At 49.2% G+C, this 57,671-nt stretch carries 60 protein-coding genes (1 of these 60 running past the window's edge); 16 read left to right on the top strand and 44 right to left on the bottom strand.

Translation table 11 applies throughout. From position 1 onward, the window contains the following. Positions 1–346 (top strand): tyrosine-type recombinase/integrase (locus K7397_RS15360; RefSeq protein ID WP_223068820.1); only part of this gene is annotated, 346 nt, incomplete at its 5' end. A gap of 290 nt (positions 347–636) precedes the next feature. Here K7397_RS15360 and K7397_RS15365 read toward each other — a convergent pair. The 7 genes from K7397_RS15365 to K7397_RS22245 form a co-directional block, all read right to left on the bottom strand. Further along, a complete protein-coding gene (locus tag K7397_RS15365) occupies positions 637–2,085 on the bottom strand; it encodes a restriction endonuclease subunit S (protein WP_223068821.1) in 1,449 nt (482 codons plus the stop codon). Between the two features lie 32 nt (positions 2,086–2,117). Next, positions 2,118–4,184, bottom strand: a complete 2,067-nt coding sequence (locus tag K7397_RS15370) for a type I restriction-modification system subunit M (protein WP_223068822.1) — start codon at positions 4,182–4,184, stop codon at positions 2,118–2,120. Between the two features lie 225 nt (positions 4,185–4,409). Then, positions 4,410–5,231, bottom strand: coding sequence for a tyrosine-type recombinase/integrase (locus K7397_RS15375; protein WP_223068823.1), 822 nt, complete (start codon positions 5,229–5,231; stop codon positions 4,410–4,412). Positions 5,232–5,768: 537 nt separating this feature from the next. Then, positions 5,769–6,329, bottom strand: coding sequence for a helix-turn-helix domain-containing protein (locus tag K7397_RS15380; RefSeq protein ID WP_223068824.1), 561 nt, complete (start codon positions 6,327–6,329; stop codon positions 5,769–5,771). Then, the gene (locus K7397_RS15385) at positions 6,326–6,517 is read right to left on the bottom strand and encodes a helix-turn-helix domain-containing protein (RefSeq protein ID WP_223068825.1); all 192 of its coding nucleotides are present in this window, start codon (positions 6,515–6,517) and stop codon (positions 6,326–6,328) included. Before K7397_RS15385 ends, K7397_RS15380 begins: the two co-directional genes overlap by 4 nt. A 428-nt stretch (positions 6,518–6,945) precedes the next feature. Then, positions 6,946–7,149: a helix-turn-helix domain-containing protein gene (locus tag K7397_RS15390; protein WP_223068826.1), complete on the bottom strand. Its 204-nt coding sequence runs from the start codon at positions 7,147–7,149 to the stop codon at positions 6,946–6,948. Between the two features lie 2 nt (positions 7,150–7,151). Continuing rightward, positions 7,152–7,328 carry a helix-turn-helix domain-containing protein gene (locus K7397_RS22245; protein WP_223068827.1) on the bottom strand — a complete coding sequence of 59 codons (177 nt, stop codon included), beginning with the start codon at positions 7,326–7,328 and terminating at the stop codon, positions 7,152–7,154. A 347-nt stretch (positions 7,329–7,675) separates the two neighbouring features. Here K7397_RS22245 and K7397_RS15400 point away from each other — a divergent pair, with 347 nt between their 5' ends. The 3 genes from K7397_RS15400 to K7397_RS21620 are packed head-to-tail and all read left to right on the top strand — an operon-like array spanning position 7,676 to position 9,321. After that, entirely contained in the window at positions 7,676–7,831 is a 156-nt protein-coding gene (locus tag K7397_RS15400; protein ID WP_223068828.1) for a hypothetical protein, read from the top strand. Beyond that, positions 7,832–8,713 (top strand): recombinase family protein, encoded by an 882-nt coding sequence (locus tag K7397_RS21615; protein ID WP_237690958.1) that lies wholly within the window; start codon positions 7,832–7,834, stop codon positions 8,711–8,713. It begins immediately after the preceding gene. Further along, positions 8,710–9,321, top strand: a complete 612-nt coding sequence (locus K7397_RS21620) for a hypothetical protein (protein ID WP_237690959.1) — start codon at positions 8,710–8,712, stop codon at positions 9,319–9,321. The genes K7397_RS21615 and K7397_RS21620 overlap by 4 nt, the downstream gene beginning before the upstream one ends. Here K7397_RS21620 and rlmD read toward each other — a convergent pair. From rlmD to K7397_RS15425, 4 genes are all read right to left on the bottom strand, one after another. Further along, positions 9,318–10,868, bottom strand: a complete 1,551-nt coding sequence (rlmD, locus tag K7397_RS15410; protein WP_237690960.1) for a 23S rRNA (uracil(1939)-C(5))-methyltransferase RlmD — start codon at positions 10,866–10,868, stop codon at positions 9,318–9,320. The two genes, K7397_RS21620 and rlmD, sit on opposite strands and share 4 nt — an antisense overlap. 133 nt (positions 10,869–11,001) lie before the next feature. Next, positions 11,002–11,883 carry a diacylglycerol kinase gene (locus tag K7397_RS15415; RefSeq protein WP_223068829.1) on the bottom strand — a complete coding sequence of 294 codons (882 nt, stop codon included), beginning with the start codon at positions 11,881–11,883 and terminating at the stop codon, positions 11,002–11,004. A gap of 21 nt (positions 11,884–11,904) precedes the next feature. Then, complete coding sequence (locus K7397_RS15420) at positions 11,905–12,669, bottom strand: sirohydrochlorin chelatase (RefSeq protein ID WP_223068830.1); 765 nt, start codon at positions 12,667–12,669, stop codon at positions 11,905–11,907. Beyond that, positions 12,669–12,959, bottom strand: a complete 291-nt coding sequence (locus K7397_RS15425; protein ID WP_223068831.1) for a YerC/YecD family TrpR-related protein — start codon at positions 12,957–12,959, stop codon at positions 12,669–12,671. The genes K7397_RS15420 and K7397_RS15425 overlap by 1 nt, the downstream gene beginning before the upstream one ends. A 238-nt stretch (positions 12,960–13,197) precedes the next feature. On the opposite strand from K7397_RS15425, the gene K7397_RS15430 reads away from it, so the two are divergent. Next, entirely contained in the window at positions 13,198–13,731 is a 534-nt protein-coding gene (locus K7397_RS15430) for a hypothetical protein (RefSeq protein WP_223068832.1), read from the top strand. A 45-nt stretch (positions 13,732–13,776) separates the two neighbouring features. Here the strand turns inward: K7397_RS15430 and corA are convergent, their stop codons facing one another. From corA to K7397_RS15475, 9 genes are all read right to left on the bottom strand, one after another. Beyond that, the gene (corA, locus tag K7397_RS15435) at positions 13,777–14,739 is read right to left on the bottom strand and encodes a magnesium/cobalt transporter CorA (RefSeq protein ID WP_223068833.1); all 963 of its coding nucleotides are present in this window, start codon (positions 14,737–14,739) and stop codon (positions 13,777–13,779) included. Positions 14,740–15,008: 269 nt separating this feature from the next. Continuing rightward, the gene (locus tag K7397_RS22060) at positions 15,009–15,914 is read right to left on the bottom strand and encodes a response regulator (protein ID WP_223068834.1); all 906 of its coding nucleotides are present in this window, start codon (positions 15,912–15,914) and stop codon (positions 15,009–15,011) included. A 3-nt stretch (positions 15,915–15,917) separates the two neighbouring features. Further along, positions 15,918–17,204 (bottom strand): sensor histidine kinase, encoded by a 1,287-nt coding sequence (locus K7397_RS15445; RefSeq protein ID WP_223068879.1) that lies wholly within the window; start codon positions 17,202–17,204, stop codon positions 15,918–15,920. Positions 17,205–17,377: 173 nt separating this feature from the next. After that, positions 17,378–18,028: an amino acid ABC transporter permease gene (locus K7397_RS15450; protein WP_223068835.1), complete on the bottom strand. Its 651-nt coding sequence runs from the start codon at positions 18,026–18,028 to the stop codon at positions 17,378–17,380. A gap of 15 nt (positions 18,029–18,043) precedes the next feature. Further along, positions 18,044–18,697, bottom strand: coding sequence for an amino acid ABC transporter permease (locus tag K7397_RS15455; RefSeq protein ID WP_223068836.1), 654 nt, complete (start codon positions 18,695–18,697; stop codon positions 18,044–18,046). Between the two features lie 158 nt (positions 18,698–18,855). Beyond that, positions 18,856–19,656, bottom strand: coding sequence for a glutamate ABC transporter substrate-binding protein (locus K7397_RS15460; RefSeq protein WP_223068837.1), 801 nt, complete (start codon positions 19,654–19,656; stop codon positions 18,856–18,858). 47 nt (positions 19,657–19,703) lie between these two features. Continuing rightward, a complete protein-coding gene (locus tag K7397_RS15465) occupies positions 19,704–20,432 on the bottom strand; it encodes an amino acid ABC transporter ATP-binding protein (RefSeq protein ID WP_223068880.1) in 729 nt (242 codons plus the stop codon). 467 nt (positions 20,433–20,899) lie between these two features. Continuing rightward, entirely contained in the window at positions 20,900–21,457 is a 558-nt protein-coding gene (locus K7397_RS15470; RefSeq protein WP_223068838.1) for a GNAT family N-acetyltransferase, read from the bottom strand. Positions 21,458–21,491: 34 nt separating this feature from the next. Next, entirely contained in the window at positions 21,492–22,310 is an 819-nt protein-coding gene (locus tag K7397_RS15475) for a methyltransferase domain-containing protein (RefSeq protein ID WP_223068839.1), read from the bottom strand. 136 nt (positions 22,311–22,446) lie between these two features. On the opposite strand from K7397_RS15475, the gene K7397_RS15480 reads away from it, so the two are divergent. After that, positions 22,447–22,980, top strand: a complete 534-nt coding sequence (locus K7397_RS15480) for a hypothetical protein (RefSeq protein ID WP_223068840.1) — start codon at positions 22,447–22,449, stop codon at positions 22,978–22,980. A gap of 115 nt (positions 22,981–23,095) precedes the next feature. Beyond that, positions 23,096–24,478, top strand: a complete 1,383-nt coding sequence (locus K7397_RS15485; RefSeq protein ID WP_237690962.1) for a helix-turn-helix domain-containing protein — start codon at positions 23,096–23,098, stop codon at positions 24,476–24,478. Between the two features lie 545 nt (positions 24,479–25,023). Here the strand turns inward: K7397_RS15485 and K7397_RS15490 are convergent. The 5 genes from K7397_RS15490 to K7397_RS15510 all read right to left on the bottom strand — a co-directional run bounded on the left by K7397_RS15490 (position 25,024) and on the right by K7397_RS15510 (position 30,204). After that, entirely contained in the window at positions 25,024–26,022 is a 999-nt protein-coding gene (locus tag K7397_RS15490) for an inorganic phosphate transporter (RefSeq protein WP_223068841.1), read from the bottom strand. A gap of 13 nt (positions 26,023–26,035) precedes the next feature. Beyond that, complete coding sequence (locus K7397_RS15495) at positions 26,036–26,650, bottom strand: DUF47 domain-containing protein (protein WP_223068842.1); 615 nt, start codon at positions 26,648–26,650, stop codon at positions 26,036–26,038. Between the two features lie 209 nt (positions 26,651–26,859). Next, positions 26,860–27,948 (bottom strand): DUF3048 domain-containing protein, encoded by a 1,089-nt coding sequence (locus K7397_RS15500; protein ID WP_237690963.1) that lies wholly within the window; start codon positions 27,946–27,948, stop codon positions 26,860–26,862. A 466-nt stretch (positions 27,949–28,414) separates the two neighbouring features. Further along, on the bottom strand, positions 28,415–29,209 hold the full coding sequence (locus tag K7397_RS15505) for a dioxygenase family protein (protein ID WP_223068844.1): 795 nt from the start codon (positions 29,207–29,209) through the stop codon (positions 28,415–28,417). Between the two features lie 164 nt (positions 29,210–29,373). Then, positions 29,374–30,204, bottom strand: a complete 831-nt coding sequence (locus tag K7397_RS15510) for an alpha/beta hydrolase family protein (protein WP_223068845.1) — start codon at positions 30,202–30,204, stop codon at positions 29,374–29,376. A 167-nt stretch (positions 30,205–30,371) separates the two neighbouring features. On the opposite strand from K7397_RS15510, the gene K7397_RS15515 reads away from it, so the two are divergent. From K7397_RS15515 to K7397_RS15540, 6 genes are all read left to right on the top strand, one after another. Then, entirely contained in the window at positions 30,372–31,310 is a 939-nt protein-coding gene (locus tag K7397_RS15515) for a hypothetical protein (RefSeq protein WP_223068846.1), read from the top strand. A 164-nt stretch (positions 31,311–31,474) separates the two neighbouring features. After that, positions 31,475–32,182: a lantibiotic protection ABC transporter ATP-binding protein gene (locus K7397_RS15520; RefSeq protein WP_223068847.1), complete on the top strand. Its 708-nt coding sequence runs from the start codon at positions 31,475–31,477 to the stop codon at positions 32,180–32,182. Between the two features lies 1 nt (position 32,183). Further along, positions 32,184–32,915 (top strand): lantibiotic immunity ABC transporter MutE/EpiE family permease subunit, encoded by a 732-nt coding sequence (locus K7397_RS15525; protein ID WP_223068848.1) that lies wholly within the window; start codon positions 32,184–32,186, stop codon positions 32,913–32,915. A gap of 1 nt (position 32,916) precedes the next feature. Next, on the top strand, positions 32,917–33,675 hold the full coding sequence (locus K7397_RS15530) for a lantibiotic immunity ABC transporter MutG family permease subunit (RefSeq protein WP_223068849.1): 759 nt from the start codon (positions 32,917–32,919) through the stop codon (positions 33,673–33,675). A gap of 23 nt (positions 33,676–33,698) precedes the next feature. Beyond that, positions 33,699–34,358, top strand: coding sequence for a response regulator transcription factor (locus K7397_RS15535; protein ID WP_223068850.1), 660 nt, complete (start codon positions 33,699–33,701; stop codon positions 34,356–34,358). Further along, positions 34,349–35,752 carry a HAMP domain-containing sensor histidine kinase gene (locus K7397_RS15540; RefSeq protein WP_223068851.1) on the top strand — a complete coding sequence of 468 codons (1,404 nt, stop codon included), beginning with the start codon at positions 34,349–34,351 and terminating at the stop codon, positions 35,750–35,752. The genes K7397_RS15535 and K7397_RS15540 overlap by 10 nt, the downstream gene beginning before the upstream one ends. Before the next feature lie 79 nt (positions 35,753–35,831). On the opposite strand, the gene K7397_RS15545 is transcribed toward K7397_RS15540, so the two are convergent. Beyond that, the gene (locus K7397_RS15545; protein ID WP_223068852.1) at positions 35,832–36,059 is read right to left on the bottom strand and encodes a hypothetical protein; all 228 of its coding nucleotides are present in this window, start codon (positions 36,057–36,059) and stop codon (positions 35,832–35,834) included. 236 nt (positions 36,060–36,295) lie between these two features. On the opposite strand from K7397_RS15545, the gene K7397_RS15550 reads away from it, so the two are divergent. After that, positions 36,296–36,982 (top strand): DUF1129 family protein, encoded by a 687-nt coding sequence (locus K7397_RS15550; RefSeq protein ID WP_223068853.1) that lies wholly within the window; start codon positions 36,296–36,298, stop codon positions 36,980–36,982. A 93-nt stretch (positions 36,983–37,075) separates the two neighbouring features. On the opposite strand, the gene K7397_RS15555 is transcribed toward K7397_RS15550, so the two are convergent. The 7 genes from K7397_RS15555 to K7397_RS15585 form a co-directional block, all read right to left on the bottom strand. Further along, a complete protein-coding gene (locus K7397_RS15555) occupies positions 37,076–37,828 on the bottom strand; it encodes a hypothetical protein (RefSeq protein WP_223068854.1) in 753 nt (250 codons plus the stop codon). Beyond that, positions 37,825–38,523 (bottom strand): ABC transporter ATP-binding protein, encoded by a 699-nt coding sequence (locus K7397_RS15560; protein WP_223068855.1) that lies wholly within the window; start codon positions 38,521–38,523, stop codon positions 37,825–37,827. The genes K7397_RS15555 and K7397_RS15560 overlap by 4 nt, the downstream gene beginning before the upstream one ends. Continuing rightward, positions 38,516–38,911 (bottom strand): GntR family transcriptional regulator, encoded by a 396-nt coding sequence (locus K7397_RS15565; protein ID WP_223068856.1) that lies wholly within the window; start codon positions 38,909–38,911, stop codon positions 38,516–38,518. Before K7397_RS15565 ends, K7397_RS15560 begins: the two co-directional genes overlap by 8 nt. A gap of 44 nt (positions 38,912–38,955) precedes the next feature. Beyond that, positions 38,956–39,726: an ABC transporter permease gene (locus tag K7397_RS15570; RefSeq protein WP_223068857.1), complete on the bottom strand. Its 771-nt coding sequence runs from the start codon at positions 39,724–39,726 to the stop codon at positions 38,956–38,958. Beyond that, on the bottom strand, positions 39,719–40,669 hold the full coding sequence (locus tag K7397_RS15575) for an ABC transporter ATP-binding protein (RefSeq protein WP_223068858.1): 951 nt from the start codon (positions 40,667–40,669) through the stop codon (positions 39,719–39,721). The genes K7397_RS15570 and K7397_RS15575 overlap by 8 nt, the downstream gene beginning before the upstream one ends. Before the next feature lie 177 nt (positions 40,670–40,846). Next, positions 40,847–42,127 carry a threonine ammonia-lyase IlvA gene (ilvA, locus tag K7397_RS15580; RefSeq protein WP_223068859.1) on the bottom strand — a complete coding sequence of 427 codons (1,281 nt, stop codon included), beginning with the start codon at positions 42,125–42,127 and terminating at the stop codon, positions 40,847–40,849. Positions 42,128–42,243: 116 nt separating this feature from the next. Continuing rightward, positions 42,244–43,179: a VOC family protein gene (locus K7397_RS15585; RefSeq protein WP_223068860.1), complete on the bottom strand. Its 936-nt coding sequence runs from the start codon at positions 43,177–43,179 to the stop codon at positions 42,244–42,246. Between the two features lie 174 nt (positions 43,180–43,353). Here K7397_RS15585 and K7397_RS15590 point away from each other — a divergent pair, with 174 nt between their 5' ends. Together K7397_RS15590 and K7397_RS15595 are read left to right on the top strand one after the other, a co-directional pair. Continuing rightward, positions 43,354–44,661 (top strand): MFS transporter, encoded by a 1,308-nt coding sequence (locus K7397_RS15590; protein ID WP_223068861.1) that lies wholly within the window; start codon positions 43,354–43,356, stop codon positions 44,659–44,661. Positions 44,662–44,800: 139 nt separating this feature from the next. Next, on the top strand, positions 44,801–45,427 hold the full coding sequence (locus tag K7397_RS15595) for a winged helix-turn-helix domain-containing protein (protein ID WP_223068862.1): 627 nt from the start codon (positions 44,801–44,803) through the stop codon (positions 45,425–45,427). Between the two features lie 82 nt (positions 45,428–45,509). Here K7397_RS15595 and purD read toward each other — a convergent pair whose 3' ends face one another. The 11 genes from purD to purK all read right to left on the bottom strand — a co-directional run. Beyond that, complete coding sequence (purD, locus tag K7397_RS15600; RefSeq protein ID WP_223068863.1) at positions 45,510–46,784, bottom strand: phosphoribosylamine--glycine ligase; 1,275 nt, start codon at positions 46,782–46,784, stop codon at positions 45,510–45,512. 82 nt (positions 46,785–46,866) lie between these two features. Further along, the gene (gene purH, locus K7397_RS15605; RefSeq protein ID WP_223068864.1) at positions 46,867–48,414 is read right to left on the bottom strand and encodes a bifunctional phosphoribosylaminoimidazolecarboxamide formyltransferase/IMP cyclohydrolase; all 1,548 of its coding nucleotides are present in this window, start codon (positions 48,412–48,414) and stop codon (positions 46,867–46,869) included. 288 nt (positions 48,415–48,702) lie between these two features. Then, positions 48,703–49,317, bottom strand: a complete 615-nt coding sequence (purN, locus tag K7397_RS15610; protein WP_223068865.1) for a phosphoribosylglycinamide formyltransferase — start codon at positions 49,315–49,317, stop codon at positions 48,703–48,705. Further along, a complete protein-coding gene (gene purM / locus K7397_RS15615; protein WP_223068866.1) occupies positions 49,317–50,360 on the bottom strand; it encodes a phosphoribosylformylglycinamidine cyclo-ligase in 1,044 nt (347 codons plus the stop codon). The genes purN and purM overlap by 1 nt, the downstream gene beginning before the upstream one ends. 107 nt (positions 50,361–50,467) lie before the next feature. After that, complete coding sequence (gene purF, locus K7397_RS15620; RefSeq protein ID WP_223068867.1) at positions 50,468–51,946, bottom strand: amidophosphoribosyltransferase; 1,479 nt, start codon at positions 51,944–51,946, stop codon at positions 50,468–50,470. Continuing rightward, entirely contained in the window at positions 51,931–54,174 is a 2,244-nt protein-coding gene (gene purL, locus K7397_RS15625; RefSeq protein WP_223068868.1) for a phosphoribosylformylglycinamidine synthase subunit PurL, read from the bottom strand. The genes purF and purL overlap by 16 nt, the downstream gene beginning before the upstream one ends. After that, complete coding sequence (purQ, locus tag K7397_RS15630) at positions 54,152–54,841, bottom strand: phosphoribosylformylglycinamidine synthase subunit PurQ (RefSeq protein WP_223068869.1); 690 nt, start codon at positions 54,839–54,841, stop codon at positions 54,152–54,154. Before purQ ends, purL begins: the two co-directional genes overlap by 23 nt. Positions 54,842–54,846: 5 nt before the next feature. Beyond that, on the bottom strand, positions 54,847–55,092 hold the full coding sequence (gene purS / locus K7397_RS15635; RefSeq protein WP_223068870.1) for a phosphoribosylformylglycinamidine synthase subunit PurS: 246 nt from the start codon (positions 55,090–55,092) through the stop codon (positions 54,847–54,849). 155 nt (positions 55,093–55,247) lie between these two features. Then, positions 55,248–56,138, bottom strand: a complete 891-nt coding sequence (locus K7397_RS15640) for a phosphoribosylaminoimidazolesuccinocarboxamide synthase (RefSeq protein ID WP_223068871.1) — start codon at positions 56,136–56,138, stop codon at positions 55,248–55,250. Between the two features lie 47 nt (positions 56,139–56,185). Beyond that, positions 56,186–57,484 carry an adenylosuccinate lyase gene (gene purB, locus K7397_RS15645; protein WP_223068872.1) on the bottom strand — a complete coding sequence of 433 codons (1,299 nt, stop codon included), beginning with the start codon at positions 57,482–57,484 and terminating at the stop codon, positions 56,186–56,188. Then, positions 57,481–57,671 carry the final stretch of a 5-(carboxyamino)imidazole ribonucleotide synthase gene (gene purK, locus K7397_RS15650; protein ID WP_337926740.1) on the bottom strand. 985 nt of this gene lie beyond the right edge of the window, so the window shows 191 of its 1,176 coding nt (coding positions 986–1,176); the start codon falls outside the window, past its right edge; its stop codon occupies positions 57,481–57,483. The genes purB and purK overlap by 4 nt, the downstream gene beginning before the upstream one ends.

Genomic DNA, 57,671 nt, shown 5'->3' on the forward strand with positions numbered 1-57,671 from the left:
CATCTGTCTTTTGAATTCTGCTGAAAATGTGCGCCTTGCTTGGGCCATTGTCGTTTTGCTCCTTTTGTTTTGTTGTGTTTTTCTAATAGCCCTAATTTTTTCTGTCCAGCTAAGTGTAGCCGATCCATATATCCGGTTCCATGACCTGCGGCATACTTCGGCTACGCTGCTGATCAATCAAGGCAATTCGAAAATCATTTCGGAGCGGCTCGGCCACGGCAGCATCAACACGACAATGAACATTTATGGTCATGCTCTCCGATCCGCTGACCAGGCGGCAGCCGATAAGCTGGAACAACTGTTTGCTCCTCGCAAAGAAAAGCACGACAAAAAGACGCTTGGCTGACTCGCCTGAGCGTCTTCTTTTATGTCGAATTATCACCATTTACTGGCGTTTCATTAGCCTTTTCACATCAGATTCACATCAATGCGCCAATTTCAACTCTGTGGCAATGACTTTCTATAAGCTGTACCAGCTGTAAATCCCTTGGTATATAAAGGTTTTTAATGCTGTATCAATCCCTCACCAACAAAGCTACCGTTTCCACATGTGTCGAATAGACAGTGACAACAAACATAAATGTGTCCAAAGGAATTGTGTTTGCTCTACTAATAGATCACCTTAATTCACCTATCTCACAGTGAATTTCTTTCAATATAATCTGTGGCAATAAATTGATCTTGTTCAATAGCGATTTCCACTGCACGTTTAGCTAGCTCTAACAATTTTTCAGATTCTTTTCTGAGCCTATAGCTCTCATTTACTAAGTCACCTATATTTTTCTGCTTTTCATAATCAACTATAGGTATAAGAAGATCCTCAATTTCATTTACTCTCCAATGCAGGATTATAGAACCTCCAGCATCTCTTTCAGCTTGCATTTTAACCACAAGAGAGTTTAAGACTAGTAAGAGATATTCAGGGATCAATTTTGTATTCTTTTTAAGAGTTAAATGTAGTACCGCCCCGGACGTAACGAGGTTCTTGTCTTCTCTTAAAATACACGCTAAACCAACACTTCCATCTTTAGAAAATAAGATAGTGCCTTTCTTTGGTTTCAGTTCATTTATTAACTCAGCATTTTCTTTACAAAATTCAAAAGACAGCTTTTTCCCAGGTTCAGTAATATCGAATTTATTATAATCCGATACACGCAAGAAAGGTAGTCCTTCATCAGAATAGTATGCTGAACCTGGCTCAACGGATTTCTTAATATCTACTATATTTTTAAGAAGGTCATAATTCTGTCCTATGATATGCTCTATTAACTGTTCAAACTTAGGTTGATAATATTCAGCGTCTAACCTTGCAGAAGATAAAAAAGATTCTTTAAAGGATTTAATACTTACAGATGCAGAATTAGGCTCAAAATTACTTAAACCAATTGATTCAAGCAATAATTCTTCTGCTCTCGAATAAGTAATATCGGATTCAATTTTTAATTCTGTTGAAAGTTTATATAGTGACTCGAACTTACTCTCAAAATCTTCAGAGAATCTAGGAATCCCAATCTCTTCTATGGAGGGAAGTGTTAAATGAGGTTGCCCTGTTTGACTCGCTGTTCTCCATAGTAAGTCCTGACCATAGTTAGAATGTAACATTACCCATAAATAATATTTATTTATTCCGTTCAATTTGTTTGTTCTTATTAAGATTACATCACGACTTAAAGCATAATAAGGATATTGATCTGTGACTAGACCTAGTTTAGCTAAAGTATTGCCCCCTTTAGCAATAACGATATCATCCGGGAATGCTACTGCTATAGTATTGGAGTTATCATCTATAACGGATTGAGGCAAAAACGCAGTACTAGGTGTTATGGTAACAAGCCCTTTTTGTATTTCATTTACTCGAATAAAGGGGATACCCTCGCCTTCGAAGTTATAGTAATCGGTAATAGCCGGATAAAATGCACTACAGTCAAGCTTTACATCAACATCTTTAAGGTATACTTTCCCTAATGAGTTTATCTTATCATCTAACTCTAGGTAAAAATTTCTATAGTATTCGGAGTCAATGCGTTGCTTCACTTGGTCAATGTTTGACAAATTAACAATTGAAAACTCAATTTGCCCTTTCAAAGATACATACTTATTTTCATTGAAAGGGCGACCTAGAAAAAACTTAACTTTTCCTTCTTTGCAAACCCAATGAATGCCTCAGCAATACCATCTTTCGTTAATCCGTCGTGGTTAAACAGATCGTGTTTAACAATTAAATGACCATGTGTATCTAACAAAAACTCATCTAAGTTCTCAGGCACACTATCATAATTGTTCAGTGGATTGGCATAGTCAGATATTTCATCTACTGTTTTTGTTACTGCATCCGGGTAATCCTTTTTACGAACATAAATTTTTTCTCCACTGTTATCTTTAGTTGGTTCTTGCATGGTAGCAAAGAAGATAGGATAATCTTCTACTTTAGGACACAGAGTATTGTCCCATTTTTGAACTAATAAAACGCTTGTTTTTGTACCAGTATGAGGTTTAAAGACGTTACCGTGCAGACCAATAACGCCTAGAATGCGGCAATGTTCCGCTATAAATTCCCGTATTCTCTTATCACTGCTATTGTTAAACCTTCCTTGCGGTAGAACTATAGCCATCCGACCACCTGGCTTAAGAAAGTCAAGATTACGTTCGATAAATAAAATATCTCTACCTACTTTGCTTTGATACTTCCCGTTAGAGTTTTTCCCCAATTCATACTTCGCTAATATTCTGCTCTCTTTGATATCGCCTGCAAAAGGTGGGTTTGCCATTAATACATCAAATCGAAAATCTCGATTACTATTCTTATTGGATTTTAGTTTCTTTAGCTTTTTCCAACCCTCAAAATAGATATCTTGCCAATCTTCATCGTCTATTTTTTCATCCCATCGTTCGTAATCTAAGGTATTCAAATGTAATACATTAGTTTGACCATCGCCAGCAATTAAATTTAGTGTTCTACCAACTCGAACAGCTTTTTCGTCAAAATCAATTGCAAATACTTTATCTTGCACATAATCAGTACAACGGGAAGGCTTATGTTCCGAAGTAAATAAATGACTTTTATCCAAACCTTCATCTTTCATTATTTGTTCCCAAACATGAAAAATAGTGTGTACAGGAAAGCCACAGCTACCCGCGGCAGTGTCAATAATAGTTTCATCTTCTTTTGGATTGAGCATTTTTACGCACATATCAATAACGTATCTCGGGGTAAAATACTGTCCTTTTTCGCCCTTACTGCTCTTATTGATGAGGTACTCAAAGGCTTCATCGACTACGTCAAGATTGGAGTTAAAGAGTTTCACATCTTGTAATGAAGAAACGCAAACTGAAAGATGAGAAGGAGTGAGCATAATTTTTGCATCATCAGTAAATACCCCTTCCCATTTTTTCTTAGATTGGTCAAATATACGTTGTATTTTATTCTTCAGTTCAATTTCTGTATCTCCATAATTTCTAAACTCTAAATGACGGTTGCGATTTCGCCCACTTTCCATTTCATCATAAAGTTTAGTGAAAATCAGTTTAAATAATTCTTCAAATACATCGACTCCTGCATTCGCTAAGACCTCATCTTCCATTTCTAGAATAAGATCTTTCAATGACTTACGTTCAGTTACCAATTTATCTTTAGCTACAAGATCATCGATAGTCCAACGCTCTTCTAATATATCTGATAATTTTTGATATGCATTTGGTATGCTTGGAATATCCTCGAAATAATTCGGGTCTTTTCGATGATAATACGAGATAGAATCACCATTACTCCAAACACCTATAGGTGCACCAGTAGCGTTACAATAAGATTTTAACTGTTCCTTACCATCTTTAAGCTTAGGTTTCTTTAACTCCACCATGATATAAGGAGCATTAAGCTTATCTTTATCAAATATTACAATATCAGCTCTTTTTTTCTCCCGCCCGAAAGAAACTGCATATTCAAGCTCCATCCTTTCGAGAGGATAATTATAATCATCTATCAAAACTAATAGATATAATTGTCTTATTACCTCTTCCGGCGTCAACTTAATTTCTTTCTTGCGTCCTAAACAATTAGTGTAAGGTACAAGCTTTCCCTTTATTTCTTTAACAAAAATACTCTCTTCAAGTCGCTTTATCTTATCTTGGCTGAATTGCGTTAGTTTAAAGTTTGTATCCTTCAAAATATCTGATAATCGAATCATTTTATTCCCTCTATTCTCTTCTATTTAGCGTATACAGCAATGGATTTTATTCTACTTAATAAATCTAAATAATGATAGGTCATTTTTTGTACGCACAACCATTGAGACAAATATTCGTGCAGGGAAAATGTGGGTTACCTTTTCAAGTATTAAGATAAAAGATTTATTCACCACCGGGTGGGGGTAAACTGATTGTCTTATTAGACACTTTATTAGCAAGCGTTCCTAGTCCTTATACAGTCTTTCAACTGCCCTAATTTTATCTTCCTCCGTTGGTTTCGAGTAACGAAGAATCATATCCGCCGATGCGTGACCACTTAATGATTGAATAATTGAAATGTCTTCGTTTGCTCTAACAAGCCCTGTAATGAATGTATGTCGAAGCTGATGGGCATGGAAGTGATATTGCTCTAAAAGATACTGAACGCTTCTGACGCTAATGCGCTTGTTCCTGTTACTTATAAAGAGCGCTTCGTTATTGTCTTTCCGTTCCTCAAGGTATTTCCTAATAGCCCACCTTGTATCAACGTCTAGGGGCAATGTGCGAGCTTTATAACCTTTACCTGCCCTAACTCTCAACTCGCCTTTACGTTCGCTTAGGTCAACGTCTGTGCGGTCTAGGGCTACCAATTCGGATACCCTCAAGCCTGTATGTAGTAAAGTTTTGATAATAGCGTAATCTCGTTTGTTGCCGCCCCTGTCTACTTCACGCTCAAGCCGCTTTCGCTCAAGCCTGTCTAGGGCTTTCGGGGCACTCTGCTTGTAGTCGGGGGCTTTAATAATATGGATTTCCTCAATACAATCCAACTTCTTCGCCCACCGACAGAATTTCTTAATGGCATTGTAGACCTTGTTAATGGTAGCGGCAGTCTTTTTCTTGCTAGCCATGTATGTAACGTACTGCTGAACATCAGTACGGCTAAAATGCTCTAACGTAGTACCACAACCGTCAAGCCACTGGCTGAATTGTTGCAGGGCATGGTGATAGGTCTTTACAGTTGCCTGACTCTTACCTCGTAAACCTTCATTAATGAACTGGTCTAGCATAGTCACCTCTCCCTGAAAAAGGACTTAAATAATTCTACGCAATATTTTCAGCCTGTTATTTGACCAATTCGCCCCAATATTGGACAACCTTAAGGCATATAATAGCATAGAATTATAATTCCACGCAATAATTCTACGCAATAATTAACTTGATTCTGTGTATGCTTGGATTGGCAAGAGAACGTTAAAGGTAAAGAAGTGTTGACCATTTAATGAATTATAAATGCCCCGCCACAGGGCGAAGCCTGTTTCTTCTTCAAGATGTTTATTATTTTATCTTTAGATTGATGTTTTTAGTGAATATTATTAGCAAGACTCTATGTCTTGTAACTTCGACAATCTGTCTTAATAGCAGACTTCCTGACCTAATAACAGAAGCTCAGTCCTTATAATGGACAGAGATTCTTTTTGTCACAAGTTGTATAACCAATTCAGACGGAGCGTCTTATATTAGGTCAGGAAGTCCATTAATCCGGACAGATAGTCTGTTATGCGGACATATTGTCTAGTGTATTGAACTTTTTAGCGTATTGCTCATTAAGGTATTGCTTGTACTCTGTTAAGTTCCGTCTCTCCTTTGTCAAAACGGAACTCATGTTTCATGGTGTAGGTAAGCTTAATGATGAATTCATGGTAAACCTCACTTTTTACAACTCCCTTAATCCACTGACTTAGCTTGTAATCATTGACCGTATTTCTAACTTCTCTAATGAACTCGTGCGTTTTTTCAGACAGCAGGAGGTACGGATTTTTATGCATATCATTAGGAAGGTAGTAGGTATTATTTCTCTGACTATTGCTTACAAGCACAAGCCCTTTTTTGGCAAGTGCATCCATGTGTCGTTCGACGGTTTTGGAACTACAACTTACATTCCGAGCAATTGTCTCAATGGATGGATAGCAATGATGGTTATCACCCATATAAGACCACAAATCAATTAGAATCAACTTTTCGTATTCCGACAACCCGTAACATCTAAGAAACTTATGGGGAACGATTGTGAATCCCTTATGGTGGTCGGTAAAGGTCGATTCTTGGGCAATTTTCGGGAGATATACATTAGCGGCTTCTCTGCTGTAGTTGAATTTTGCATTCATTGGTATTTGCTCTCCTTCTTCTTCTCTAAGTATTTCATTAGGTTTGTTCGCTCGATAATATACGCTGAAGTCCTACCCCCACCAATCTTCACAGCGTCAAGCTGACGGGCTTGTATTGCTCTCAGAATCGTTCCAGGGCTGACTCCTGCTACTTTAGCGGCTTCTTTGCGATTCATTACCTCTCTCATTCTGTTCCCCCTCGATGATGGTATAAGTTAGTGACAGTGAAGGGTAAAAAAATAACCTTCTCACTTTTAGTTGTCGTTCCATGTATGCGATAAGTTGCGAAAGAACATGCTTATAATGAAGGTACACGTTCCTTTCTTATTGCCCCTGCTTGGTCAGCAGGGGCTTTTCTTTGTCCTACTGGATGACTATTCGTTGTCAGGAAATATCCTGTCAACGTCATAGTTCAATTCCCGTAGAAATCCCTTTAGACGCGTTCTCTCCACATAATAGGGGTACTTGCCATAACCCCGTATATTGCCTGAGATGCGTTCGACCTCTAACTTTCCTTGTCTAATCCAAGCGTAGACAGCGTCATCACTGACAGTACGGCGACTATGAAGTGAAAGCCGCTGAGCGATTGTAGCAACGGTGTAATACTTCTCCATGATTAACGACTCCCTTCTTTAATGGACTGCTCAACGAACGCCCTTAAATCTGCATCTCGAATCCTCCAAAGCGCCCCTGCTAACTTCATTCCTTTAATTCGTCCTTCGCCTAGCCATTTGTAGCAAGTATTCATGTCAATATTCAGAAGTTTGGCTACTTCATCGGCACTGTACAAACGTCCTAGATACGATTTCATGTCTTCCATAATTATTGACCTCCCTTTGTGTTATTGAGGATGAAGTTCCTTAACGATTCTTGGGAAATGCGGATGCTACCGCCCACTTTACAGCTTGGCAGAGTACCGTTTGAACACATCGCATAGACCGTTGTATAAGAAAGCTGTAGGATGTCCATTACCTCTTTAATGGTGTACAAGCGTACCATGAAGACCGCTCCTTTCGGTTGTGAATTAGTAACAGTAACAATATAAGAAGGAGGCTCGCAAAATTAACAAAGGAACGTAGAAATAAAGTAAATTCCTGAAATATCCGATTAGAACGAGTTATTTTATTTCAGGAAGAGGGAGAGAGAACGAAGCTAACCATTTTTGGGTAAAACCGAGCATTAACGTACATTTTATTTCAGTTAAACCGTGATTATAGCGAGATACTATCTGAACGAAATGAAATGCTGTAGTGAAACCTCAAAAAAGGAAAAGGGGTACTTTTTCAACCTCATCGCAACTAGTCGAGGACATAGAACGACAACTAAAAGTGAGGGGGGTGAAAAATATGAAAGTGGAACGCACATTTAACGGAAGCAACAATCTAGAAGAAATTCTGCTTTCGATTATCAAAGCTCACATTGACAAGCTAAATAAGCCTGATTACGATGAAAATAGAGCAAACACCATTCTTTCACAGGACACTGAAGGGATGGCGAGATAAATGAGTTTGAAAGTAGCGATTTATGCACGAGTTAGTACCACTAGGGACGCTCAGAAAGATAGCATTGATAATCAAATTGCTTATGCTATGGATTTGATTACAAGTAACGGGTGGACTGTGGCAAGTACTTACATCGACAATGGCATTAGTGGGCTGAAAGTCAAAAATCGTGCACAAATGCAACGATTGCTTGCCGATGCAAAAAAGAAGAAGTTTGATGCGGTTATAGCTAAATCCGTTTCTCGACTTGGGCGGAATTTAGTTGAAAACTTGCAGACGGCAGACATCATCGTTAGTTCCGGTGCTCGTTTGATTCTTCCTGAGGACAATTACGATTCTGCTAGAAGCCAAAGTAAATTTAATTTCAATATTCGGGCTTTATTAGCGGAAGAGGATAGTGCTACATTCTCACGTAGAATCAAGCTAGGAAGACAAGGGAGTGCTAAACGGGGAAAGTATCAGGCTTCATTGCCTGCTTATGGTTACAGACGGGATGAGAACGGAAACTTAGTCCCTGATGAAGTGACCGCCCCGACTGTGCAGAGTATTTTCCACTGGTATTTACATGACGGGTGGGGAATGCAGAAAATCAGTAACTACTTGACTGAGCATGGCTATCCTACACCAAGAACAGTATCTAATGCAGGTAATCAAGGGACGGTTTGGCAACAATCAAGCATTAAATGTATTTTGACCAATGTCACCTATACCGGAACACTATGCCAACACCGTGAAGAAGTAATACGCCGCATGTCTAAAGAACGGGTCAAAATTCCCGAAATAAACAGATTATCTTTGAGAATGCCCGAAAAAGCCACAGTAACGGTCAAGAAAGCCTTTTTGCACACCTTATGTTATGTCCTGATTGTGGTCATGGCATGACCTACCGTAAGGATAGGCTAAAGAAACAGAATGGGGCTTACGTTTGTTGTGGGTATGTGAAGCGAGGAAAGGCGTTCTGTTCTTCACTCATTATCGGGTACGATACCCTACTCGCAGCTATTAAGAATGACCTAAAGGAACTGATTGGCAGTAACGTCAGATTGGACAGGCTATTCGATGCTGTAAAAGGGAATGTTGGTCTGAAACAATCGGCACTAATCAAAGAGTTGAACAAGCTGAATAAGCAACAAGAACAGTTAGAAAAGAATGTTCAGGGGCTAATAACCCTCTTTTCTAATCAGGCTCTTACCCTTGAGCAGTTTAATGCCCAAAATCAACGCAATCAGGAAGAACAACAAGTCCTTGCCAAACGAAAAGCGGAATTGGAGACCGTTCTCGAAACGCAAAAAGACACGGAAGAACAATTCCGTGCCTTTCAGAAGAAAATTGCGTTGTTTGCACAGCTTGACATTGATGATGAGCAAGTTCTAAAACAATTACTCAATCAAGTAATTGAAAAGATAGAAGTCCATCAAGATGGCTCTATCAAGATTCACTACAACATCGCCCACCCTCAGAAAATGGGCGAATTACTTCAAGGGGCTTAATCTTTAGCCCCTCTTAATTTAAGTAACACTGTACACTCCACATGCACCGTATGCGGAAACATATCTACCGGCTGCACTTCCACCGTCCTGTACCCGCCGTCCTCGAGCACCCGCAAGTCCCTTGCCAGTGTCGAGGCATTGCACGACACATACACCACTCTCTCCGGCTTCATCTCCAGGATCGTGTCCAGTAGGCGGGGGTCGCAGCCCTTGCGCGGCGGGTCGACGACGATGACGTCGGCCTCGATACCTTGCTCTTTCCAGCGCGGAATGACGTCCTCCGAAGCGCCGACTTCGAACTTTACATTGTTCATGCCGTTCAGCTTGGCGTTGCTGCGCGCGTCTTCGATGGCTTCCTTGACGATTTCAACGCCATACACCTGGTCAGCGTGTTGGGCAAGAAATAGTGAAATCGTGCCGATGCCGCAGTAGGCGTCGATCACGGTTTCATTGCCAGTCAGGCCGGCGTACTCGACCGTTTTGCCGTAGAGCACCTCGGTCTGCACCGGGTTGACCTGGTAAAAAGAGCGCGCCGAAATGGCGAACTGCACGCTGCCAATGTAATCGTAAATGACGTCGCGGCCCCACAGGACACGGGTTTCGTCGCCGAAAATAACGTTCGTCTGCTTCGTGTTCACGTTCTGGCAGATGCTAGCCACATCCGGTATTTGCTCGCGGATGCTGCCGATCCAGGCATCCGCGTGCGGGATGTCGCGTCCGTTCGTGACGAGGACGAGCATGATTTCGCCGGTGCGGAACGCTTTCTTGACGACGACGTGCCGCAGCAGGCCCCGGCCGGTCTCTTCGTTGTAAGCGGAGATGCCGAGGCTGCTGCCGATCTCTTTCACGCGCGCCACAACTTCGTCGTTGTGCTCGTGCTGGATCAGGCACGTCTCCATATCGATGATGCGGTGGCTGCCGCGCGCGTAGAACCCGCCGATCAGGCCGCCTTCGGCCGCCCCGATCGGCACCTGAGCCTTGTTGCGGTAGCGCCAAGGCTCGGCCATGCCGAGCGTCTCGCGGACGACGATTCCGGCATCTTTGGAAGCGGCATCAGCAACACTTGCGATGCCAGCCGAATCCTCTGTGCCCTCGCCCAAGCTCCCGCTCACCCGCAGCTTCCCGATCCGCTCCAGCGCGTCCACGACACGCTGCCGCTTCCAGGCAAGCTGGCCGGCGTAGCTCATATGCTGCAGCTGGCAGCCGCCGCATTGATCGTAGATCGGGCAGGCGGCCATAATGCGGTCCGGACTTGCCTGAAGCACGTCCAGCAGCTTGGCGTAGCCGTACTGCTTCTTCGTCTTGAGCACCTTGACCCGGACCTTCTCGCCCGGCAGCGCGCCAGCAACAAAAAGGGTATAGCCTTCCGAGCGGCCTACCCCTTCCCCGTCATGATTCATGCCGATAATATCGATAATATGCTCTTCGTTCTTGGCTACAGGCAGGTCCCGATCCGCAGCTGCCGCGCTGCGGCTTCCTTTCAGCGTTCTCCCGCCGCGGCCGGAAGATGACATTCCTCCATGCCTTCCGCCCCGGTGTTTTGTCATCTGGCTTGCTTCACTTCTTTCTTCTTGGTGATGCCTCCATTTGGAGGTATTCTATCTCTATCCCGCATTATCAATAGGGGATTTGTTCTATTGAACCATTACAATCACATGCATCGCTTCCCGCACTCAAGACTCAAGCAAAAATCCTCATATGCGACGGCAGGATCTCAAAGACGCCGGGCAGTCTTCCGCCCAGTTCTCCGTCTAGATTGAGCAGCACCGGCGATGGGGAAGTCACTTCCATCCGCTTCGTCTTGAAATAGATGACATGCGAGTCGTTGAAATGGTCTCCCCGCAGCGCCAAAGTAACAAGGCGGATGAATTCGCCCAGATTGCACCGCCTTATGGCGATGACATCCAGCAGCCCATCGTCAATGCGGGCTTCCGGCGCAAGCTTCTCGAAGCCGCCGACCGAATTCGAGTTGGCGATCAGGAACATCATGAATTCCCCATGCATGGGCTCATAGCCCTCAGCCGTGATGGTAAGCTCGGTCGGCGAGAGATTTACCATCTTCTCGATCCCTTTCATATAATAGGCAAGCTGCCCGATCATCGTCTTCAGCCGGCTTGGCACTTCATAGGTCAGCTGTGTCAGCGAACCGCCCCCGGCAATATTGATAAAATAACGGCCATTCGCCTTGCCGATATCAATTGGCCGCGTCACGTCGCGGATAACAAGATCGCAATAGTCTTCCCATTTTCTCGAAATCCCCATAGCCCGTGCAAAATCGTTGGTTGTACCCAGCGGAAAAATACCGAGCGGCGGCAGGTCCTCCTTGCCGGCCATCCCGTTCACCACTTCGTTCAGGGTGCCGTCGCCCCCTGCTGCGATAATGATATCGTAGCCGCGGTACACGGCCTCTGCGGCTTCCCGGGTCGCATCTCCTTCGCCAGTTGTCGCGTGGCAGGAGGTTTCGATTCCGGCCAGATCAAGCCGGTGCAGAATGTCCGGCAGCAGCCGTCTCATCTCTTCACGTCCCGAAGAAGGATTATAAATTAACCTGGCTTTTTTCATGTGTTGCAGCTCCATTTATTCTCAAATTGTCAATGATCCCATTATATTCGAGATTTGATCCCGTATCCAGTCCACCAGCTTCGGATGGGGCAGCAATGCCTCCCCGGAGTAGCGGTAAGACAGCCCTTCCAGCCTTGACGGAATAACATGCTTAGTAAAATAACCGGAGCTCAGAAACAAGGGAGCCACGATGACGTCATAGTTCTGCTCAGACCAGTAGGCCACCTTGCTTCGCAGGCTGTCCGGACGCAGGAGCGCATAATCCGCAGCCGCGGCGCCGCTTAGCCGCTTGACCCTTTCGGCCAGCGAGGAAATGCCGGATTCCCAGCGCTGGCGAAAGCCCTCATGGGCGCTGCCGTGTCCGACAAGAATAATGGCTTCACGATCAGGCGCGCTGGAAAGCCCCCTTAATTTATCCCATACCATTCCGGCAATGATCGGATCATCATCGACCGGGCCCCCAAAGTGCACTTTGGCACTAATCCGAAAGGGCTTTAGGTCCGTTTCCATCTCAGGCTGCGCTTTAATCCCCAGCGCATAGCTGATTTCATCAATATGTGTACTGCCCGAGGAAACAAACAGCGGTATGACGATGATATCCGTTACGCCCGCAGCCTCAAGTGCATCAATACCGTGCTGAATGTCCCGGTCATAGACGATTTCTAAGAAAGAAGCTTCCACCGGTATGTCGGAAGGAAGCTTCAGATCCTGCACAGCCCCGTCTACCAGCTTGATCCAAGCAGGTTCCGGAGAGCCGTGGCTAATGATGAGAACGCCGGGTTTCATCAGCGGCCCAAGCGATCCAATGTCATTTTATATCCGTCGTTGCCATAGTTCAGGCAGCGTTTGACGCGTGAAATGGTCGCCGTGCTGGCGCCGGTCTCCGCTTCAATCTGGTTATACGTACAGCCTTTGCCGAGCATGCGGGCAACTTCAAGCCGCTGGGCCATAGACTGGATTTCATTAACAGTACATAGATCGTCGAAGAAGACGTAACATTCCTCGAGGTTATTGAGTGTAAGAATAGCTTCGAATAATTGATCAATGCTGGAATCATTCAATTTCTTAAGCTGCACCTGTTTATCATCCCCTACAGTTACTGTAGTTCCATTGTACATGAGGGGAGGCATTATTTTCAAGCATTAACGATTTCACGCACTACAGAGCCCGAACGCCTAATTCCGCATTCGCCCACAAAAAATCAGGACATTCGTCTATTCCCTGCATTTGCCTACAACATACATTACATAGAGAACGTCTCCACGAATGTCTATCACGAGTAGACACAAATACTGGAAAAGGAATGTGATGAACATGCCTCATTACAACAATCCGCACCGGAGCGCGGCTCCTCCAGAGCTTCCTGCAGCACAGCAATATTATCCGGGCGTTAATCCTTACGGGGTCTCCTATTCGGAGATCGCCGAATCATCGTCGGTTGTCCCTTACAACGCGCAGTCCGGTTCTCTGCTCGGCGGAGCGACTGAGGCAGCCGAATCGGCCGCCAAAGGCGGGCTCTCCATACCGAATCTCGGCAACATCATGGGATTTATCGACCGTATGGGTGGCATTGATGGCATCATGAGCACCTTGGGCAAAGTGCAGAAGGTGGTGTCCAGCTTTCAGCAGATCGCTCCTATGGCCAAACTGCTGATGGGATCCTTCCTGCCCGGCTCCAAAGGGGCGGCCGGCGTGACGACGTCCCAGCCAAGCAGACTGGACGATTACCGGCCCCGCCGCCGGCGCGGAAGCTACGGGGGCGGCAAACGCCGCTCCGGGAAAAGCGGCTCCAAAAAAGGCGGCTACCGCCGTTCCTCACGGGGCCGCAGCTCCAAACGGCGCCGCTGATCTTCAGGCGTGCAGGTATAGCCTGCACGCCCTTTTTTTTACCTTTTACTTGAACCATCCGCGCTGTTTGAACCACAGGATCATCCACAAGCCCAGGCCAGCCATAAGACCGAGCACGGCAAAGTATCCGTAGGTCCATTGCAGCTCCGGCATCCGTTCAAAATTCATGCCGTAAATGCCGGCAATCAGCGTAAGTGGCATAAAGATTGTCGTAATGACCGTAAGGGTCTTCATGATCCCGTTCATCCGGTTGGAATTGAGCGAAATGTAGGAGTCCCGAAGGTCCGCCGTCATTTCCCGGTCCGCTTCGATCATATCCGTCAGCTTCAATAGATGATCATGGATATCCGCAAAGTAGGCCCGGTGCATGCCCCCCTCTTGCACATGCTGCGAGTTGATAATCCGGTACAGGAGGTCGCGCATCGGGACAATGCTTTTGCGCAGCTTAAGCAGCCTGCTCCTTAAATCGAACACCTGATTCATCAGCACTTCAACCGCTTCTCGGCTGCTGACGGATTCCAGTTCGGCGAGCTCGTCCTCAATCGAATAGACGCAGGGGAAATACGAATCCACCAGCTTGTCCATGACCGCGTACGCGGCAGCCGTTGGGCCCTGCCTTAAATCCTTGCCTTCCTTGATCCACTGGATCGTCTGCTCCCATGCCCCATCCACCTCCGCCAGCTCATCCTTATGAAAAGAAACCAGCAGCTTCTCCCCCACAAACAGATTTACTTCCATAGCGCGGAGTGTCTGTGGATGGATGGCGTGCAGGACATAAAATTGTATGTTTTCGTACAGGTCGAGCTTGGGACGCTGCAAACTATGCATAACGCAATCCTCGATCGCCAGCGGATGGAAGTGGAAATAGCTTCGGAGCAGCGCCGATTCTTCTTCCGTCGGATGGCTGAAATCCACCCAGATCCAGCTCCAGGATTCCTTGTCTATATGCTCAAGTCTGATTCCTTGCTTCACTTCATTGGCATGCGATACGGCCATTGTGCGAATCATGATTCTTCCCTCTCTTTATGTAACTTGCCAGTCTTGCGGCTTATGCTTAAACTTCATTGTATCGTAACCGTTCAAATTTACCTAACTATTCTCAGGATATAAGTAGAAACGGCAAAGCCGTCCTTTAAAAGACGGCATCCGTTTCTGCGAGAACGATAAAAAGAGACAACCGATATACGTTGTCCCTGCTTCATTTTATTCTTTAGTTCCTTTTCTGTTTCCGCCTTCTGCCCATTCCTACAGCAGCTTTTCACTAAATACCGGAAGACTTACTGCTTGAGCTGCTCCTGCACCTCAAAATAGAGCACCTGCAAAAATTTCTTGATGTTCACCTTGACCCTGCTGCTTTCGCGGCCCTGTTCCATATCCTTCATCTTCTGGCGTACATCTTCAAAATCGAAATAAAGCGGCGCATAATGCTCGAATTTTGGGTGGCCGTAGTCGGTCAGTCCGATGGAAGCCAGATGGCTTAAGCCGGTCGACAGAGCCCTTCGCAAGCGCTGCTCGATAGCTTTAACCTCTTTGGCAATATCGTCCTTGTCTATCTTATAGGCCCGGGCAGCGGCCTCATACACTTCCTTGAGTGAAGGAAAGCTGGGATCTACATCTTCCCGCGAAGCCAAGTTTTCCATAATCGTGATAATATCACGGCTGCCGCTTTCGCCCACCATACCCATGCTCATGAGAATGGGCTGAACGGCGTCTTTAACGCTTTTTCTGGGAGTCGTAGCAATCGCTGCCGCATGCTGGAGTCCCTCCAGCTTGGCCAGGGTCGACCTGATTTCCGTCAAATATTGGTTCATCGTCCAGCGCTCCGAAACCTTCTTCAGTACCGTTTCTACCTCAATCCGGTTAATCGGCTTGCGGATGAAGAACTCAATCCCCGACCGGTAAGCAAGCCCTACCATTTCCTGGTTTTCAATCTGGGAGATCATGACGTATTTGGCTCCGCAGCCCCTGCTTCGAAGCAGCGAAATCGTCTCGATTCCATCCTGGTCCGGCATAAGCAGATCCATCAGCACAACATCAGGTGACTGTTCGAGAATGATCCGCGCTCCTTCCGCGCCTCCTTCGGCCATACCCACTACTTCTCCCAAACTGCTGTCTTCAATAATATTCTGCAGCATGCGCCGGGTGCCTCTATCATCGTCCACAATACAAAAAGAAAGCGCCACCTCTCACTCACCTCTTTTTAATGAAATTGTTGGAATCGATACTTCGAACACCGTTCCCTTCCCTTTTGACGGGGTTCTGACCAGAATACTTCCGCCAAGCGAAACCGTAATATCCCTGACATGCGACAAACCGATTCCCGTCGCCGCGGAGCCCTCCTCATCAAACTTGGTTGTAAAGCCGGGCTCAAACACGATCTCATGGTCACGTTCATTTATCCCGCGCCCGTTGTCCTGTACGACAAATACCGTTCGCCCTCCGGCTTCATAAACCTGAAGCATGATGACTCCTTTATGCTCGATGGCTTCAACGGCATTGGCAACCAGGTTGTTTAGCAGCGTTAGCAGCGGGATATAGCGCGGTGTACGGTATTCGGGACTTACGTCCTGCCGGAAGGTAACATCCTTGCCCAGCATGCTTGCGTATTCGCTGTTGCTTTTGACCAGGAAATCCATCAATCGGGGCAGCGGCATGTCGGCATCGGCAGAGTCCATTTCAGACAGCTTCAGCAGTCCGGCCAGAATCCGCTGGGAGTCCTTCTTGACTTCATGAATCTGCTGCGTAATGTCAAGCAGTCTTCTGCTGTAATCCTGCTGTCCGCTGTCCTTGAGTCTTTGATACAGCTCATAGCTTGCGGCCGTAAGGCGTTCAACCGTGTGGACCGATTTTCTGAGATAAAAGACTTCTCCGTATAAGCCCGCTCCAAAGCTAAGCATCTGGTCCACCCGCCGCTTCTGTTCCGCCTGTACTGCACGCATGCGGGATACCGCAATGCTGCTGTAAAGTCCTGTTGTAAAATAGGTCCGGAGCACGGCAATGAAAGACAGATACGTCCATTCATTAAGGTGGAAAGACGACGTGCCGAGAACAAGCATTCGGGTCAGCAGCTCCGCTTCATTGGAGATGAAATCGATGCAAGCCGCAGCCCCTCCAAGCAGGAGAGGGTGAACGTGATCCAACCGGCGTACATACTGTAATCCCGCCCCGAAAGCGACATAGTATACACCGGCGGATAAGTGATTGCAGAAGCTTTGCAGCACGGGATGGTGATGCGGCCAAATCGTATCCAGCGCTACCCGAAATAGCAGTACGACTATGCCGGTCAGAATGCCTGTCTTGAGGCACGGCAAATGGCGAAGCAAGAGAAGAAACAGCAGAAATGCGCTGCTTCCAAGGGCAATGCGGAAGATATCCCCGTCAAAAGGATTGATTTTGAACTCACCGGCAACGGCTGTCCCCATGGCAACCAGAAGCATTTGAAGCTTCCTGTTCCTGATGAACGGTCCTGTCATTCTATTCAACCTCCGCGGGGTACCTCCTTTCTTGGAGCCTATGCTCCATTTAGGCACGCAATATGACGAATTGCAAAATTGTATTGCAACTATACTAGCACAAACTCGTTATTTTTCAATAATCATTCTAACATGATGCGTAATTCAATTGAAGATTAAGCAAAACATTACCATTACGCTGTTTTGCTTTCAAGCCGCCGCGAAACCATCGACAGCACAAAGTTCACCACAAAATAAAGAACCGCGCACAGCAGCAAAATCGGAATTGAATAGTTATAGCTGTGGCCGATAACGATCTGCGCGTTGTGCATCAGCTCGGCAAGCGAAATCGCCGTAGCCAGCGAAGTATCCTTAAGCAGGGAAATGAACTGGCTCACCATCGGCGGAACCATTCTGCGCAGCCCCTGCGGCAGGACGATATAGCGCAGCGTTTGGATGTAGGTAAGGCCGGAGGAACGGCCTGCTTCGATCTGCCCCTTCGGAATGGAGCCAAGCCCCCCGCGCACGATCTCGGAGATCATGGCCATTTCGAACACCGTCAAGGCGACGATGGCCGCACCTTCCGGACCAAGCTTTATACCGAAATCCGGCAGGGCGAACCGGCTGAACAAAATAATGAGCAGCAGCGGCAGATTGCGCAAAATCTCCACAATAAACGCAAGTACTGGCGACAGCACCGGCACTTTTGAATACCGGACAATCCCGATCAAGCAACCGAATGTAAAGCTGAGCACAATCGAAATCAATGCTATTTTTAAAGTAATAAGAAATCCCTGCAGCAGAAAAGCCAAAAACTCCCCTGAATAGGCGCCTGCAAAATCCATAGCTTCGTCCTCCTTCTAGTCGTGTCTGGCCAGCTTCCGTTCCAGCACCCTTGACCCGTAGCTAAGCGGGAGCGTGAGGACCAGATAGAACATGGCGACGAAAATATACGTGTTGATCGTATCAAAAGTGTCGGTTGCGATGCCGTCACCAAAGTACATTAGATCAAATCCGGAAACAATGCTGAGTATGGATGAATTTTTGACCAGGTTAATGAACTGGTTGCTGAGCGGCGGAATGACGAGCTTGATCGCCTGCGGCAATATGACGTATCTCATCGTCTGCAAATAGGAAAGTCCTGACGAACGTGCCGCTTCGCTCTGTCCCTTCGGAACCGCCATAATTCCCGCGCGGATCGCCTCCGCGATAAATGATGAAGTATATACCGCAAGTCCCAGCGTGCCTGCATTGAACCCGTCCAAGGTAACCCCAACAAGCGAGGAGACACCGTAGTAGAACAAAAATACGACAAGCAATAGCGGAATATTGCGGAAAAACTCGACATAGGCCGTTCCGAACCACATCAGCGGCCGAACCTGGGAGATCCGGAACACGGCGATGATCGTTCCCAAAATAAAGCTCCCAACCAAACCGAGCAAGCTGGCTAGTATGGTGTTATAAAATCCGTGCAGAAAAGTCTCATAATTGCCGGTCAATACGGAAAAGTCCATGTCTGTCACCCCCAAAATTTAAAAAGAAAAGGATGGCCGGCGGCATATCCGTCCATCCTTTCGCTTGCAGTCTAGCTGCCAGGCCAGCGTCTGGATTAGCAACAGCCGGCGGATAGCCAAAACCGTTGCTCCACCGCTCCTGACTTAAACTGTACGTCTTAGTTGCTAGGCTTCTTACCGATCCATTTCTCGTAAATCGCGTCGTATTCTCCGCTATCCTTCAGCTCTTTCAGCGCATCGTTTACAGCTTTGACCAGATCGCTGTTGCCTTTGCGCATTGCGATACCGTAAGGCTCGTCAGTAAACGGCTTGCCGACTACTTCATAGTTCGGATCCTGAGCGGCCATACCGTACAGAATCGCATCGTCCGTAGTCAACGCATCGCCTTGGCCCGCTTTCAGCGCGCTGAACGCATCCTGGTAATTGTCAAACTCCAGCACTGTAACGCCAGGAACCTTTTCCTTGATATTCTTTACGGATGTTGCGCCTTTGGAACTCAGCACCTTCGTTCCTGCCTTGACATCCTCAATGCCTTTAATCGGGCTTCCCTTCTTCACCAGCAGCGACTGGCCGGCCAGGAAATAAACGTCGGAGAAATCGACTTCTTTCTTGCGTGCCTCCGTAATAGTCATCGTAGCTACGACCATATCGATTTCGTCGTTGTTCAGCATCGGAACACGCGTTTTGGACGTTACTTCCTTGAACTCGACCTTGTTCTCGTCGCCGAGAATGTGTTTGGCGATTTGTTTGGCGATATCGATGTCAAAGCCCTCGACATTGCCGGTGGAAGGATCTTTAAGACCGAACAGCTTGGTGTCGAATTTAACCCCGACTACCAGCTTGTCGCGGTCCTTGATGGAGGCAAGTCCGTCTTCTTTCTTATTCCCGCAGGCAGCAAGCAGCGACAGCACAACAACCAAAGCAGCGGCTAAACGAATCATTTTCCAATGTTTTTTCATTTTCTTTCATCCCCTTTTGAATTTTGTATTCTAATCTATGACTGAAATTAATGACTGAGCAAACGGCTGAGGAAGGTCTGAAGTCTTTCTTCGCGCGGATTGCCGAAAAATTCTCCAGGCTCGTTCACCTCTAAAATCTGGCCCTGGTCCATAAAAACCACCCGGTCGGCCACTTCGCGGGCAAATCCCATCTCGTGCGTTACGACAACCATCGTCATGCCTTCCCGCGCCAGGGTCTTCATGACATCCAGCACTTCGCCTACCATCTCGGGATCGAGCGCGGAGGTAGGTTCGTCAAACAGCATAATTTTAGGTCTCATCGCCAGTCCTCTGGCAATCGCTACCCGCTGCTGTTGCCCGCCGGACAACTGCGATGGATAAGCATCCGCCTTGTGCGCGATCCCTACCTTTTCCAGATAAAACATCGCCGTCTCCGTAGCTTCTTTTTTTGGTACACCCAGCACCTTGGTCGGCGCAAGCGTAATATTGTCGATAACCTTCATATGCGGATAAAGGTTGAAATGCTGAAACACCATGCCGATGTCCCGCCGCACTTTGTTGATATCCACCTTAGGGTCATTGAGCTGCGTCCCATTAACCGTCAGTTCACCGCTGCCAATGGTTTCCAGGCGGTTAATGCAGCGCAGCATCGTGCTTTTGCCCGAACCGGACGGACCGACAACAACAACGACTTCTCCTTCCTCGATAGAAAGCTCGATGTTCTTAAGCACATGAAATTGTCCGTAATGTTTGTCTACTTGATGAAACTGGATCAGCTTCGGTCCCTCCCCCTTGTAAGGCTTTATAAGCCTCTTTACGCTTTCCTTAAATTTAAGTTCGACAGCTTGGCGTTATGAATCATAACGTGTTTTAAACACAGTAATTCGCAAACTATAAAATCCTACACAATCCTACGCTGGATCTTCGCGCTATATGCGATCATCATTTCTTATCAGCATTATAAGGACATGTAAAAACGTTGTCTCTAACCTTTCATGTGAGGTTTTGATGATTAAGTATAAGAAAAACCTAGCGGGAAGATCACCGCTAGGTCCTTTGCCGTGCTATGTGATACGTTTGTGCGTAGGGGAGGGAATAAGTATGGGGTGGAGCCCCATACCCATTCCCTCTTCGATCTACCTCGAGTTCTCTTCCACTTCCCTTATTCCTTCCGGTCTTCGGGTACGGTATTCGTATCCATGCACACCCTCAACGTATCCGATTTCCACCTACGAAAGTTGAGCTATTTAACATATTTCTCCCTAAATTCATGTTCTAAAATGCTCATTGTTATGGAATCATGGTACTCATGATTATAAAAAAGGACCTCTCTTTGTCGTCCTTCTTCAATAAAGCCTATTTTTCCATAACTTCTTATTGCTCTTTCGTTAAATGAATACACGTATAACTCAATGCGGTGAAGATTCATAATCCCGAATCCATAACTAAGCAGCAGCTTTATGGCCTCCGTTCCGTAACCTTTACCGCATTCTTCCTCATGAAAAATAGCTATTCGCAAGTGGGCGTTTCGATTTGAATAGTCAACGTCTTGCAATGCGATATCACCAATCACTCGATCTCCATCCTTTAGGACAATTAATAATTGAATTCGATCAGAGTCCGTTGATATTCGCTCAACATACCTGTCAATCATATTTTTGGAAGATACTATTTTTGTTCCAGTTAATCTCCTTAATTCCTCATCAAATAGATTGGAGTAATATAATTCAGAGTCCTCATTTGTAAATGGTCGAAGATAAAGTCTTTCTCCTTCGAACAGCCTGCTGGGGTGTTTTGTCATTCTATAAACCTCCTTTTTTTTGATTGTCCTATATCTATACTTTTTGCGCAATCAGTTTGCTCATGGCGTGCTTGTGGGGAATGCCTGAAGAATTGCAGTCAAAGATCACTTCGGGACTGCTGTGGATGAGCCAATCGTGATAGTGCTGCAGGAGTTCCCCGGACTTCCAAGAATAGGCGTTGGTCTCTTTCTCGGGAGGGGGAGCTATAAACGGCTTTTGCACAAAAACGTTAAATACGTGCATGCCTCCTTCATTTGTAAACTGCTTGTAATTGCTGAAAATCTCATCCCGGTATTCCGGCTTGATATAGTGCAGCACTCCGCTTGAATACAGGATGTCGAAACGGCTGTCAAGGCGGAAGTCCATAATATCTGCTTTCAACACTTTTAACTTGACGCCAATTTTGTCGGCGAGACTTCTCGCCTTGTCGATCCCCGCGTCGGAGACATCAAAAGCGGTTACGTCATAGCCGTTTCTGGCGAAGAATACGGCGTCTTTCCCTTCGCCGCAGCCAATGTCGAGCAGTCTGAGTGGTCTGGTAGGCGGCATCAGCTCCAGGACCTGATAACAAGCCGAATTCGGCTCGGTTCCCCAATAATAAGTTGAAGTTTGATATTCCTCTTCATAAATGGTAACCTGGTTGTCATAAGCGGCATATCCGAGCAATTTGTCAACGCTTACTTCCAGAATTTGCGACAGCTGCGGCAGTAATGAAATATCGGGCATCGCCTGCGCGTTTTCCCATTTGGAAACCGCTTGGGATGTAAGTCCCAGTTGCCCTGCAAGGGCTTCCTGTGTCAGTCCTTTTTCTTTGCGGTATCTTTGAACATTGTTCGCCAGCTTGTTTTTCAAATTTCCCCTCACTCCTTTGCTAAGAACAAGTCTACGAATGTTGACGGAAACGTTCAATAACCTGATCATTGAGTTTTTTGAATCCTCAACCGGCGGTTGCAAACGTTCAATAGAAGTAGCCTGAATGGAGGTTAACATGAGATCAAAATCATCCATAATCACCATTTTCATTGCTGTTTTGCTCGGTATTGGTTTGTTTCTATATTATTATAAATTTCCGAAAGAAATTAACGCGGATCGTACGGCTGTGAGTTTTACTGAAGATGGCCCTTCTTCAACTATGAATACATCTATAAAAATCAAAGGAACCTTGTACCGGCCAATTTTCCGACAAGCAAAATTCGTAGGTAAAATAACTATAGACGCATATGATTTTACAAAACAGGATGGAATGGCATATATATTCATTACTCTAAAGTCCAACGGGATAAATATGGGGAATCTCACTTATCAATCAAATGAGTACCCATTTAACATTACCGAGCAAGGGCTCATATGGTTTGACAATAACTTTGAAAATATTAATATTTGGTCTTCACCCGAATGGAAGGACAGTGGGCATCATAAAAATATGTTTATCGTGGCTGAATCACAAAATTACGAAGAGGCCATCGATATTCAGAAACGTATGAGAAACAAGTTTGGCAAAGTTTTTGTTCCTAAAGAATAGGAAGCCCTTTTTTGAAATGTTTTGGACCATTTATTGACCAATGGTATTTTAATCCATATAATATTATATAGTTATTTATCCCATTATATGGTTATATTGGAAGGGTGGTGTTTACTTGGAACCCGCAACGATGATTCGCGAAGAATTGGAAGAATATTTAACGCGTGAGAACATGTCGATTAACCATTTTGCTGAAGTCACGAAGATCAATGCCGGAACGTTAAGCAACATTTTGAATGGCAATCGGCCCATTGCTCTACAGCAACTGGACCGAATTACTTCTGGCATGGGGCTTACCGACGGATATTATTATGATTTGTATGTGGATGAATGTTTTTTTCACGCTGCTCCAGACTGGCGTAGGCTGGGGCCATTTTTGCATCGATGTGCGGAATTGAATAAGCTGGAGTGCATCGAGCAAACCACGCGGTTAATGATGGATAATCTCTCCTACATACCGCTGCTTTTTAACATGGCTGAGCAATTACTTCATGCCGGCAAATCGAAGTCGGCTGCTCTGCTATATGAATGCATAGCAGAAAGTGAAAAAATGCAGCATTCGGAGCGATTAGCCCTTTGCCATTACCGATTATTTACGCTAGGCATATCCAAAGATCAGAATAGAAATCTATTGATAGCGGCACAATTTGAATCTTTTGTGGATCGGCTCGATGAATGCTATCAGTTTGATGCGATCAATGATTTGATTAATGCCTTTGCTGCTCTGCGCCGATGGGACAAGGTCCGGGAACTGGCGGAAAAATTAAAGGTGAAAGCAACCATTCATTATGAGTTAAACGGAAGAATGAAACCGGAAGAAACCAAAAAGCAGATTGTTTTTTATATTATGTACGCTTATTTAGAGTTAGGAGAGGCGTATTTTTATTTCGAAAACTACGAGAGTGCTTTACATTTTGTTTCTTTATACGCAGATTGCAATTGGGTGAAAGAGCCTAATGCCGATGAAATGATTATTATTCATCAGTTCCAGGATTGGGCTGAAGGCAACCGCTACATGTATCAGTTGATGGCCGGAAAGGTTGAAGTGCTCCCGAACTATGTGGAATATATTTCTACAAGGGAGAATGAAATTTTTTCAGCCTTGTGTGAGATCGTGATAGCGGCCAATCGGTTCGATATCAATATTGATTTTGTGCTTGACCAGTATAAGTCTCATTTTATGTACCAAGAACAAAGCAGCCGGATCGGGAAGATTAACGAGCAATATACGGATGATCGGTATGTAAGCTTGTTAGCAGACTTGGGAATCTATTATTTAAAGAAAAAAGATTATGAGCGAGGGCTTGGGTCTGTCCTGGATAGTTTTGCATTCGCTATTGAAATTCGCAGTGGATACGGTATGCTTAAATGTGCCGGATTATTTGAACAATACCGGAGTTTTGCATCCGATGCAGCAATCCATCAGTACAAAATTTATATGGGTGAGGTGCAGAAGTTAAATGAAAAGAAAATTGGCTTTACTGGCAGTTATATGTAGTTTCGTAGCGGTCGTAGCAGCCCCGGCTGGTTCTATCTCTGCTGAAGAGTATCCTAACCCTACAGTGATTACGTTAGGGCATGGCACGGGAAGTTAAGCAAAATAGAAGGCATTCCTGGATTTCTGATCTTGGGGCGCCATCAGTAAAAATTTATATGGGTGAGGTGCAGAAGTTAAATGAAAAGAAAATTGGCTTTACTGGCAGTTATATGTAGTTTCGTAGCGGCCGTAGCAGCTCCAGCTGGTTCTATCTCTGCTGAAGAGTATCCTAACCCTACAGTGATTGCGTTAGGCCATGGCATGGGAAGTTAAGCAAAATAGAAGGCATTCCTGGATTTCTGGTTCGGGGGTGCCTTTTTTCATGCACGGGTTGTAAGCAACATCCGGCCTTGGAGCGTCCGCCAGAAGCACCAGCCTTATCTCCCGCCACAAAACAAATAAGGGGTGTCCCACGGCCATTCAAATGGCATTGGGGCATCCCCTTATATTTTTATCTTGAATATGAATGTTCAGCTTGTTGCGGCTAACTTGGCTGAGGCTGCCGCCTACGACCAGCCAAACAGCAATTTATAGAGCAGACCGGCCAGAACCGCGGAGATCGGAATGGTGATGAACCAGGTCATGACAATGCGGCCGGCGAGCGACCATCTAACGGCCGAGAAGCGTTTGGCAGCGCCTACGCCAAGGATTGCCGGCGTAATGGCATGCGTGGTGCTGACCGGAAGGTGCAGCAGCGTAGCCGAGAAAATAACGGATGCGGAAGAAATATCCGCCGCAAAGCCGTTAATCGGCTCGATTTTGAATATTTTCGTGCCCATCGTCTTGATGATCTTCCAGCCGCCGACGGATGTTCCGAGAGCCATGGAAGCAGCGGCAAAGATTTTGACCCAAAGCGGAACAGTCAGATCCGAAAGCTCCCCTGAGGTAACGAGGGCAAACGTAATAATCCCCATGGCCTTTTGGGCGTCATTGGTGCCGTGAGTGAACGATTGAAGCGCCGCCGTCAAAATCTGCAGGGTTCGGAACCCTTTGTTGACGGTATGGGGGCTTCGATTCGCGAAAATGAACTTCAGCACCGTCATGACAATATAACCGACGATAAAGGCGATAATCGGAGACATGAGCAGGGCTTCCACGATCTCGGTAAATCCGCCCCACTTCACATGATCGGAGCCGGCTCCGACGAAAACGGCCCCTACAAGCGCGCCGATCAGCGCATGGGAGGAAGATGACGGAATGCCGAAGTACCAGGTGACCAAATTCCAGATAATAGCGGCAAGCAGCGTTGCAATGATAACTTCAAGGCCGTTGTCCATCGTGGACGGATCGGCAATTTTGCCGCCGATGGTCTTCGCTACCCCCGTAAACGCGATGGCGCCCAGGAAATTCATCGATGCTGCAAGCAAAATCGCCCTCCGCGGCGTGAGCGCGCGGGTCGAAACGGAAGTGGCTATCGAGTTCGCCGTATCGTGGAATCCGTTGATAAAATCAAAGGCGAGCGCCAGGATGATGACAACGCCTAAAATAAGTAGAGTTGTATCCATGTATCAAAGCCCCTTAAGAATTACGCATTATAATGGATTCCAGCATGTTGGCTACGTGCTCGCAGGCATCGGTCGTTGTCTCGAGACGCTCGTAGATTTCTTTTTTCTTGATGAGCTCAATCGGGTCGGTTACGGTCTTAAACAGTTCATTAATGCATATCCGAAGCAGGTCATCGCCTTGATTCTCGAGATCGTTCAGGCGAATGGTATGTTCGCGAATGGCAAGCAGCTTCTTGGAGGACAGCAGATGAACCGCCTTTTGAATTTCATATGCGGAAGTGCGCAAGATTTCTGCAAACTGCACAATATATTTATCCGGCTTTCCGAGATGATACATATAGAAACGGGATACCGTCGCTTCGAGTCCGTCCATCACATCATCCATTGTAGTTGTCAATTCCATAATGTCATCGCGTTCGATCGGCGTAATAAAGGTTTTGTTCAATTCCGTAATAATGGTATGTGTGAAATCATCACATTTCCGTTCATACTCTTTCATAGCTTTGGCAAAATCGGAAATGTTGTCGAAATCAGATACATGACCGGCAAAATAGTCAGCAGCCTGTACAATAGCATCCGCCATATTTTCGAGTGTCTGGAAAAATATATCTTTCTTCTTGACTCTCACCTGGATATCCCCTTTTCGTAAAAAGTTTGATAAAATAGCTCGATTGATGACAACCTTTGTTATCTTACCAATCTGGAAGACCTATTGTAAAGGCAATGTAAACGTTATATTAAAACTTTCAGTCAATATTCACTTATCATTACCCCAACTTCACCCTGGTATCCCTGATTTTAGGGGAAACGCTGCTGTTTTTTTCCTATAAGGACATATCAGGAATTTGCGAGAATGTGAACGTGACTATCAAAATCAGGGCTGTTTGGCACGATGTTGATATAGGTCTTGCCCGGGTAAAAAGGGACCTCTACGCCGTCCTTTACAAAACGGATTACATCATCCTTCTTATGGATCCAGCGCCCTTCAATGACTTTTCCCCGCTCAAACAGCAGCGCCTCGCCGCCGAGCTCAAGATCGACGCTGAGCCGTCCGACGTCATCCAGCACTTTATGTTCGGCTCCTATGACCATGACATTTGCCGCCGTCAGGGGCTCCCCGGTGTCATTATCGGCATGGGGCTTGTCCCCGATATAACGGGTGTAGAGCTTTGTTGCGGGATCGTACTTGTACGAAACCTTGTAGCTGTCCATCAGAAATTTGATCTGTACCCCTTCAGCCGGGCTTCCTTCCGCCAGGTCATCATCCGCATTTCTGAAAGTATAAGCGGGGACGGACGTATCCTCTGCAGCAAAGCCGAACTTGTCCACGCCTTCGCGCAGTTTTGCCAGATTGGTATACAGGTTATGGGGGGCCTTGCGCGATTTGTCGCGCCAGAAGTAGGCTCCGGCTCTGCCGATTTCGTCGAGCTCTTCCTTATGCCCGGTCTGCAGGATCGAGTAGGCGTCCGGACTCCCGCCGGCGTGAACCAGGACGCCGTGATAGCTTTCTCCGATGTCAATCAAATAGGGGCGGATGCTGCGCACCGGTCCCAGCTTTGCGGCTCCGTCCAAGGTGCTTTGAAAGATGGCGACGAGACGTGTAACCCCGCCTTCCGCCAGCACCTCATATACGATGTCCGCATCGTTAAGGCCGGACTGAGGCCGGGCTGCAGGAGCGTTATTGATCATTACGGCGATCGGGCGGGCGGTTACTTTCTCTTTGGACGGCAAGCCGGTCAGAGGCGACATATAAGCAGCCTGTTCTGCTGAGGGGGCCTGGGAAGGAACCGCGGTAGGAACGATAATATCGGACGATTCCGATGGAGCTAGGGCGGGATCCGCCTGTTCCGATCCGCAGGCTGACAGCAGGAGAAGCGAGGCCGCTGCCGTTATCAAAGTCCACTTTTTCCATGTATAATTGTACAAATTCGAATCCTCCACTGCTTTTTTGGTGTATTCTCCCATTATAAAGCCTGTCTTCGCCTGAAGGTAGACCCGAATCAGGAACGGGTGTCTAGCCGGGAGCCTAAGAAAAACCATCCAGCAAAATTGGGCCGGACGTTCTTTGCTGTACTATGTGATACATTTGTGCGTGGGGGAGGGAGTGGGTATAGGGTTCCACCGCTGTTGAAACCGTGTTCTATTGAATTTCTTAATGGTAATAACACGATTTCAAAGGCGGCTTTTACTTCGAGTTCTCTTCCACTTCTCTTATTCCTTTCCGGTCTTCTATCCGATATGTCTCACAAGCAATTTTCCCAAAAAACTTCCAACTGCGTTTTCACATCTCCCTTTACGATTTAGTACTCTAAAGGATTTAAAGATTCTGATATGCCAAATAAAGCTGCATCCTTCACAGGATGCAGCTCTACATTTCAAGTCTTTATTGTCGTCAAATTTCCCCGAGGTCGCTGCCTCCGAACTGCCAGCAATCCAGATTCAGCGCGCCGGGACGTCGTTCCTGGAACAGCCGCTTGGCTGTACGTTCGTCGTCCGCAGCTCCCATGGCATAAAAAAGCGGGATAAAATGCTCTGCCGCATAAGACGGAACCGCATCGCGCACATTCGGGGCCCGTTTGTCGTATCGGAACAATTCGGACACATTCCACTTTCCGATTTTGTCGCTAATCCACTGTTCGAAGGCTTCCACCTCCGGCAACGGACCGCCTTGACTCGGAAAACGCAAATTGTGGACAAGGGCTCCGCTGCCAATAATAAGCACGCCCTTCTCTCTCAGCGGCGCCAGCATTCGTCCGATATCATACTGCTCGGAGGGAGAACGCTTGGAATCGACCGAAAGCTCCAATACGGGAACTTCCGTATCCGGATAAAGCTTTTTAAGCACGACCCAGGCACCGTGATCAATTCCGCGATCCGGTACAGCGCGGTACTTCAGATTGCCCTGCAGGAACAAGCTCTGAACCAATCCGCCAAGCTCCCGGTCACCAGAAAAGGAGTAGCGGATATTGTATAGCTCCTCCGGGTACCCGTAATAATCATGGATAGCTTCATAATGATCATTGTCGGTAAGCAGCTGCTGCGGATCATCCCAATGCGCCGAGAAGATCAAGACGGCCCTTGGAACAGGCAGGCGACGGCCCAGCCGCTTCAAAAAAGCGGTATATGCGCTTTCTTCAAGTGCGAGCATCGGTGAACCATGCGCGATAAATAAGGATGGCATCGTCATCCGGGCCACCTCCTTATCCCTTGATAGTGTATATATAGTTATTGTATCTCTTCCGGGGCTTTTTTACCACTTGAAGACAGAAAAGGCGACGTCACCTCTGAAGCAGGTGGAACGCCGCCTATGCATATCACTTTTTGTCCGATATCCCTTATATCCCCATATCCTTAAATCATCCAGTGCTGCCACTCGGTCTGAGCGGCTTCCTGGCCGTCCAGCCATTCTTTCGTAACCTTGAGAAGATGAGCCCGGTGATCTCCATCCGAAAAGGTGTGGCCTGCCTGAAAAATAATTTCCTTGTCGCAGCGGCCCTCCGGACGGATCCAAAAGACCTTCTGAAACAGAAATGCATAATCGACAGGAATAACATCATCCGATGTCCCGTGTACAACGAGCACATTGCCGGCAAATTTCGCCGCCTCCTGGAACGGCTGGAACAAGGCCAGCGATTCGAAAAAGACCGGCGTGAACTCATACCCCAAATAATCCGCATGTCCGTATTGCACCGCATCGTCGTAAACTTTCCGTTCGGTAATCTTGACGATGTCGTTGAACGGATAGCCGACAGCGGACCAGAGGACGAGGTTCTTTACCCGCCGGTCGGAAGCCGCCGTCAGAAGAGCTACGGCTCCGCCCAGACTGTGGCCGATCAATGTCACCTGGGTAGGATCGATATCGCATGCGCTCATGCCATAATCCAGCACAGCCTTCGTCTGTGAAATCATGGATTCGATCCCTTCGCGGCCGTAATCGCCGCTGCTCTCTCCGCAGCCTATATAATCGAAGCGGACAACCAAATATCCCGAGGAGGCAAGCTCTCTGGCCGTCTTTACGAAGAGGCGGTCTACCCCGATCCGGCTCCCCACGAATCCGTGGCAAATGAGCACGAGCGGAACACGATTTTTGCAGCGGCCTTCCTTCCTGACATTTCCGGCCGGGTAATGAATGCTTGCCGCAATCGTTTCCTTCCCGTGTTGAATGGAGATTTGACGTTCCATTTTACTGCCTCCTTCGTAAAAACCTTCTATAATCTGATAAATCCGATTAGTTTAATTGTAATTTGAATATTACCATTCTGCTCTTTCCTTGTCAATGCAACTTTCCTTCATCATATACCGTCGGAAGGGTATTGAAAGGTGTTAAATCTCACAGGAGGCTTTTAACGATGAAAAAAAAGACGATCTACCTCTTAAGCACCGCAGCATTGGCGATTTCCCTGGAACAGTCCGCAATTCTCGCTTTGGCCGCGCCTGCCGGCCAGGCAGGAACCGTAATCACCCAGGCCCAAACGGCAAGCGTGACTTCCGGCAGCCAAACCTACAACACTTTCGAAGCGCTGCTGAAAAAGTCCGGGCAGCTGCCAAAGGCCGTGGTCTACCTCCAGCAGAATATTTCCAAGGCCAAAGCCTATGAAGCGTCCCTGATGACGCTCCATCTGGAGAACGCGCAAAAGAAGCAGCTTCTGTCCATGCAGAACCGGCTCGGAACTCCATCCGTACAATCCCAGATTGCCAAATTGTACAAACGTGGCGACACCTTTGCCGCCCTTGGCGCACGAACCCGGAATTCCTCTCTCCGCCAGCTCTTGAGCGAGGCCGAGGCCAGCGGATACAAGCTGGAAACGGCGGAAGGATTCTTTTTCCCCATTCTGGATTATGAAAAATACGCTTCCTTTCGTCCCTATGTAACGGCTGACATCCGGTCTTATATCGATATTATGGCGGAAGAGTCGAAGCAGGCGCCGGCCAAGGATGGCGCTCTGGTCATAGGATATCAGCAGATCGTAACGCGAGCGCTCGCCCAGGAGAGCTTTATCCTGAAATATCCGAACTCCAACCGGATTTCCCAGGTCAAAGGCTTGTTTAAGAACTACAACTTGTATACTTTCTACGGACTGAACAATACTCCGCTGTTTGATTATGTTACCAAGCAAATGCAGCCTAACGCCAAGAAGGGGTATATGGCCGTTCTTTCCCGCAGCAAGGTCGAAGCAAGCCCTTATTTAACGCAGCTCTCCGCCTTTATGAGTGTAGCCAACGACAACGATTACAAATTGACGGATGAAGTTGAACAATACCGCGATGAAAATATTCCCGAGAATTAAGAGATCAACGAAAAAGCCGCCTGCTTTGGAGCATGGGCGCTGAAAAAGGCCTTGATTTTTCTACTTAGTAGAAGATCGAGGCTTTTTCATATTCTTAATCCTTATAAAATCCTTAGAATCATCCTTTAAAGTAAATGCCAGAACAAATGAAAAGGATGAACGCTATGGACCAAATTATTTTACAGACCAAAAATCTGTGCAAAACGTTCAATAACCAGCAGGTGGTCAACAACGTGTCTCTCTCCATCCGGGAAAATTCCGTCTATGGCCTGCTTGGCCCGAACGGAGCCGGGAAATCGACAACGCTGAAGATGTTAACCGGGATGCTCCGGCCAACCTCCGGCGAAATCCTGATTCACGGCCGTCCCTGGACTCGGAGAGACCTTTCCCATATTGGTGCGCTGATCGAATCTCCGCCCTTGTATGAAAATTTGACGGCAAGAGAAAATCTGAAAGTCCGCGCCACTTTATTGGGCCTACCTGATTCCCGTATTGAAGAAGTGCTGAAAATCGTCGATTTGGACCATACAGGAAAAAAACGTTCCGGGCAGTTCTCTATGGGCATGAAACAACGTCTCGGCATTGCGATCGCCCTATTGAACAATCCCAAACTGCTGATATTGGATGAACCGACGAACGGGCTTGATCCCATCGGCATTCAGGAGCAGCGCGAATTGATTCGCTCCTTCCCGCAGCAGGGAATCACGGTTATACTCTCCAGCCATATCCTGTCCGAAGTAGAGCAAATCGCCGATCATATCGGCATTATTGCCGGCGGAGCGTTAGGATACCAGGATGCCGTTACCCCAGGGCAGGATCTGGAAGCCTTGTTCATGCAGATTGTAAGCCAAAACCGGAAAGGCGGTGAATAATATGCTGCATGTTGAAGCCGCAGAATACCTGAAGCTGAAACGTACGTTCACCAAAAAACTGATTTGGCTTGCTCCCCTTGTAACCATGTTGCTGTGCGCCGGGCTGGGGGTAAGCAGCCTGTTCCAAAGCGGCAGTTACAACTGGTGGTACTCGATGATGCTGCCGGGAGCGCTTACGCTAATCTGTGCGGGAGTTCTTCAAAAAGACGGGAAGAAGCTGAACTACCGGGCTATCCTCGGATTGCCGGTTCGTCCGTCCCGGTTTTGGATTGGGAAAATCGGGGTTGCCGTACGCCTTTTGCTCACTTCCTCGATTGTGTTCTTTGCTGGCGTAACGTTGGGCGGCTTTGTGTTCACAAGCACCATTCCTTTCGCAAACAGCGCTGCGGGAAGCCTGCTGCTCTTTATAACCTTTTTGTGGCAGATTCCGCTGTGCCTGTTTCTCACCGAACGACTGGGCATGTTTGCAACGCTGATCATCAACCTTGCGGGTTATGTAGCATGCGGCATTTTCTCCGCACAATCTTCATTATGGTGGGCTCTGCCTTACGCCATCCCCAGCCGGCTCATGTGCCCGGTTATAGGGGTGCTTCCCAATGGGCTGCCGGTTCCGGCCGGCGATCCGCTGCTGGACAAAAGCGTTATCCTTCCCGGCATCATCATTTCGGTGTTCCTGTTTGTTGTGCTGTCGCTGCTCACCGCCTGGTCGTTCCGAAATCGGGAGGTCAAGTAATATGACCCGTTATTATCGCTGCTTAAAGTCCGACGTTATGAAAATGAAAAGACAGTCTATGCTGCTTGTGCACCTTCTGGTTCCGCTTGCGGGAATAGCTCTCTTTCTCGGATACTATTCCATTTCCCCGTGGGCGCCCGTTTCCAAGGCGGGGGGCTATTTGCAGGTCGTCGCTGCTAGCTTCCCTACGATGATTGGCATCGTCTGCTCTATGGCAGCCGATCAGGAATACGCCGCCGGGAAATTCCAGCAGCTGCTGACCTCGCCAAGCAAACTGCTGCCGTTTATAAGCAAGCTGACATTGCTTTTGCTATTGGGATTTGGCAGTGTGCTATTGGCATTTGGCGGGTTTGGGGCAGGTTTCCTGTATCTGTTGCATGACTCTCCATTTGGTTTCGGTTTCTATCTGCGGGCCGCCTGCATTTTATTTGTCAGCTGCATCTTTCTTTATAATCTGCACTTTTTTATCAGCCTAAGGTTTGGCAAAGGTGCTTCCATCGGCGTGGGTATTACGGAGAGCCTTTTGTCCGCCCTACTTCTCACCGGCCTGGGAGACGGGAACTGGCATTTCATTCCTTGTGCCTGGGGCGCGCGGTTCTTGACCATTTTAGTGCAGTTCGGCACAAGTTCGGTTGGTTCGGTGCCTTCCGCTGCGAACATGCACGAGGGGATTTGGTTTTGTGCGGGCGAAACCCTTGTTTTGATGCTACTATTAGGATTATGGATTTGGCGTTGGGAAGGACGAAAATCGCTGGAATAGAGACAAAGAAGGAAGTGAGCCTCGTGGCAAACCTGCTGGCTGTTGATGATGAACCGGCTGTTCTGGCGCTGATCAACAATATTCTGCACAAAGCCGGTCATACCGTTAGGACGGTATCCGAGCCTACGCAGGTATTAAATATGCAATTGGGAACGTATGATTTGATCCTGCTGGACGTGATGATGCCGAAGATGGACGGGTTTGCGCTTTGCCGGAAGATCCGAAGCCAGGTGGACTGCCCCATTCTGTTCCTTACCGCAAAAGCGATGGAGAACGACGTTGTGAACGGATTGGGAGAAGGAGCGGACGACTTTATTATAAAACCGTTTGGAGCGGGAGAACTGCGGGCGCGCATCGATGCCCACCTTAGACGGGAACGACGTGAGCGGCGCAATGTGCTATGCACGGGCGAGGTCCACTTCAACCTTTCCGGCAAGGAAATAACCATTCAAGATGTACCCATACCACTAACGAAAAGCGAGTACGAAATTTGCGAGTTTTTGGCCCGCAACCGGGGACAAGTATTTTCCAAAGATAAAATATACGAATCCGTATTCGGGTTTAACGGGGAAAGCGACTCCTCCACGATTGTGGAGCATATCAAAAACGTACGGGCAAAGCTCGCAAAACGGCAGATCTCTCCGGTTGAAACGGTTTGGGGGATTGGATACAGGTGGAAGTAACAAAAAAAACAAACAGTCAAAAGCCGGTTAAACTGCGCACCCTCTTTATTCGTTATTTATTCGCGTTTTGTATCGGAACATTTCTTCTGGCGCTGTTGCTGATCGCGGCTCTTTACTCCCTTATGGCATCCGGAGTTATTCTGCCCTCGAACTACGCTGAGAAGCAGGCGCTCGCGGCAATAGAAACCGTCAAAGCCGGTAAAACCCTTAGCCCAAACCCCAAGCGGGACTTATACAAATATGCAAAATATACGCCCGGCGGCAAAATGATCGCGGGTAATTTGTCCGATCAGTCGGCAAAAGCAGCATGGGACCTGACCCAGCAGAGCGAGAGCGGTCAAAAGTTTCCTTTTTACTATTTAAAAGCCAATCACAACAGTGATGTATATATCATCCGTTACTCCATAGCGATGCAGTTCAATTCCCTTTACTTACGCAAATATTTGCCCGCTCCGGAACTGCTGGCAATCCTGTTATTCTGCGCCGCTTTCCTTGTGGAAGGTGCGGTCATGGCTTCCTCCTTCGCAAGAAAGCTAACCCGAAGAATGAGCGGCCTGCAGCAGGCGACCAAAAAAATACAGGAGCAGGATCTGGACTTCTCGATTGAATCGAGCGGCGTTGTTGAAATCGACAATGTGCTTTATTCCATGGATAAAATGAAAGAAGCTTTAAAGGTTTCGCTTAACAAACAGTGGGATCTGGAGCAAACACGCCGGGAACAGATCTCCGCGCTGGCGCATGACGTCAAGACGCCGCTCACGATTGTTCGCGGCAACGTGGAGCTATTGGCCGAAACGAATCAGACCGGGGAGCAGCAAGATTATACGAACTACATCATGGAAAGCACCCGCCAAATGGAGCAATATATCAAAACCTTAATTGAAATTACAAAGGCTGAAACGGGAGCAACCCTGCAAGCGGAAAATATCGACAGCCGAAACTATCTGGACAACATTGAACGTCAGATCAACGCTTTAGCCGCTGTAGACAAACTTGAAGTCGACATTTCGGTACGTAATGTGCCTCCAGCTTTTTACGGAGACCCTGGCCTGCTCCACCGGGCAATGATGAACGTCTTGTCCAATGCGGTAGAATTTTCGCCGAAACATGGAAGGATTTGGTTTGTTGCTGAAGCAGTGGAAGATCGTATCCGTTTTGCTGTAACCGATGAAGGTCCGGGCTTTTCCAAAGCAGCTCTGAAGCAGGCAACCGGGCAATTTTACATGGGAGATCCGGCCCGGAGATCAAAAAACCATTATGGAATGGGCCTGTATATCACGAAATTCATTACAAACCTGCATGGCGGAACGCTGCAAATCGATAACTCTCCCCAAACCGGCGGAGGTCAAGTGACGATTGAAATCCCTGTCAAACCGTCTATCTTATTAACGTAGCGAAAGCGGTATAACTGGTGTTTGTGAGAGGACGGGGACTAGCTCCCCCTCCTGCTCGGTTTTTCCCCGTTTCAGGGCTTCAATCATAGGATTGGAGGTAGTATTTGCGAGTCAGATCCCGCCCCTCCCATTGCTTGTAAAAGGGTTCCTCCTCATGGAGCGATTCCTCATCTCCATCGACACCAAACTCTGCTTCTTCTGCAAATTCAACAAGATCGTCTTCTCCCAGCACTTCATTTAACGAACCGCGCGAATGGCTGTTCAGCAGAAATTGTCTGGTGAGCTCTGAACCTGATCGCTCCGTCATTTCCTACTCCCTCCTTTGAAACCGCCGCTTGCCTTGGCGTTTCTAGGCTGTATTGTCGGGCGGAGAGGCGGATTTTATTCCTTTGTCAGCAAAAAGACATATTTCGAAGCTTTATCAGGGCAGGTTCAAAGGGTTATGCGACGGCACTCGCCTTCGCCGGTCCCTTGCAGCATATGCGAGTTATAAAGTATACTCGGGGCATTAGAAAGTGCCGCGTGAGGAGGAGAAATTGTAACTTGTATATTCACGAAATGATCCGGGAGACAAATCGTCTTCGCCAGCAGATGACGCCGGTAAGCGAAGCCTATTTCAGCGAGATGGTGCTGCAAATCCGCTCAAGTTCCCTGAATGAAGCGCAAGGCGAGGAGGCGCTGCTGGATATAGCCCGCCGCATCCTGAAGCTGCAGGAGCGGAACAAGCCCGTTCAGGAGGTGTTTGGAGATCATCCGCAAGATTACTGCGATGAGCTCGTCTCTGATCTGAACATGCGAAAGCCGAGAACGGCAAAGGACAAGGTTAAATATTATATCATGATCCCGTGGGTCGCTCTGACCTGGGTATTCTTTATTTACATGATAATGGGCTTCTTGGGCAAATGGTTCGGCGGCGATCTGGAGTATATGAGGATTCGTACATCGACACTGCTGCTGATCGCTTTGGGCTCAATCCTGCTGATCGAGCTGTTGACGCGGTTTATGGGACCGGACAAGAAAGAATCCGATGACGAGCCGAAACCGCACCGAATCGATGCCAAGTCGCTCGGAATATCGGTAGCGGTCACCGCAGCAATTGTAGCGGTTTATCTGGTACTGAGCCGTCTGCTGCCCTCCTTTACTGTTTCTCCATGGGACAGCCTCATTCTGTTCGTCATCGGTTTGGCCGGACAACAGCTTATATTCCTGCGGAAACCCCGCCACAAATAAAGCAATAAAGGACGTTCCTTACGCACACGGATGCGCAAAGAACGTCCCTTTTATTTGACCGGTTGTTCGACAATACCAGTATAGAGACCCAAGCTATTTAACTTCGACACGGCGATTCAGGAGCATAACCATTCCTGTAATCATGAGAAGGCAAAATGCGGCTTCAATGGCAATTGAACTATATAAGTCGCTGTATTTGTAGGGATCTGACGAATAGCCCATTCCTTGATCCGAGGTCATAATGATTTCAAACCAGCCGAATTTGGGGAGGTTCAGCAGACTCTCGATGAACAGGCTGATCCCGTTCTGAATAACGAGGTAAGAGATGAGCATAATCCATGCCTGCCCTTTGGTCCGGAAGCTTCGGCCAATCGTTACGGATGTGAACAGGGCCAGCAGTTGGACAAGAACCATCCAAAATCCGCCAGCCGCAACCAAAGTCACTTCTCCCCATGAAAGGTGAGATACGCTCCCCGCTGTCTCGTCTACCCAATTAAACAGAGACATGACGCCTGCCTGCTCTCTGAGCCCGTTGTGGAGCAGAAACACGATGTCGACAAGCAGCGTAGCGAGGAGACCAAGCAGAAGCGGCGACAGGATATGGTATATTGTCCTTACCGGGAGCAGCCTGCGGCTGTAGGATATGATGTTCCGACTGTAGGTTTTTACCGAAATGACGATAATCATCACAGAAATGGCAACGTACCCTAAGATCATCAAAGTGAACCCGGCTGCCTCGTTATGGCCGAACAGCTCGAGCAGCAGTTCCGCAACGGCCAAAACGACAGCGGCGATCAGCAGAGTTGTTGCATTCCGGTTCCAATCATATTTAAGCAATCTCATCATTCGGCATACACCTCTTTAAACATCTCGTCAACGCTCTTCCCGGCAGTCATCCGCAGGCCTTCAACTTCTTCCCTCATCACAATCTGGCCGTCACGGATGAAAATGACCTCGTCAAAGATCCGCTCAATATCTTTCACCAGATGGGTGGAGACAATGAGGCTGCTGTTCTCGTCGTAAAACTCCAGAATAGCGTCGAGAATTTTGCCTCTGGCCACCGGATCTACGCCCCCGATCGGCTCATCAAGCAGGTACAGCCGGGCCGCTCTGGAGAGGGCAAGCGTCAACTGGAGCCGCTCATTCATCCCTTTTGACAGGGTACTGATCCGTTCGCCCAGGTCCAGCTTCAAAAACTGCAGCATGTCGTTCGCTTTCGCACTGTCAAAATCGGCATAGAAATCACGGTAAAAGGCTACCGCATCCCTGACTCTCATCCACGGTTCCGTCAGCGGCCGGTCCGGCATGAATGAGACGAGCCCTTTGCTGTTCGTTCCAACGGGCGTCCCGCACACGGACGCCTCACCCTCTGTAGGCTGGACCAACCCGGCCGCAATTTTCATCAGGGTGCTTTTTCCGCTGCCATTTGTACCGAGCAGTCCGACAATGCGCCCTGGTTCGATCTCGAAGGAGACATCCCGCAGGGCGACCTTTGAGCCATATTTTTTGCCGATATGCTCTAAACGAAGTACACTATCCAAAGCTCTTCCGCTCCTGTTCCTTAAATTCCGTCTCCACGGCTTCAGTCACAATGGACACAATATCGTCCTTTCCGAACCCAAGCTCCTTCATCCCCTGTACAAACTTATCCAGCAGTTCGCCGGCCATTTCCTTTTTGATCTCCATAATTTTTGATTCCTCGCTTGTCACGAATCTCCCGAGTCCCCGCCGGGTCTCTACAATTCCTTCCCTCTCCAACTCCTGAAACGTCCGTTGGACCGTGTTCGGGTTAATCTGCAGCTCGGCCGCAAGCTCGCGCACTGAAGGGATTTTGTCTCCTGGCGTAAGGCTTCCGCTCACAATTTGCCTTTTGATGTAATTCATGATTTGCAAATAGATTGGAAGGTTATTGTCAAATTCTATACTCACCGGTACACGCTGCTCCTTTCCTCCGCTCTTGCCGGCCTAAATCATCAGGCAATATCACGTCTCTTAAAAGTAACAAAGCTGGCGGCAAGAAACAAGATGACATACACACTGAGAATGATAACCGAGAAAGTCAACGTCATGCCTTTAATAGGCGCCGTGTTTGTGGCATATACCGACAAATCCGTGTTGGTAAAAAGCAGGTACTTGGCAAATGCGTAGCGTGAAAGGACCATATTCAAGATGCTCTGCAAAACGACGGCGAACATCCCGATACCGATCGTTGCACCCGCCGACCGGGTCAGCACACCGATCATGAAGACGAAGGTCGTATAAACAAACATGTAGACGAGAGTGTACAAGGCTTGCAAGAACAGATCCGCCCACGACACTTCTGAAGCGCCAAAGCCAAACACGACCCATCCTGCGGCAAGGGTAACTGCGAGTGTAAACACCGCAAGCGCAAGCATGTACAGCAATGCCACCACATACTTGGAGGCCAGAATCCTGCTGCGGCCGTGCGCCCGGATCATCAGAAATTTAATCGTCCCCATGCTGTGTTCCCTGGCTACAATGCCGGACGTACTGATGATCACAATATAGAGCATGATCGAGCCGAGCCCCCGTATTTCCATGCATTCTGCGGCAAAACGGAGCGCCGTGTACGTCTCTCCCGAAGGAGCAATAGTTGTCAGATAAGCTAGCAAAGCTACGAAACCTGCCATAATTAAAAAGGCGATGAAAAAACTTCTCTTCTTGCTGAGCTTAAGCCACTCATTTACGACCAACTTGCCAAAACCCGATCCATGATTAAGCAATGCGGTTTCCTCCCGTCCATTTCAGGAATTCTTCTTCAAGCGTAGATTTGGCTTCCTCAATGCGGTACAGGGCCGCATCATGCTCTCCCAGCGCTTTGACGACAAGCGGAATATCTTCATCCTTTAGTGAAAGAAGCAGCTCGTTTCTCTCCTCGAAGACCCTGGTTACCTGTACCATATCCAGACGATCCAGAGCCTGACGAGCGACAGTAAGCGGCGTTGCTCTCACTACTACCTCGATTTGGGAGCGCTCTGCCTTGTTCTGCTGCTCTCCGATATCGCGAACCGTAACCAGTTTGCCGTTTTGAATCACGACCACGCGGCCGCAGATCTGCTCGATTTCGGAAAGCAGATGCGAGGAGATTAAAATGGCGATTCCTTCCTTGCTTGCAATCTCCTTCAGGTAGTCGCGCATTTCCCGGATTCCGGCCGGATCCAGCCCGTTCGTCGGTTCATCCAGAATCAGGAGGGAAGGCTTGTGAAGCAGAGCCTGGGCAATACCGAGCCGCTGACGCATGCCGAGCGAATAGGCTTTGACTCTCTTGTTCAGCGCATCTTCCAGACCGACCAGCCGGATGACTTCCTGAAACCGTTCATCGGTAATGCCATCCGTCATTCTGCGGTACTGCTTCAGATTATCAAGCCCTGTCATATACGGATAAAATTCGGGATTCTCGATAATGCCCCCCACATGGCGGATTGCCTTAGTAAATTCGCTGCGGATGCTGTGCCCGCCGATCGATATATCTCCTTCTGTCATGCCGATCAGCCCGACAATCATTCGAATCGTAGTTGTCTTGCCCGCTCCGTTTGGACCCAGCAGGCCGACAATTTCACCCGGAAACAGTTCGAAACCAAGTCCTTCGACAATGGTTTTCCCGCCAATTCGTTTCGTTACGCCTTTCAGGCTGAGAACCGCCCTTTCCCTTTCATTTGTTGCCATTTTAAAATCCACTCCTTTTTCGTATCACTGTTATAGTTAAATAGTACACTAATAATCTGATTGTGTAAATGAAAAATTTGGAAAAATGGCTCGCTAAAATTAAAAAGCAGCAAGCCCCGGGAATATCGAGACTTGCTGCTTTTATGATTCTAGCGTTTGATTTGTTGTCAGAAAACATTAAATCAACAGATTAAATAAATTCAAATCACGGTTGAGCTCGGTATAAGTAATTCCCTTGGCTTCCATACGCTTGATGAGCGGGATATAATCCTCTTTGTTCAGCAGCTCGATGCCGACAAGGGCGGGTCCGTTCTCCTTGTTGTTCTTCTTCGTATATTCAAAGCGCGTAATATCGTCGTTCGGCCCCAGAATATCGGACAAAAATTCACGCAAGGCCCCTGCCCGCTGCGGAAAATTGACCATAAAGTAATGCTTGAGGCCTTCATAAATGAGTGAGCGCTCCTTCATCTCCTGCATCCGGTCAATGTCGTTGTTCCCCCCGCTGACGACGCAGACGACGGTCTTGCCTTTGATTTGCTCCCGGTACATATCGAGCGCCGCCACGGAAAGCGCCCCTGCCGGCTCGACAACAATTGCATTTTCGTTGTACAGCTCCAGGATCGTCGTGCAGGCCTTGCCTTCCGGAACCTTGATGACATCATCCAGGACGTTCTTCGAGACTTCAAACGGAAAGTCTCCAACCCGCTTTACAGCCGCCCCGTCGACAAATTTATCGATCGTATCCAGGGTAACCACTTGTCCCTGCTGCAAAGCTTCGCTCATCGATGCCGCGCCAAGCGGCTCGACCCCAATCACCTTCGCGGCCGGGGCAACCATTTTCAAATATGCGCCAACACCAGCCACAAGCCCGCCGCCGCCAATTGTAACAAACACATAATCCGCAGGCGTCTGAAGCTCCTCCATAATTTCCATGCCGATCGTCCCGTTGCCGGCCACAATCTTGGGATTGTCGAACGGGTGGATGAACGTCATGCCCTGCTCGCGGCAAGCCTTCATCGACTCTTCATAAGCGTCGTCATACGTATCCCCTGTCAAAATAACTTCCACATGAGAGCCGCCGAACCGCTTCACCTGCCTCACCTTTTGATTCGGCGTCGTAGCCGGCATGAAAATGCGGCCTTGTATCCCAAGCGCATTGCATGAAAATGCAACGCCTTGCGCATGGTTGCCGGCACTGGCGCACACAATCCCCCTGCCGGTCTCTTCAGGCGACAAGCTCCGAATCATATTGTAAGCGCCGCGAATTTTAAAAGAACGGACGATCTGCAAGTCCTCTCTCTTCAAGTAGACGTTGCAATCGTATTTTGCCGACAAAACCGCGTCCCGCTGCAGCGGAGTCCGCACAATCACTTCACGCAGCACATGGTGCGCGCGAACAATATCTTCCATGCCCACAGACGCTGAAGCTGCCGTCTTCGGGTTATCTGTCTGTTTCATTTTGCTCTCCACTCTCCGCTGTTCTATAGTTTAATCCGTGATCTATGACACATCTATTGCTATTGTAACATTATGCACGTGTATTGGATAAGGCTATTACTGTCAGTAGGGCAAGCTTATCCCAGTTCTCTTACCCGAAAGGGCTTAAGCCCTTTCAGAATGGTTCCCCTTTGGGCTTCGCAGCTCTCCGGCAGCATCAGTTCACTGCCGAGCTGTCCCGCCGTTTCATCGGTTTGAAAGCCCGGCGAGTCCGTCGCGACCTGAAACAGAATGCCCCCGGGCTCGCGGAAATACACGCTTTTGTAATATTCCAGATTAACAGCAGGTGAGGGATCAAATCCTTTGGCTCCGAGCATGTCCTGCCACATCAGCTGCTCGCTCTCATTCCTTGCCCGCCAGGCAATGTGACGTACTACTCCGGCTCCCGGGATCCCGGTTGGAATCGGATCCGTATTCAGATCAATCCGGCAGCCGGTCTCCCCGGGAGCTTCATAACGGACAAGCCCTTCCTCCTGGCCGCGACTCGTCAGGCCAAAAATATCTTCAAGCACCGTCGCAGTCTTCCAAGGGGCCTTGCTAAACAGCAGCGCACCGTCCAGCCCTTTTATTGCGTACTGTCCCGGAACGCCGCCAAAGGTCCTTGCACTGTCGGGGATTTTCCCGCGTTCCACCAGGTCAATCAAGAGTCCGGCGTTGTCGGTAAACCGCAGGTAATCCTCACCGAACCTGTGTATCTCCATATAATCAACCCCGTACCGCTTAAGGCGCTGGCGCCAGAACAGCAGACTGCCCGAAGGCACGGCATAAACCGTAACGCCGACCTGCCCGCTTCCGATACGCCCCGAAGGAAAATCCTCCTTTAGCAAAAAAGACACAATCGTGCCCGGGTGACCGGACTCATTGCCGAAATACAAGTGATATACATCGTGAGCATCAAAATGGATCGTCTGTTTGATTAGACGAAGTCCCAATAAGCCCGCATAGAAATCCACGCCTGCCTGTACATCATTTACATATGCAGTAATGTGATGAATACCCGCCGTTTTTAGCAACCTGAAACCTCCTCCGGCATTTAGGCTCGTTCTTTTTATTATAAAGATTCATCAGCCTGAAATCATCTTTCATGCAGATTTGCGAAAAAGGATTGCTATTCAAATGATTATCAGTAAAATAATATTAACGTTAAAAATATTTTAATGATTAATTTATTTTGAAAGGTGGTCACTATGGAACAGGTTTTAGTTCAATCGCAAACCGCAGGGTCCTCCCTGGGCAAAAACAAAGATTACCTGCTGCTGCTGCTCGCCAAAATGATCTCCCGCTTCGGCGACTCGATCGATGCCATTGCCTACAGCTGGATCGTGTATATGCTGACAGGCTCCAAGCTGCTGATGGGGACGCTGTTTGCAGTGAACAGCATCCCTGCTATTGTTTTGAGCATTTTTACAGGCGTATTTGTGGACCGATGGTCCACAAAGGTTATCGTCATCTGTGCCGATTACGGACGCGGCCTGCTTGTATTTGTGACCGGACTGCTGTATATGACCGGCCGGCTCGAAGTATGGCATCTGTTTCTGTTCACCCTGCTGATTTCTTCCTTCGAGGCTTTCGCTTCTCCAGCGGAAAACTCGTGGATTCCACGCATATTGCCCAAATTCCTCCTCCTGAAAGGTAACTCCTTGTCCAGCTCTATGGCGCAAACGGCGGAGCTTGTCGGTCTGGCCGCTGCCGGTGGCATCGTTGTTCTGATCGGCAATGCCGGCGCGCTGTGGGTGGATGCGGCCACTTTTCTATGCTCAGCCGTTATTCTGACTTTCGTAAGCAGCGGCCGCGCTGATGCGGCAAATCCCGCTACAGCGCTCGCAGAGACTGCCGTCCCGGACCAAGCTGCAACATCCGGCAAGCCGAGCGCATATAAAGCTTATATCATCCAGCTTAAAGAGGGCTTCAGCTATGTCAGAGGGAATTTGCTTATCTTCACTTCCATTATTCTGGCCGCGCTCGTTAATTTTTGCCTGGCCCCGATAAACGCGCTGCAGATCGTGTATGTGAAGGATTTGCTGCATGCGGGCCCGGGAGGGTTAAGCATGCTCGGGATATGCCTCACTTGCGGCATGATCCTCTCGGGACTGGCCATCGCGAAATGGGGCGACCGCTTTCGGAAAAGCACGCTGATTTTGTCGGCGATACTGCTGATGGGAATCTGCTTAGCGCTGCTTAGCTTGCCTCCTGCACTCCCTGGCATATATGCTCTGGCCGCCGCTGCTGGGCTCATGTCCTTGTTAGGAGCCTCGGTCAGCCTGGCTTCCGCCCCTCTGCGCTCCTATGTCATGGAGGTTACTCCCGGACATATGCTTGGACGGATTTCCGCCTTGATCAGCATGATGTGCCTGAGTGCCGTACCGCTCGGAGGGACATTAACCGGTCTCGTTGCTGACCTGGTCCCAATTCCACATCTATACGCCATAATTGGCTCGGTTATCGCGCTGCTTGCGCTTGGACTTTTTAACTATAAGGCTTTTCGAAGTATCTAGCTCCATGAATGGATTGATCCGGCTATGACAGATCTTGTTGTCTGGCCTCATAACAGGCAGGCTGCTTTGTATTCCAGTTCCCCTTCCTTTATAATGATAGAATCAATGAGTTGAACGAGACTCGTCAGGGGTGGGCGCCATGAGGGACATTCTGGAATTGAAAACACCGGCAGAGATCAAAATTTATTCGGACCCGTATCGGCTCAAAATATTTCACGGCTTTAATAAATTCGGCAGGCCTGCCACCGTCAAGGAAGTTGCAGATTCCCTCGGGGAAGTGCCTGCCAAGGTGTATTACCACGTGAAGAAGCTGGAAAGCATCAAGCTGCTGCAGGTTGTTGAAACACGCGAGATCAACGGGATTGTCGCCAAATACTATGAACCGTTCCAGGGGGACATCCGGCTAAAGTCGGAAATTAAAGCCGAGCTGGAGAAAGTGTATCTCTCCGAAACCCAAAAGCTGATTCAGGAAATGTATGAAATGAGTAAGCAGAAATTTTTAAGCAGTATTGACGGAACCCGGAAAACATCAGGACATCTGGTCAATAATTCTCTTTACATGACTAAAGAAGAAGCCGCCCAGCTCGTTAAAGATTTTGAAGCCCTGATCGAACCTTATGTCTCTAAGAGAAGGGGAGCCCATATTTATACCCATGAAATCTTTTTGTCTTTAATTAATGAGACAGGGGGAATTCAGAAATCCAATAATGATTCTGCTTCTTCCACAGGAAATCCAAATTCGGAGCCACCCTCTAACGAAACGTAAACAAGCGCCGTCAGATTATTTTTCCGGACCCTCCGGTATAAACAATCTGCGGCGCTTCTTTTATTGCCATATGGAATTTGTTCTAAACCAGTGCCTTAGCGGCGATATCAGTGCGCATATGCTTGCCTTCGAAATGAATCTTGTTTGCCGCCTCGTACGCTTTGTCCCTCGCAGCAGCGATATCGCTGCCCATTCCGACAACGCCAAGCACACGTCCCCCGTTTGTCACCCATTCACCGGCCTCGGTTTTACCGGTTCCGGCATGGAACACAAGCGCTCCGCCTGCAGCTTCAGCGGATTCCAGTCCAGTAATTGGGAGTCCCTTCGGATAAGAAGCCGGATATCCGGGCGAAGCCAGTACAACACAAACGGCCGCGTCCTCGCTCCATTCGATGTCGATCTGATCCAGCGTCCCATTCAGTGAGGCAAGAAAAATATCCAGCAGATCGGTTTTCAGCCGCGGCAGCACGACCTGGGTCTCCGGATCGCCGAATCTGGCATTGAATTCGACCGTCTTCGGCTTGCCTTCCGGCGTAATCATCAGGCCCGCAAACAGGACGCCGCGGAACGGCCGTCCTTCAGCCACCATCGCTTTCGCGGTCGGCTTGATGATCGTCTCGATCGCTTCTTCAATAATTGCTTCCGCGATATGAGGCAGCGGCGAGTAAGTCCCCATCCCGCCGGTATTCGGACCTTTGTCACCATCATAGACCGGTTTGTGATCCTGAGCCGCAGCCATCGGACGTACCGTTTCGCCATCTACAAAGGCAAGGATCGACATTTCCTGTCCTTCCATAAACTCTTCGATGACAACCTGGCTTCCGGAGCTTCCGAACACCTTGCTGACCATGATATCGGCAAGCGCCTGCTCGGCTTCTTCACGGGTGAAGGCAACCGTTACCCCTTTGCCCGCCGCAAGACCGTCAGCCTTGATGACAATAGGCACCTGCTGAGCCCGCAAATAAGCCAGCGCCGCTTCGTAATTGTCGAATTTCTCGTAGGCGGCTGTCGGAATGCCGTATTTCTTGAGCAGATCCTTCATAAATGTTTTGCTGCCTTCAATGTGAGCTGCGTTTTTGCGCGGTCCGTATACCGGAATGCCTTTGGCTTCGAACGCGTCGACGATGCCTTCAGCCAGCGGATCATCCGGCCCGATGACGACGAGTCCGACTTTCTTCTCCTCGGCGAATGCCGTCAAGCCGTCAAAATCGCTGACCGGAAGCGGAACAAGCTCGGCCACCTGGGCGATTCCCGCATTGCCGGGCGCGCAGTAAATCCGTCCGGCTTTTGCGCTTTTCGACAGCGCCCAGCATATCGCATGCTCGCGGCCGCCGCCCCCAACCACCAGAATATCCATGATTCTCCTCCTTTGATAGAAAGAAAGCCCGCCTTCGCGGGCCCTAATATATAGTCCAAATGCCAAAATAACCGATTATTGATTAATGTCTGAAATGGCGGACGCCCGTAAATACCATCGCTATGCCGTATTCATTGGCTACCTGGATCGACTCTTCGTCCTTGATCGAGCCGCCCGGCTGAATAACCGCAGTAATTCCGGACTTAGCCGCAAGTTCCAGCGTATCGCCCATCGGGAAGTACGCATCCGAGGCGAGCACGCTGCCTTTCGCCTTCTCGCCGGCTTGCTCGATGGCGATTTTGGCTGCGCCCACACGGTTCATTTGACCTGCGCCTACGCCGATTGTCATGCTGTCCTTGGCCAGTACAATCGCATTCGATTTTACATGCTTGACTACCTTCCAGCCAAACAGCAGCTGCTTCAGCTCTTCTTCCGTCGGCTGCCGGTCCGTTACTACCTTCAGGTCCGAAACGTTCAGGGAGTGAACATCGCTTTCCTGAACGACCATTCCGCCGTCGATTGTTGTAATCGTATAGTTTTTCTCGCGGTCTTCGCCTGCTTTCAGATCGCCGATTTTGAGCAGCCGGATGTTCTTCTTCTTGGTCAGCACATCAAGCGCGTCCTGGGTGAAGCCTGGGGCCAGGATGATTTCAAGGAAAATCTCTTTCAACAGCAGAGCGGTATCTTCGTCGATGATCCGGTTTGCGGCCACAATGCCGCCAAAAATCGATGTCGGATCCGCGGCATATGCTTTCTGGTAAGCCTCCAGCACGCTGCCGCCGATGCCTACACCACAAGGATTCATGTGCTTGACGGCGACAACGGCAGGCTCCTCGAACTCTTTTACAATCTGCAAAGCCGCATTCGCGTCATTGATATTGTTGTAAGACAGTTCTTTCCCGTGTAGCTGCTCCGCAGTTGTCATCGTATCGGCAGCCGCAAGCGGCTTGCGGTAGAAGGCGGCCTTCTGGTGCGGATTTTCTCCGTAGCGGAGGTCCTGAATTTTCTCGTAAGTAACCGTCAGCCGTTCAGGAAGCGGATCGCCCGTCACATTCGACAAATAGTCGGAGATCAGCGCATCGTAAGCGGCGGTATGACGGAATACTTTGGCTGCGAGACGTTTGCGCGTATCCAGCGTCGTATCTCCGTCTTTGCGAATTTCGTCCAGCACGGTGCCATAGTCTGCAGAATCTACAACCACGCTGACAAAAGCATGGTTTTTGGCAGCAGAGCGCAGCATGGTCGGACCCCCGATGTCGATATTTTCAATGGCCTCTTCATATTCGACATCAGGCTTGGCAATCGTCTCCTGGAAAGGATACAGATTGACAACTACAAGATCGATATAATCCAGACCAAGCTCTTTCATCTGCGCCTGATGCTCCGCACTGTCGCGGATGGCCAGCAAGCCGCTGTGCACGGCAGGGTGAAGCGTCTTTACGCGTCCATCCAGAATTTCAGGAAAGCCTGTTACATCCGAAATTCCGATAACAGGAACGCCTTCCTTGGCAAGCAGATTTTTGGTTCCGCCTGTCGAAATAATTTCCACACCCAGATTGGACAGCTCACGGCAAAACTCCACAATGCCGGACTTGTCGGATACGCTCACTAGCGCTCTTTTCATACTCAAAGATAGGACCTCCTTAAATTTGGTGATCAGGGGAAAAACGGCTTCTTTCTGAATGATGAGCAGCTGCCTTATTTCACCCGGTTTCCGGTTTGCTTAAGCCCGGGCTTATAGGCTTTATTCACGGGCAATCGACGGATTATTAAACCGCATGACAGCATGCGCTTTATTCCATTGAATACGCAAATATTTCTCGGGAAATATCGAAACGGCTCTAATGATTTCAAGATAACCTGACAAAAGAAACGATATTCGTACGAATTGTTTGCTCCCTGCGTAGTACGGCTCGGTTTAATGTCTAATCGTCACTTTTCGGCCTTCGATTACGACCTTGCCTTCAGCAAACGCGGACACGGCCTGCGGATAAAGCTTCATTTCTGCAGCATGAATTTTGGCTTCAAGCGACTCCCTGCTCTCGCCCTGGACCATTTCAACCGGCTGCTGGGCCACAATCGCGCCCGTATCCATCCCGCCGTCTACCAGATGCACCGTGATGCCGGTGACCTTCACGCCGTAATCCAACGCCTGACCGATCGCGTCCTTGCCGGGAAAAGCCGGCAGCAGCGACGGATGAATGTTGATCATTCGCCCTTCATACGGCTTCACAAGCACGGCAGTAAGCAGCCGCATATATCCGGCCAGAACGATCAGATCAATGCCGCGCCTTGCAAGCTCCGAGGCAATTTCGGCTTCGTACGCTTCCCGGCTGTCGTATTCTTTGGGCCGGAACAGATACGTGTCGATTCCTAAGGCTTGCGCACGCTTAACGACAGGGGCTTCGGGCTTGTCGCAGACGAGCAGGTCCACAGTGGCGCCCCCAAGCCGGCCTGCGGCCGCCGCTTCGGCCAACGCCTGAAAGTTGCTGCCCTGGCCGGATGCGAACACCGCAATCCGAAACGGTGTCATTAGACTTCAGCCCCCGTAAAGGTCACTTCGCGGGACCCCTCGGTGACTCTGCCGATCACATACGGCTTCTCTCCCGCGTCCGCGAGCGCCGCTTGCGCAGCTTCCACCTGATCGGCAGCGACGATAATGACAAGACCAATCCCCATGTTGAATGTTGTGAACATATCCCGGTTGGACACGCCGCCTTTATCCTGAAGCAGTTTGAACACCGGCAGAATCGGCCATGAGCCGTAGTCGATTTCGACATTTACGCCTTCCGGAAGGACGCGCGGAATGTTCTCGATAAAGCCTCCGCCCGTAATATGCGCCATTCCTTTTACCTGAACTTTGTCGATCAGCGAAAGGGCCGGTTTGACATAAAGCCGTGTCGGTTCAAGCAGAACATCGCCGAGCTTGGCGCCTTCCAGTTCTGGAAGCTCATCGCTCAGACTGTAACCGCCATCTTCCAGCAGCAGCTTCCGCACCAGCGAAAATCCGTTGCTGTGCACGCCGCTGGAAGCAAGGCCGATGACCGCGTCCCCGGCTTTTATGGTGCTGCCGTTAATAATTTTGCTTTTATCGACAACGCCGACCGTAAAGCCGGCGATGTCGTATTCGCCTTCCGCGTACATGCCCGGCATTTCCGCCGTCTCCCCGCCGATCAGGGCGCAGCCCGACTGGGCGCAGCCTTCGGCGATTCCGGCGACGATTGCTTCGATCTTGGACGGGATGACTTTATCGCAAGCCAAGTAGTCGAGGAAGAACAGCGGCTCCGCTCCCTGCACGACGATATCGTTCACGCACATCGCCACGGCATCGATGCCGATCGTATCGTGCTTGTCCATCGCAAAAGCAAGCTTCAGCTTTGTGCCGACACCATCGGTGCCGGATACCAGCACCGGTTCCTCATATTTGTCTTTGTTCAAGCCGAACAAAGCGCCGAAGCCGCCCAAATCGGTCAAAACTTCCGGGCGGAATGTCCGCTTCACATGTTTCTTCATCCGCTCGACTGCTTCATTACCCGCCGCGATATCGACACCGGCGCTTTTGTATGCTTCAGACACGTAAAGACACTCTCCTTAGGGGATATAATATTTATTTCACTAAGTTAAACAGCATAGTGATACCGTACAAACCGCTTGTTTGGCGAATGGTGCTTCAGTTTCTTCCCTCAGCACCCGCAGCCAAACTTCTCCTCACCGTCGAAATCGGTCCGTGTCGGATAATCGTTGTCGAAGCAGGCCATGCAGAGGCCGCCCTTGTAATCCGACTGATTGCTGCCGCCGATGGCTTCAACCAGTCCTTCCGGACTGAGGAAGGCCAGGGAGTCGGCGTTGATCTCCTTGCAAATTTCGGCAATGGATTTCGAGGACGCGATAAGCTCTTTGCGGTCCGGCGTATCGATGCCGTAAAAGCACGGATTTTTGAACGGCGGCGAGGTGATGCGCACATGCACCTCGGTTGCCCCGGCTTCGCGGAGCAGATTGACAATCCGGCGCGATGTCGTACCGCGCACGATGGAGTCGTCAATCATGACGACGCGTTTGCCTTCAACGACACGGCGGACGGCGCTCAGCTTCATTTTCACGCCCTGCTCGCGCAGCTCCTGGCTCGGCTGAATGAAGGTCCGGCCTGTATATTTGTTCTTGATCAGGCCAAGCTCATAAGAAATACCGGTCTGCTCCGCGTAGCCGATCGCCGCCGAAATGCTTGAATCCGGCACGCCGGTCACAACATCGGCGTCGACGAACGATTCCTGCGCCAAGCGTTTGCCCATTCTTTTGCGGGCGGAATGCAGGTTGGCCCCGTTCAGATCGCTGTCCGGACGCGCGAAATAGATATATTCCATCGCGCACAGCGCCTTGCGCTCCGGCTCTGCGAAACGGTCCTCATGCAGGCCGTCCGCATCCAGAATCAAAAGTTCGCCCGGCTGGATGTCGCGGACCGTTTCCGCGCCGATCGTCTCGAACGCGCAAGTTTCCGACGAGAACAGATAGGCATCGCCGAGCCGTCCCATCGACAGCGGACGCAGGCCGTGCGGATCGCAGGCGACGATCAGCTTGTCGTTGGTCAGCAGCAGAAACGCAAATCCGCCGACGATGTCGCGGAATGCATCCTTGGCCGCTTCGACAAGCGGTTTGGAGGATCTGGCAATGAGATGTGCCACGACTTCCGTATCGCTCGTAGTCTGAAAGATCGAGCCGCTTTGCTCAAGCTGCTTGCGGATCTTTGGCGCATTCACGATATTGCCGTTCGTCGCCACCGCCAGATCGCCGTCTCTGTACTTGAATACGAGCGGCTGGGCGTTGGTCAGACGGCTGTCGCCGCTGGTGGAGTAACGCACATGGCCGATCGAGCGGTCGCCGATCAAGGAGGTGAGCCGATCCTTGTCGAACACTTCTTTTACAAGGCCCATTCCTCGGTGGTAATGGAATTCGTTGCCGTCCGTTACACAAAGCCCTGCGCTTTCCTCGCCGCGGTGCTGCAGAGCATGCAGACCGTAGTAAGACAAGGACGCGGCCTCCGGATGTCCGAAGACACCGAAGACGCCGCATTCCTCTTTCAGCGTATCAAATATATCGTTAGGTCCTGTTCCCTGATTATAATAATCGCCTGTCCAAAGACTTTGCCGTCTTATTTCATCAGACATGGAATAGCTTCCTCCCAGACCTGCTTCAAGCCTTCAACCGGTTTGTTCAAGGCCGAAGCGCGGTTGATCTCGATTTCCAAGCTTTTGCCTGCTACTTGTCCGATTACAGAAACCGGCACTCCTTGACTTGCGATAAATTGTTCGAGTTCCTCCGCCTTGTCTGCCGATGCGGACAGCAGAATCCGTGATTGGGATTCGCTGAACAAAGCGACGTCAGGACGAAGCTGTGTTTCAATGGCAACTTTGGCGCCAAGACTGCCGCTGATGCAGGATTCGGCCAAGGCAGCTGCGAGCCCGCCTTCCGAGAGGTCATGGGCCGAGGATACAAGCCCTTTCTGAATAGCGGTCAAAACCGCACCAAGCAGCTTTTTCTCCGTTTCGAGGTCAAGCTCCGGCGGCCGTCCTTCCGTTACGCCGTGAACGACAGCCTGGAATTCGCTGCCGCCAAGCTCAGCTTTGGTTTCACCAAGCAGCAGGATGACGTCCCCTTCCTGCTTGAAGCCCTGTGTCGTAATATGGTCCACGTCATGTACGAGGCCGACCATGCCGACAACCGGCGTCGGATAGATGGCGCCTTTAGCGTTCTCGTTGTACAGGCTGACGTTGCCGCCGATGACCGGCGTATCCAGCACCCGGCACGCTTCCGCCATACCGTTCACCGTTTTCTCCATCTGCCAGAAAATATCCGGCTTCTCCGGACTTCCGAAGTTCAGGTTGTCCGTAATCGCAAGCGGTTCCCCACCGGAGCAAACGATATTGCGGGCCGCTTCGCTGACGGCGATTCGTCCCCCTACCTCCGGATCGAGATAAACAAAACGTCCGTTGCAGTCCGTTGTCATCGCCAAAGCTTTGCGCGTACCCCGGATCGTTACAACCCCTGCATCAGAGCCCGGCCGCACTGCCGTACTCGTGCGAACCATATAATCGTACTGCTCGTATACCCATGCTTTGCTGGCGAGCGACGGTGAGCCGAGTACTTTGTCCAGCGCTCCACCCAGATCGGTCATTTCTTCATACCGCAGGGTATCTACATTTGCCTGATCGTTGTAGTAAGCCGGTACCTCCGACGGTTTGTTGTAAATCGGGCACTCGTCAACAAGCGCGGTGACAGGCATATCGCCGACGATTTCGCCAAGATGGAACAGCTTCAGGCGTCCGTCATCGGTTACTTTACCCACTTTGGCGCAAATGACGCCCCAGCGGTCGAAAATTTCCTTCGCCTGCGCTTCATGCTGCGGCTCAACGACAAACAGCATCCGTTCCTGGGATTCCGACAGCATCATTTCGTAAGGCGTCATGCCTTCCTCGCGCTGCGGCACCTGGTCCAGATAAAGCTCGAGGCCGTTTCCGGCTTTACTAGCCATTTCGGCGCTGGAGCAGGTCAGTCCGGCTGCACCCATGTCCTGAATCCCGAGCACGATGCCGCTGTCAATCAGTTCAAGGCAGGACTCCATGACAAGCTTCTCCATGAACGGATCGCCAACCTGAACCGCCGTCCGTTTCGCTTCGGACTCTTCCGTCAGTTCCTCGGAAGCAAAGGTGGCGCCATGAATGCCGTCGCGGCCTGTAGGCGGCCCCACATAGAACACCGGGTTGCCTACACCCTTGGCGACACCGCGCTGTATTTTGTCATGATCGATCAGACCGACGCACATCGCATTGACGAGCGGATTTCCGTCATAGCTGTCGTCAAACACGACCTCACCGCCCACCGTCGGAATTCCGATACAGTTCCCGTAGCCGGCGATACCGGATACGACATGCTCGAACAGGTATTTAACGCGCTCGCTTTCCAACTTACCGAAGCGCAGGGAATTCAGAATAGCTACCGGTCTTGCACCCATCGAGAAAATGTCGCGAATGATGCCGCCTACACCTGTTGCTGCGCCTTGATAAGGCTCAACGGCAGACGGATGGTTATGGCTTTCAATCTTGAACACAACAGCCTGGTTGTCGCCGATATCGACAATCCCTGCGCCTTCGCCCGGTCCCATCAGCACCCGTTCTCCAGTAACAGGGAAGCGGCGAAGCAGCGGCTTGGAATTTTTATAAGCACAGTGCTCGGACCACATCACGCTGAACACGCCGATTTCCGTATAGTTAGGCTTACGGCCGAGAAAACCGCAGATCAGCTCGTACTCGCTGTCAGAAACACCCATCTGTTTGTAAATTTGCTGCTCGGCGATTTGCTCCGCCGTCGGTTCTTTAGCGGACAGTTGCTGTGTCATGGCGATCCCTCCAAGCTTTTAAAATTGATGTAAACATGCGTTTGCCGTCTTCGCTGCCAAGAAGCTTGTCAACCGCCCGTTCCGGATGGGGCATCATGCCGACCACGTTGCCGCGCTCGTTCGAGATCCCCGCAATGTCGATAACCGAACCGTTCGGATTGCTCACATAGCTAAAAACAATTTGTCCGTTCTCTTTCAGTCGTTCCAGCGTTTCTTCATCACAATAGTAGTTGCCTTCGCCATGCGCGATCGGGATCGTAATTTCTTCTCCTGGCGCATAATCGTTGGTGAACGGCGTATTGTTATTTTCAACCCGCAGCACGGTATCGTGACAGCGGAATTTCAGCGCCATATTCCGGCGGAGCGTGCCTGGCAGCAGTCCAGCTTCGGTCAAAATCTGGAATCCGTTGCAGATGCCCAGTACGAATTTGCCCTCTTCTGCCGCCTTCGCCACTTCAGCCATCACCGGCGCAAACCGGGAAATGGCGCCGCAGCGCAGATAATCTCCGTAAGAGAACCCGCCCGGAACAAGAATGCAATCATAGGCCGAAAGGTCGGTTGCGGTATGCCAGACATAATCCACCGGTTCGCCGAGCACATCCTCAACCGCTTTATAACAGTCAATATCACAGTTGGAACCCGGAAACACAAGTACAGCAAATTTCATGGATGTTAGCCCTCCAATTCAAAGCGATAGTCTTCCACGACCGTGTTGGCGAGCAGCTTCTCGCACATCATTCTAAGACGGGCTTCGGCTTCCGCGCGGTCGTTGGTATCCAGCGTCAGCTCCATATACTTACCAATTCGTACACTTTCGACTTCCTGAAATCCCATGGAATGAAGCGCGCCCTGCACGGCAACCCCCTGCGGATCAAGTACGCTTTGCTTAATGGTGACATAGACCGTTGCTTTCATCATGTTCCCTGTGTTCCTCCTAAAAGTTTTGTATAGCATAACCTTCCTGAGCAGCATCGACAAAACTCGCATCGGAAGGATCAGCTTAAGTTTTATTTATTAAAGTGAACTAAAAAGCACTTCAAAACCTTCTTACGATCGCTGCTCCAGCCAGGAAGCTAAAGCTCCCGGCCGGTTAATCTGCGGTAAATTTCACGGTAGCGCTTTGTCGTTTCCTCTACCACCGAAGGAGGCAGCGGAGCGGGCTGACTGTTTCCATCCCAGTCGGAATGGGCCAAATAGGACCGTACCGGCTCCTTGTCCATACTGTCGATTTCAATATCCAGCGCGTAGTTCTCCTTGGCCCAGAAGCGTGAAGCATCCGGCGTGAACATTTCGTCAATGACGATCAGCTTGCCATCCAAAAGGCCGAATTCCAGCTTGCAATCCGCCAGCAAAATGCCCCGTTCTCCGCAATAGTCACGCACGTAGGCGTACAATTCGAGCGAACGGGCCTGCATCTCCTCGGCCAGCTCCTGCCCGACCATCCCGGCCATTTTCGAAAACGGAATATCCTCATCGTGGCCGACGTCATTTTTCGCTGCGGGCGTAAAAATCGGCTCCTCCAGCTTGCTGTTCTTGCGAAGGCCTTCCGGCAGCTTGATGCCGTTAATTTCACCGGTTTTTACATACTGCCGCCAGCCTCCGCCGGTGACATAGCCGCGCACGACGCATTCAATATCGATGCGCTGCGCTTTGCGCGTCACCATCACGCGGTCTTTAAGCAGCTCCTTGTCCTTGATGACGCTCCCCAGCCGCTCCACATCCGTATGAACAACATGATTCTCCATCAGGGACGCGGTGCGTTCAAACCAGTAAGCGCTCAGCCGGTTCAGCACGTTGCCTTTGTCCGGAACAGCCGGCTCAAGCACATAATCGAATGCCGAAATCCGGTCTGTCACCACAATCAGATAATGCTCGCCAAGGTCATAAAGCTCCCTGACTTTCCCCTTGTAAAGAAGCGGCAAATCCACCAGATCCACTGCCGTTGAAACTGCAGGTTGCGCCAAGTAAAACCCTCTCCTTTGCCCGCCTTCGCTAGAGCGGTATTTAACGTTTAATTGTTTAGCCCAAGTTTTGAAAAAATCGTATCGACGTGCTTCAAATGCCACGCAGGGTTAAATGCATCATCAATTTCTTCGGAGCTCAGCACTTCCGTAATCGCCGGCGTTTCGCTGATAATATCGCGGAACTGGCGCTGCGTCTCCCAAGCCTGCATCGCCAGCGGCTGCACCGTGTCATAAGCCTGCTCACGGCTGAAGCCTTTGTCGATCAGCTTGGTCATCACGCGTCCGGAGAACGGCACGCCGAAGGTCCGGCCCATGTTGCGCTTCATATTTTCCGGGAAAACGGTCAGGTTCTTCACGATGTTGCCGAACCGGTTCAGCATGTAGTTCAGCAGCATCGTCGCATCCGGCAAAATGACGCGCTCTACGGAGGAATGCGAAATATCGCGCTCGTGCCACAACGTCACATTCTCATAAGCGGATACCATATGGCCGCGGATAACGCGGGAGAGGCCGGAAATATTTTCGCAGCCGATCGGGTTGCGTTTGTGCGGCATCGCCGACGAACCTTTTTGGCCTTTGGCGAAAGCTTCTTCAACCTCGCGGAATTCGCTCTTCTGAAGCGCGCGGATTTCCGTCGCGAATTTATCCAGCGAAGTGGCAATCAGTGCAAGAGTCGCCATATATTCGGCATGACGGTCACGCTGCAGCGTTTGGGTAGAGATTGGTGCAGGCGATGTACCCAGCTTTCCGCAAACAAATTCTTCAACAAAAGGATCGATATTGGCATAAGTGCCGACCGCGCCGGAAATTTTGCCGTACTGCACATTGTCGGCCGCGCGGCGGAAGCGCTCCAGATTTCGTTTCATTTCCTCGTGCCACAGTGCCATCTTCAGTCCGAAGGTAGTCGGCTCGGCATGCACGCCATGAGTGCGTCCCATCATCGGCGTATTTTTGTAGGCAATCGCTTTATCCTTCAGAATCGCAATGAAGTTCACGATGTCTTGTTCCAAAATTTCATTGGCCTGCTTGAGCAAAAACCCAAGCGCCGTATCGACGACATCCGTCGAAGTCAGCCCGTAGTGAACCCATTTGCGCTCAGCCCCAAGGCTTTCCGAAACGGCGCGTGTGAAGGCGATGACATCATGGCGCGTTTCCTGCTCGATTTCATAGATCCGGTCGATATCGAAGCGTGCATTCGCCCGCAGCGCCTTTACATCTTCCTTCGGAATGACGCCAAGCTCGGCCCACGCTTCACAGGCGCACAGTTCAAGTTCAAGCCATGCCTTGAACTTGTTCTCCTCCGTCCAAATGGCTCTCATTTCCGGTCTGCTGTAACGTTCTATCATCCTTGTTGATTCCTCCAAATATTAGTTTGCTTAATCCAGTTCAGCCCATCCTGCACATCTCTGCACAACAGGTTAATATGCCCCATTTTGCGCTTTGGCGCGGGTTCGCTTTTGCCATATAAATGCACTTTAGGCACAACATCCGCTGTCTCTGCAGATGGCTGCTCCAGCCATTTGCCGCTCGTCA

The sequence above is a fragment of the Paenibacillus caui genome (genome assembly GCF_019904135.1).
Classification (GTDB): domain Bacteria; phylum Bacillota; class Bacilli; order Paenibacillales; family Paenibacillaceae; genus Fontibacillus; species Fontibacillus caui.

What these genes read in the sequence shown, in the direction of transcription:
- K7397_RS15370 (WP_223068822.1), bottom strand. Translation starts at nt 4,184, where the DNA reads ATGATTCGATTATCAGATATTTTGAAGGATACAAACTTTAAACTAACG.
- K7397_RS15375 (WP_223068823.1), bottom strand. Translation starts at nt 5,231, where the DNA reads ATGCTAGACCAGTTCATTAATGAAGGTTTACGAGGTAAGAGTCAGGCA.
- K7397_RS15380 (WP_223068824.1), bottom strand. Translation starts at nt 6,329, where the DNA reads ATGAATGCAAAATTCAACTACAGCAGAGAAGCCGCTAATGTATATCTC.
- K7397_RS15385 (WP_223068825.1), bottom strand. Translation starts at nt 6,517, where the DNA reads ATGAGAGAGGTAATGAATCGCAAAGAAGCCGCTAAAGTAGCAGGAGTC.
- K7397_RS15390 (WP_223068826.1), bottom strand. Translation starts at nt 7,149, where the DNA reads ATGGAAGACATGAAATCGTATCTAGGACGTTTGTACAGTGCCGATGAA.
- K7397_RS22245 (WP_223068827.1), bottom strand. Translation starts at nt 7,328, where the DNA reads ATGGTACGCTTGTACACCATTAAAGAGGTAATGGACATCCTACAGCTT.
- K7397_RS15400 (WP_223068828.1), top strand. Translation starts at nt 7,676, where the DNA reads ATGAAAGTGGAACGCACATTTAACGGAAGCAACAATCTAGAAGAAATT.
- K7397_RS21615 (WP_237690958.1), top strand. Translation starts at nt 7,832, where the DNA reads ATGAGTTTGAAAGTAGCGATTTATGCACGAGTTAGTACCACTAGGGAC.
- K7397_RS21620 (WP_237690959.1), top strand. Translation starts at nt 8,710, where the DNA reads ATGACCTACCGTAAGGATAGGCTAAAGAAACAGAATGGGGCTTACGTT.
- rlmD (WP_237690960.1), bottom strand. Translation starts at nt 10,868, where the DNA reads ATGACAAAACACCGGGGCGGAAGGCATGGAGGAATGTCATCTTCCGGC.
- K7397_RS15415 (WP_223068829.1), bottom strand. Translation starts at nt 11,883, where the DNA reads ATGAAAAAAGCCAGGTTAATTTATAATCCTTCTTCGGGACGTGAAGAG.
- K7397_RS15420 (WP_223068830.1), bottom strand. Translation starts at nt 12,669, where the DNA reads ATGAAACCCGGCGTTCTCATCATTAGCCACGGCTCTCCGGAACCTGCT.
- K7397_RS15430 (WP_223068832.1), top strand. Translation starts at nt 13,198, where the DNA reads ATGCCTCATTACAACAATCCGCACCGGAGCGCGGCTCCTCCAGAGCTT.
- corA (WP_223068833.1), bottom strand. Translation starts at nt 14,739, where the DNA reads ATGATTCGCACAATGGCCGTATCGCATGCCAATGAAGTGAAGCAAGGA.
- K7397_RS15445 (WP_223068879.1), bottom strand. Translation starts at nt 17,204, where the DNA reads ATGACAGGACCGTTCATCAGGAACAGGAAGCTTCAAATGCTTCTGGTT.
- K7397_RS15450 (WP_223068835.1), bottom strand. Translation starts at nt 18,028, where the DNA reads ATGGATTTTGCAGGCGCCTATTCAGGGGAGTTTTTGGCTTTTCTGCTG.
- K7397_RS15455 (WP_223068836.1), bottom strand. Translation starts at nt 18,697, where the DNA reads ATGGACTTTTCCGTATTGACCGGCAATTATGAGACTTTTCTGCACGGA.
- K7397_RS15460 (WP_223068837.1), bottom strand. Translation starts at nt 19,656, where the DNA reads ATGAAAAAACATTGGAAAATGATTCGTTTAGCCGCTGCTTTGGTTGTT.
- K7397_RS15470 (WP_223068838.1), bottom strand. Translation starts at nt 21,457, where the DNA reads ATGACAAAACACCCCAGCAGGCTGTTCGAAGGAGAAAGACTTTATCTT.
- K7397_RS15480 (WP_223068840.1), top strand. Translation starts at nt 22,447, where the DNA reads ATGAGATCAAAATCATCCATAATCACCATTTTCATTGCTGTTTTGCTC.
- K7397_RS15490 (WP_223068841.1), bottom strand. Translation starts at nt 26,022, where the DNA reads ATGGATACAACTCTACTTATTTTAGGCGTTGTCATCATCCTGGCGCTC.
- K7397_RS15505 (WP_223068844.1), bottom strand. Translation starts at nt 29,209, where the DNA reads ATGACGATGCCATCCTTATTTATCGCGCATGGTTCACCGATGCTCGCA.
- K7397_RS15510 (WP_223068845.1), bottom strand. Translation starts at nt 30,204, where the DNA reads ATGGAACGTCAAATCTCCATTCAACACGGGAAGGAAACGATTGCGGCA.
- K7397_RS15515 (WP_223068846.1), top strand. Translation starts at nt 30,372, where the DNA reads ATGAAAAAAAAGACGATCTACCTCTTAAGCACCGCAGCATTGGCGATT.
- K7397_RS15520 (WP_223068847.1), top strand. Translation starts at nt 31,475, where the DNA reads ATGGACCAAATTATTTTACAGACCAAAAATCTGTGCAAAACGTTCAAT.
- K7397_RS15525 (WP_223068848.1), top strand. Translation starts at nt 32,184, where the DNA reads ATGCTGCATGTTGAAGCCGCAGAATACCTGAAGCTGAAACGTACGTTC.
- K7397_RS15530 (WP_223068849.1), top strand. Translation starts at nt 32,917, where the DNA reads ATGACCCGTTATTATCGCTGCTTAAAGTCCGACGTTATGAAAATGAAA.
- K7397_RS15545 (WP_223068852.1), bottom strand. Translation starts at nt 36,059, where the DNA reads ATGACGGAGCGATCAGGTTCAGAGCTCACCAGACAATTTCTGCTGAAC.
- K7397_RS15555 (WP_223068854.1), bottom strand. Translation starts at nt 37,828, where the DNA reads ATGATGAGATTGCTTAAATATGATTGGAACCGGAATGCAACAACTCTG.
- K7397_RS15575 (WP_223068858.1), bottom strand. Translation starts at nt 40,669, where the DNA reads ATGGCAACAAATGAAAGGGAAAGGGCGGTTCTCAGCCTGAAAGGCGTA.
- ilvA (WP_223068859.1), bottom strand. Translation starts at nt 42,127, where the DNA reads ATGAAACAGACAGATAACCCGAAGACGGCAGCTTCAGCGTCTGTGGGC.
- K7397_RS15590 (WP_223068861.1), top strand. Translation starts at nt 43,354, where the DNA reads ATGGAACAGGTTTTAGTTCAATCGCAAACCGCAGGGTCCTCCCTGGGC.
- K7397_RS15595 (WP_223068862.1), top strand. Translation starts at nt 44,801, where the DNA reads ATGAGGGACATTCTGGAATTGAAAACACCGGCAGAGATCAAAATTTAT.
- purD (WP_223068863.1), bottom strand. Translation starts at nt 46,784, where the DNA reads ATGGATATTCTGGTGGTTGGGGGCGGCGGCCGCGAGCATGCGATATGC.
- purN (WP_223068865.1), bottom strand. Translation starts at nt 49,317, where the DNA reads ATGACACCGTTTCGGATTGCGGTGTTCGCATCCGGCCAGGGCAGCAAC.
- purF (WP_223068867.1), bottom strand. Translation starts at nt 51,946, where the DNA reads ATGTCTGATGAAATAAGACGGCAAAGTCTTTGGACAGGCGATTATTAT.
- purL (WP_223068868.1), bottom strand. Translation starts at nt 54,174, where the DNA reads ATGACACAGCAACTGTCCGCTAAAGAACCGACGGCGGAGCAAATCGCC.
- purQ (WP_223068869.1), bottom strand. Translation starts at nt 54,841, where the DNA reads ATGAAATTTGCTGTACTTGTGTTTCCGGGTTCCAACTGTGATATTGAC.
- purS (WP_223068870.1), bottom strand. Translation starts at nt 55,092, where the DNA reads ATGATGAAAGCAACGGTCTATGTCACCATTAAGCAAAGCGTACTTGAT.
- purB (WP_223068872.1), bottom strand. Translation starts at nt 57,484, where the DNA reads ATGATAGAACGTTACAGCAGACCGGAAATGAGAGCCATTTGGACGGAG.